The sequence below is a fragment of the Limimaricola cinnabarinus genome, assembly GCF_002723615.1.
Classification (GTDB): Bacteria; Pseudomonadota; Alphaproteobacteria; order Rhodobacterales; family Rhodobacteraceae; genus Limimaricola; species Limimaricola cinnabarinus_B.
Window position 1 is genome coordinate 1 of the sequence record NZ_KZ304972.1, and the last position, 43,785, is coordinate 43,785.

General features: G+C 64.8%; 37 protein-coding genes and 3 pseudogenes. 27 read left to right on the plus strand and 13 right to left on the minus strand.

Annotated features, from left to right (window positions below; all coding sequences use genetic code 11):
- Positions 1-79 precede the first annotated feature (79 nt).
- Together CJ301_RS15465 and CJ301_RS15470 are read right to left on the minus strand one after the other, a co-directional pair.
- Complete coding sequence (locus CJ301_RS15465) at positions 80-829, minus strand: alpha/beta hydrolase (RefSeq protein WP_099278272.1); 750 nt, start codon at positions 827-829, stop codon at positions 80-82.
- Between the two features lie 90 nt (positions 830-919).
- Positions 920-1,819: a LysR family transcriptional regulator gene (locus CJ301_RS15470; protein WP_162620565.1), complete on the minus strand. Its 900-nt coding sequence runs from the start codon at positions 1,817-1,819 to the stop codon at positions 920-922.
- A 153-nt stretch (positions 1,820-1,972) separates the two neighbouring features.
- Between CJ301_RS15470 and CJ301_RS15475 the strand changes: the two genes are divergently transcribed.
- From CJ301_RS15475 to CJ301_RS18825, 5 genes are all read left to right on the plus strand, one after another.
- A complete protein-coding gene (locus CJ301_RS15475; protein WP_162620566.1) occupies positions 1,973-2,485 on the plus strand; it encodes a TRAP transporter small permease subunit in 513 nt (170 codons plus the stop codon).
- Positions 2,482-3,792 carry a TRAP transporter large permease gene (locus CJ301_RS15480; RefSeq protein WP_099278274.1) on the plus strand — a complete coding sequence of 437 codons (1,311 nt, stop codon included), beginning with the start codon at positions 2,482-2,484 and terminating at the stop codon, positions 3,790-3,792. Before CJ301_RS15475 ends, CJ301_RS15480 begins: the two co-directional genes overlap by 4 nt.
- Positions 3,793-3,824: 32 nt before the next feature.
- Positions 3,825-4,949, plus strand: a complete 1,125-nt coding sequence (locus tag CJ301_RS15485) for a C4-dicarboxylate TRAP transporter substrate-binding protein (RefSeq protein WP_162620567.1) — start codon at positions 3,825-3,827, stop codon at positions 4,947-4,949.
- Between the two features lie 71 nt (positions 4,950-5,020).
- Complete coding sequence (locus CJ301_RS15490) at positions 5,021-6,721, plus strand: alpha/beta hydrolase family protein (protein WP_099278276.1); 1,701 nt, start codon at positions 5,021-5,023, stop codon at positions 6,719-6,721.
- A gap of 152 nt (positions 6,722-6,873) precedes the next feature.
- A complete protein-coding gene (locus CJ301_RS18825) occupies positions 6,874-7,197 on the plus strand; it encodes a hypothetical protein (protein ID WP_162620568.1) in 324 nt (107 codons plus the stop codon).
- Between the two features lie 89 nt (positions 7,198-7,286).
- On the opposite strand, the pseudogene CJ301_RS18830 reads toward CJ301_RS18825, so the two are convergent.
- The 3 genes and pseudogenes from CJ301_RS18830 to CJ301_RS15505 form a co-directional block, all read right to left on the minus strand.
- Positions 7,287-7,586 (minus strand): annotated as a pseudogene (locus tag CJ301_RS18830) (transposase); the annotation flags it as partial.
- 1 nt (position 7,587) lies between these two features.
- Complete coding sequence (locus tag CJ301_RS15500) at positions 7,588-8,994, minus strand: IS30 family transposase (RefSeq protein WP_216823308.1); 1,407 nt, start codon at positions 8,992-8,994, stop codon at positions 7,588-7,590.
- A gap of 122 nt (positions 8,995-9,116) precedes the next feature.
- Positions 9,117-9,431, minus strand: a complete 315-nt coding sequence (locus CJ301_RS15505; RefSeq protein WP_099278279.1) for a DUF2218 domain-containing protein — start codon at positions 9,429-9,431, stop codon at positions 9,117-9,119.
- Positions 9,432-9,532: 101 nt separating this feature from the next.
- On the opposite strand from CJ301_RS15505, the gene CJ301_RS15510 reads away from it, so the two are divergent.
- The 11 genes from CJ301_RS15510 to CJ301_RS15560 all read left to right on the plus strand — a co-directional run bounded on the left by CJ301_RS15510 (position 9,533) and on the right by CJ301_RS15560 (position 21,349).
- Positions 9,533-10,426, plus strand: a complete 894-nt coding sequence (locus CJ301_RS15510) for a siderophore ABC transporter substrate-binding protein (RefSeq protein ID WP_099278280.1) — start codon at positions 9,533-9,535, stop codon at positions 10,424-10,426.
- 3 nt (positions 10,427-10,429) lie between these two features.
- Positions 10,430-11,374, plus strand: coding sequence for an iron chelate uptake ABC transporter family permease subunit (locus tag CJ301_RS15515; protein WP_099278281.1), 945 nt, complete (start codon positions 10,430-10,432; stop codon positions 11,372-11,374).
- A complete protein-coding gene (locus CJ301_RS15520; RefSeq protein ID WP_099278282.1) occupies positions 11,367-12,311 on the plus strand; it encodes an iron chelate uptake ABC transporter family permease subunit in 945 nt (314 codons plus the stop codon). The genes CJ301_RS15515 and CJ301_RS15520 overlap by 8 nt, the downstream gene beginning before the upstream one ends.
- The gene (locus tag CJ301_RS15525; RefSeq protein ID WP_099278283.1) at positions 12,308-13,069 is read left to right on the plus strand and encodes an ATP-binding cassette domain-containing protein; all 762 of its coding nucleotides are present in this window, start codon (positions 12,308-12,310) and stop codon (positions 13,067-13,069) included. The genes CJ301_RS15520 and CJ301_RS15525 overlap by 4 nt, the downstream gene beginning before the upstream one ends.
- Before the next feature lie 353 nt (positions 13,070-13,422).
- Positions 13,423-14,496 (plus strand): transporter substrate-binding protein, encoded by a 1,074-nt coding sequence (locus tag CJ301_RS15530; RefSeq protein WP_099278284.1) that lies wholly within the window; start codon positions 13,423-13,425, stop codon positions 14,494-14,496.
- Positions 14,493-15,107 carry an ANTAR domain-containing response regulator gene (locus CJ301_RS15535; protein ID WP_099278285.1) on the plus strand — a complete coding sequence of 205 codons (615 nt, stop codon included), beginning with the start codon at positions 14,493-14,495 and terminating at the stop codon, positions 15,105-15,107. The genes CJ301_RS15530 and CJ301_RS15535 overlap by 4 nt, the downstream gene beginning before the upstream one ends.
- Complete coding sequence (locus CJ301_RS15540; RefSeq protein ID WP_099278286.1) at positions 15,100-16,011, plus strand: ABC transporter permease; 912 nt, start codon at positions 15,100-15,102, stop codon at positions 16,009-16,011. The genes CJ301_RS15535 and CJ301_RS15540 overlap by 8 nt, the downstream gene beginning before the upstream one ends.
- On the plus strand, positions 16,011-16,931 hold the full coding sequence (locus tag CJ301_RS15545; RefSeq protein WP_099278287.1) for an ABC transporter permease: 921 nt from the start codon (positions 16,011-16,013) through the stop codon (positions 16,929-16,931). Before CJ301_RS15540 ends, CJ301_RS15545 begins: the two co-directional genes overlap by 1 nt.
- Before the next feature lie 47 nt (positions 16,932-16,978).
- A complete protein-coding gene (locus CJ301_RS15550) occupies positions 16,979-18,607 on the plus strand; it encodes an ABC transporter substrate-binding protein (protein ID WP_099278288.1) in 1,629 nt (542 codons plus the stop codon).
- Between the two features lies 1 nt (position 18,608).
- Positions 18,609-19,568 (plus strand): acetamidase/formamidase family protein, encoded by a 960-nt coding sequence (locus CJ301_RS15555; RefSeq protein WP_099278289.1) that lies wholly within the window; start codon positions 18,609-18,611, stop codon positions 19,566-19,568.
- Entirely contained in the window at positions 19,565-21,349 is a 1,785-nt protein-coding gene (locus CJ301_RS15560) for an ABC transporter ATP-binding protein (RefSeq protein WP_099278290.1), read from the plus strand. Before CJ301_RS15555 ends, CJ301_RS15560 begins: the two co-directional genes overlap by 4 nt.
- Positions 21,350-21,905: 556 nt before the next feature.
- On the opposite strand, the gene CJ301_RS15565 is transcribed toward CJ301_RS15560, so the two are convergent.
- From CJ301_RS15565 to CJ301_RS15585, 5 genes are all read right to left on the minus strand, one after another.
- Complete coding sequence (locus CJ301_RS15565; protein WP_099278291.1) at positions 21,906-23,873, minus strand: tripartite tricarboxylate transporter permease; 1,968 nt, start codon at positions 23,871-23,873, stop codon at positions 21,906-21,908.
- A gap of 75 nt (positions 23,874-23,948) precedes the next feature.
- Positions 23,949-25,031 (minus strand): Bug family tripartite tricarboxylate transporter substrate binding protein, encoded by a 1,083-nt coding sequence (locus tag CJ301_RS15570; RefSeq protein ID WP_099278292.1) that lies wholly within the window; start codon positions 25,029-25,031, stop codon positions 23,949-23,951.
- Positions 25,032-25,126: 95 nt separating this feature from the next.
- The gene (locus CJ301_RS15575; RefSeq protein ID WP_099278293.1) at positions 25,127-25,939 is read right to left on the minus strand and encodes a 3-keto-5-aminohexanoate cleavage protein; all 813 of its coding nucleotides are present in this window, start codon (positions 25,937-25,939) and stop codon (positions 25,127-25,129) included.
- Positions 25,936-26,478 carry a hypothetical protein gene (locus tag CJ301_RS15580; protein ID WP_099278294.1) on the minus strand — a complete coding sequence of 181 codons (543 nt, stop codon included), beginning with the start codon at positions 26,476-26,478 and terminating at the stop codon, positions 25,936-25,938. The genes CJ301_RS15575 and CJ301_RS15580 overlap by 4 nt, the downstream gene beginning before the upstream one ends.
- Complete coding sequence (locus tag CJ301_RS15585; protein ID WP_162620570.1) at positions 26,475-27,761, minus strand: 3-isopropylmalate dehydratase large subunit; 1,287 nt, start codon at positions 27,759-27,761, stop codon at positions 26,475-26,477. Before CJ301_RS15585 ends, CJ301_RS15580 begins: the two co-directional genes overlap by 4 nt.
- Before the next feature lie 325 nt (positions 27,762-28,086).
- Between CJ301_RS15585 and CJ301_RS15590 the strand changes: the two genes are divergently transcribed.
- The 3 genes from CJ301_RS15590 to CJ301_RS15600 all read left to right on the plus strand — a co-directional run bounded on the left by CJ301_RS15590 (position 28,087) and on the right by CJ301_RS15600 (position 31,534).
- Complete coding sequence (locus CJ301_RS15590; RefSeq protein ID WP_099278296.1) at positions 28,087-29,745, plus strand: TAXI family TRAP transporter solute-binding subunit; 1,659 nt, start codon at positions 28,087-28,089, stop codon at positions 29,743-29,745.
- Complete coding sequence (locus tag CJ301_RS15595; RefSeq protein ID WP_099278297.1) at positions 29,746-30,120, plus strand: IS4 family transposase; 375 nt, start codon at positions 29,746-29,748, stop codon at positions 30,118-30,120. It abuts the gene before it with no gap.
- A 154-nt stretch (positions 30,121-30,274) separates the two neighbouring features.
- On the plus strand, positions 30,275-31,534 hold the full coding sequence (locus CJ301_RS15600; RefSeq protein ID WP_099278298.1) for an IS256 family transposase: 1,260 nt from the start codon (positions 30,275-30,277) through the stop codon (positions 31,532-31,534).
- A 186-nt stretch (positions 31,535-31,720) separates the two neighbouring features.
- Here CJ301_RS15600 and CJ301_RS15605 read toward each other — a convergent pair.
- Positions 31,721-32,404, minus strand: a pseudogene (locus CJ301_RS15605) (IS3 family transposase); the annotation flags it as partial.
- A gap of 96 nt (positions 32,405-32,500) precedes the next feature.
- Here CJ301_RS15605 and CJ301_RS15610 point away from each other — a divergent pair.
- The gene (locus CJ301_RS15610; RefSeq protein WP_099278299.1) at positions 32,501-33,760 is read left to right on the plus strand and encodes an IS256 family transposase; all 1,260 of its coding nucleotides are present in this window, start codon (positions 32,501-32,503) and stop codon (positions 33,758-33,760) included.
- 34 nt (positions 33,761-33,794) lie between these two features.
- Here the strand turns inward: CJ301_RS15610 and CJ301_RS15615 are convergent.
- Positions 33,795-34,249: pseudogene (locus CJ301_RS15615) on the minus strand (transposase); the annotation flags it as partial.
- A 167-nt stretch (positions 34,250-34,416) separates the two neighbouring features.
- Positions 34,417-35,172 (minus strand): GntR family transcriptional regulator, encoded by a 756-nt coding sequence (locus tag CJ301_RS15620; RefSeq protein ID WP_099278300.1) that lies wholly within the window; start codon positions 35,170-35,172, stop codon positions 34,417-34,419.
- Positions 35,173-35,300: 128 nt separating this feature from the next.
- Between CJ301_RS15620 and CJ301_RS15625 the strand changes: the two genes are divergently transcribed.
- Genes CJ301_RS15625 through hydA form a run of 7 tightly spaced genes read left to right on the plus strand, consistent with a single transcriptional unit; the run spans position 35,301 to position 43,772 of the window.
- Positions 35,301-37,007 (plus strand): ABC transporter substrate-binding protein, encoded by a 1,707-nt coding sequence (locus CJ301_RS15625; protein ID WP_216823309.1) that lies wholly within the window; start codon positions 35,301-35,303, stop codon positions 37,005-37,007.
- Positions 37,008-37,063: 56 nt separating this feature from the next.
- On the plus strand, positions 37,064-38,104 hold the full coding sequence (locus CJ301_RS15630; RefSeq protein ID WP_216823310.1) for an ABC transporter permease: 1,041 nt from the start codon (positions 37,064-37,066) through the stop codon (positions 38,102-38,104).
- Positions 38,101-38,985: an ABC transporter permease gene (locus tag CJ301_RS15635; protein ID WP_216823311.1), complete on the plus strand. Its 885-nt coding sequence runs from the start codon at positions 38,101-38,103 to the stop codon at positions 38,983-38,985. The genes CJ301_RS15630 and CJ301_RS15635 overlap by 4 nt, the downstream gene beginning before the upstream one ends.
- On the plus strand, positions 38,985-40,649 hold the full coding sequence (locus tag CJ301_RS15640; protein WP_099278301.1) for an ATP-binding cassette domain-containing protein: 1,665 nt from the start codon (positions 38,985-38,987) through the stop codon (positions 40,647-40,649). The genes CJ301_RS15635 and CJ301_RS15640 overlap by 1 nt, the downstream gene beginning before the upstream one ends.
- A complete protein-coding gene (locus CJ301_RS15645) occupies positions 40,646-41,578 on the plus strand; it encodes an NAD-dependent epimerase/dehydratase family protein (RefSeq protein ID WP_099278302.1) in 933 nt (310 codons plus the stop codon). Before CJ301_RS15640 ends, CJ301_RS15645 begins: the two co-directional genes overlap by 4 nt.
- Positions 41,579-41,595: 17 nt before the next feature.
- Positions 41,596-42,348 carry an SDR family NAD(P)-dependent oxidoreductase gene (locus CJ301_RS15650; RefSeq protein WP_099278303.1) on the plus strand — a complete coding sequence of 251 codons (753 nt, stop codon included), beginning with the start codon at positions 41,596-41,598 and terminating at the stop codon, positions 42,346-42,348.
- A 23-nt stretch (positions 42,349-42,371) separates the two neighbouring features.
- Positions 42,372-43,772 (plus strand): dihydropyrimidinase, encoded by a 1,401-nt coding sequence (hydA, locus tag CJ301_RS15655; RefSeq protein ID WP_099278304.1) that lies wholly within the window; start codon positions 42,372-42,374, stop codon positions 43,770-43,772.
- Positions 43,773-43,785 lie beyond the last annotated feature (13 nt).

The window sequence follows — 43,785 nt, forward strand, 5'->3', positions numbered from 1 at the left end:
CGTTCTGCTCATCTTGGGGCCGGTCGGGCCTGCCTGCTTTTTCTCAATGTATCTACGGGTGACCTCGATCGTAACCCCGTCACCTTGGTCCAAGCTCTGCGACGAAACGCTTTAGTTCCTCGACAATCAGATCACGATCATGGTCGAGCGTCGCTACATGAAAGGAGTTCGCCAGCCAGCGTAGGCGGACCTCCGTGGAGCCGCATTCTCGAACGATCCGGTATGCGTTGTCGGGTTCCACGACATGATCGACGCGCGACTGCATCACAAGCAACGGCTGGCGCAGGAGCGGTAGCATCAGCCCCGTCGCCGTGGTCAGCAGGAAACGTTCGTGCAGTGTCGATGTCGGGATCCTGTCGTAGGAGATCTCGCGGCGCTCCGAGTGGCGGATATCCGAACCGATCCCGGCGCAATAGCCGTCCGACGGTGCATCGAAGACGGCTCGGGCCTGGTCGGGGCGGTAGATACCGGTGGAGCCGTTGATGGTCGCGATCGCGTCAACGTGCTGAGGGTGGCGAACAGCAAGGTTGAGAGCGATAGTTCCCCCAAGCGACAAACCGGCGACGATCACACGGCTCGCCCGTTGCCGTAGCGCATGAAGTGCGGTCTCGGCAGAGGCGATCCAGTCGCGATGGCCGGTGCGCGCAAGGTCTTCGGGCGATGTCCCATGCCCGGCGAGCAGCGGGGCCGTGACGGTGAAGCCCGTGCGCGCGTGCAACTCGTGGCCGACATGTCGGACGCTTTGTGGCGTGCTGGTAAAACCGTGCAGCAACAGAACGCCTGTGGTATTCCCGGCCAGATCGAACGGTTCGCAGCTCTCATCGTCCATCGCGCCCTCCCCATGAACCGGGTCCAGAACTCCGGGGAAGGGCTCAGAAACGCAAATCGCGATGCGTGATCGGATGATCGCAAACCGCTATCAGGCGGGTGCGAGGCTTTCGTTGCGCCCAAACTGGGCCCGGAAACTGCGCAAGAGCGCCGTGTCTGCCACGTGGTTCCAAGCCATGGAAATGGTCAGCGCCTCCCTCATCTGCGGCAGCGCAATCATGCGCAGGGAGGCGGGCAGGGCCGGCGCCGCGTCCATCGGGTAGAGCGTGTAGCCGCGCCCTTCGACCACGCGCTGGAACAGCACCTGCACGTCCCAGACCTCTTCGGCCACGGCCGGGGCGAGACCCGCATGGTCACACAGCCGGTCGAGCAGAAGCCGGTAGGAGCGCCAGTTCTCGCGCAGCCCCATCACGAAGGGCGCGCCCGTGAGCGTCTCGAAATCCGGAGCGGGGGCTTCGCGCGGCAACACCAGACCGATCGGGCTGCTCCAGACCGGCATCTGGCTGATCGCAGGATGCGTGACCGTCTCGTGGTTCAGCAGAAAGCCCGCGTCGATCTCGCCACCCGCAAGCTGGCGCAGCATCGTGTCGGTCGACAGCACATGCATCTCGATCTGCACCCCCGGGCAGAGTGCCTCAAAGGCCCCCAGCCCCTGGGAAATCTGACCCGAACTGGCCAGTGCCGAATAGCCGATGATGATATGGCCATGCGTCCCGGTCTCGTTGCGCCGGGCGGCGCGGATCGTGCGCTCGAACTGGGCGAGGCTCTGGCGGGCATCCTCGACGAAGCGCCGGCCCGGCGCGGTGAGCGACACGGCCTTGGGTCCGCGCTCGAAGAGCGCGAAACCCAGATCCTCTTCCATGTCACGGACTGTCTTCGTGATCGCGGGCTGGGCGATGCCGAGCATCTCGGCCGCGGCTCTGAAGCCGCCCGCATCGGCGACGCCGATGGCGCAGCGCAGATGCCTGATCCCGATCCGCGATTGCCGCATTGCCCGCCCTCCCCATTGGCCCGTCAGGGCGATAACCATTCGCGATCAACCGATCAAGCATTGCTATTTGTGCCGGGCCGGACTTGCGCGGAACAGTCGGCGGCGGGACGAGGAGGCGCGGCCGGATCGGGCCGTGTGGGAGGAGAAGGACGCATGGACGCTGCATTTCGCAAGCTGACCCACGCCTTGATGCTCATCGGTGGCATGGGCATCGTGCTGATGATGGCGCATGTGACATTGGACGTGGTTCTGAAGAACCTGTTCAACGCGCCGATCCAGGGCACGATTGAGATCTCGTCCTACTATTACATGGTCGCCGTAGTGATGCTGCCGATGGCGATGGTGGAGTATGAAGACGAACAGATCAGCGTCGATCTGCTGTTCACCCGCTTTCCCAGGCCGCTTCGAAAGATTTGCCTGCTGGCGACCTTCGTCATCACCGCCGCGGTGCTGTCCCTGGTCACATGGCGCACCGGTCTCGACGCGGTCCGCGCGTTTCGGGTCGGCGAGGTCGTGATGGGCAGCCGCGAAGTTATCGTCTGGCCGACCCGTTGCCTACTGCCGCTCGGCTTCGGACTGGCCGCCGTCGCGGCGTTGCTGCGCGCAGTGATGACGCTGCGTGGACGCGAGATGATCAAGTCCCATGCAACGGAGGGCGCAGCATGAGCATGCTGATGACCGGTTGGGCCGGGATCGCGGTGCTGTTCGGGCTGTTGGCGTTCCGAGTGCCGATCGGGGTGGCCCTGATGGCGGTGTCGATCGGCGGCATCACCTTGATGACCAATACCACCGCGGCGTTTGGAATCGTCAGTGCGCTGCCCTTCAGCTTCATCGGTGACTGGTCTCTTACCGCGATCCCGATGTTCCTGCTGATGGGATTCATCGCCGCCAATACCGGGCTGACCGCGGGGGCCTTCGACCTGCTGCGCCTGCTCTTGGGGCGGGTGCCGGGCGGTCTGGCCTCGGCCAGCGTCGGGGCCTGCGGCCTTTTTGCTGCGGCGTCGGGTTCTTCCATCGCCACCACGGCGGCGATGTCGCGCATCGCGGTGCCGGAAATGCTGCGGGCGGGCTATCACCCCTCGCTGGCCACCGGCGTCGTCGCGGCATCTGGCACGCTGGGCTCGCTGATCCCGCCATCGATCCTGATGGTGCTCTACGGCATCTTCACCGAGCAATCGATCGGCCAGCTGTTCATCGCAGGCGTGCTGCCTGGCGTGATCTCGGCGCTGATCTATATGGTGATGATCACTGTACGCTGCACGGCCAGCCCCGATCTTGCGCCGCCGCTCTCCGAACGGTTCGACCTTTCCCGTCTCATGCGACTTATCTGGTCGGTCTGGCCCTTCCCGGTGCTGATTCTGGGCGTGCTGGGAGGCATCTTTGGTGGCTTTTTTACCCCGACCGAGGCCGGGGCGGTGGGCGCTTTCCTCGCGCTGGTCATCGCCGGGCTGAGGGGGGGACTGACGCTGAGCGCGCTCGGAAACGCGATCCGGCAGACCACGCTGGCCACCTCGTCGATCTTCTTCCTGTCGATCGGGGCGATCATGTTCACCCGCTTCATGGGGCTGTCAGGCGTCCCGCGCGAACTGTCGGATATGATGCTGGCGGTGTCGGACAACCCTTTCGTCATCATCCTAATGGTGGCGGGGCTCTACGTGATCCTCGGCATGGTGATCGACTCGATCGGCCTGATGCTGCTGACCCTTCCGGTGCTGCTGCCGGTTTTGGAGACGGCCGACATTAACCTGATCTGGTTCGGAATCATCGCGATCAAGCTTCTCGAGATTGGGCTCGTGACACCGCCAGTCGGCCTTAACCTTTACGTGTTGCATAGCGCCCTGTCAGGCAAAGTGCGCCTAGGCGACATCATTTCAGGTACCGCATGGTTCATCGCGATGGACCTGCTGACATTGCTTCTTCTGATCGCCTTTCCCGCGATCAGCCTGTTCCTGCCATCGCTGATGGCGGGCTGACACAACGAACGACATCTACAGGGAGGATGACCATGACTTTTGCGAAACTTGCGGCCGGAACCGCGATCGGCCTTGCGGCTCTCTCAGGCGCGGCGCAGGCCGAGCAATACAACGCCAACCACTTCTTCGCCGAGCGTCACTCGATGGTGCGTGGGCCTTACGTCGATTTCGCCAAGCGCGTCGCCGAGGCAACGAATGGCGAGGTTGAGTTCCGGGTGTTCTCCGGCGGTTCGCTTCTGCCGCCGGCCTCGTCGCTGCAGGGCCTGCGCGACGGGGTGGCTCAGGTGAGCTACCACGCTGGCACCTACACGCCCTCCGAACTGCCTGTCGCCAACCTCGTCGGCAACATGGCCTTCTACAACACCGACCCGATGGTCATGGCCTTCGCCTCGACCGAGTTCGGCCTGACCAACGAGGCGGCGCTGGCCGAGTGGGACGAGAACGGCATCGTCTATGGCGGCGGCTACTCGACCTCGGAATATGTGATGATGTGCAACCAGCCAGTCGAGACGCTCGAAGACGTCGCCGGAAAGCGGCTGCGCATGGCCGGCGGTGCCTGGTCGCGCTTCGCCGAACATGTCGGGGCCATCCCCGTCTCGATCCCGTCGAGCGAGATGTATACCGGCCTCGACACCGGTTCGCTCGACTGCGCGGTGGCCGCGGCCGATGCGCTCGACAGCTTCAGCCTCAAGGACGTGGTGACCGATCTCAACACCATCGCCATCGGCAACTACTACGCCGGCTTCGGCTGGGGCTACAACGAGGCATTCTGGGCAGGGCTCACGCCTGAGACACGGCGCGTGCTGTTCGACGAGATGGCCTATGATCTCGCCCGCCACCGGGTTGAGTTCGACAGCGACGTCGATGTCGCGGTCGAGGCGGCGCAGGCCGCCGGCATGAAGATCCACGAGCCCGACCAAGCGCTGCGTGACGCGCTGGCTGAGTTTGTCGTGGCCGACGAGGCTGTCCTGATCGAGAACGCGGCCGAGCGTGGGGTCGAGAACCCTGAAGCAATCCTCGCCGATTACAAGCGCATCATCGACCGCTGGGCCGAGATGCTCGACGGCGTCGATCGCACGGATGTCGACACGCTCGCTGCGCTGGCCAAATCGGAGATCTACGATCCGTTGAATGCCGAGACCTACGGTCTCGACTGAGTTCGGCAGGCTACAGGCACGGGGGAGAGGCAGCGAGCCTCTCCCCTTTTTCATGAGGGAAGGTTGAGGGAATGAAGACGCGTTGGGGCCTGTTCGGCCTAGGATGGGCGCTGCTGCTGGTCGGGGCGTTGATCGCCCATCTCGTGCAGACCACGGGCGGCACCGAGATCAAGGATGTCCGCTTCATGGGAGCGGACGGCAATCTGCAAAGCGGATTGCTCTACATACCCGAGGGGGCGAGTGCCGAAGAACCGGCGCCGGGGATCCTCGCCGTGCATGGCTACATCAACTCGCGCGAAGTGCAGTCGGGTTTTGCCATCGAATACGCGCGGCGCGGCTATGTCGTGCTGTCGCTCGATCAGACCGGTCATGGCGCGTCCGAAGGCCCGGCCTTCTCGGCTGGCTTCGGCGGACCGGCGGCGCTGCAATACCTGCGTAGCCTCGACATGGTCGACACCGACAATATCGGCCTTGAAGGTCACTCGATGGGTGGCTGGACCGTTCTGGCGGCGGCCAAGGCCTACCCGGACGACTACCGATCGATCGTGCTAGAGGGATCTAGCACCGGCGCGCCCTTCGCCGCCGAGGGCGACACGAGCTGGCCGCGCAACATCTCGGTGGTGTTCTCGGCCTATGATGAGTTCTCGCAGCTGATGTGGGGCGTGGCCCGCGCCGACGATGCCGAGCAGAGCCCGAAGCTGCAGGCGCTGTTCGGCGCCGAGGGACCGGTGGAGGAAGGTCGCATCTACGGTGACATCGATAGCGGCACCGCGCGCGTGCTGTGGCAGCCGCCGGTGACGCATCCCGGCGACCATATCTCGCATGCCGCGATCGGTCACTCGATCGACTGGTTCGCGCAGACGCTCGAGGGCGGCACCGCCTTGCCGGCCGACGACCAAGTCTGGTTCACCAAGGAGATCGGCACGCTGGTGTCACTGGTCGGCTGGGTCGTGTTGGTGCTGGGCACCATCGGCCTGCTGCTGAGCCTGCCGTTCTTCGCGCCGCTGCGCGCGCCGGTGGTCGACGCCGCCCATGAACGCTGCAGCGGCAAGTGGTGGCTGGTCTTCGCACTGGGCGCGGTGATCCCGGTGCTCGACTACTACCCGATCTTCACACTAGCCGAAATGATCCTGCCGGCGAGCTGGCTTTTCCCGCAGACCATCACTTCGCAGGTCGCGCTCTGGGCGGTGATCAACGGTGTCATCATCTGGGGGATGGGCTTCGTGATCCGCGGGGCGAAGATGGAGTTCGATCACGACACGCCGCGCTCGGTGGCTTTGGCGCTGGCGACGATCTTCGTGGCCTATGTCGCGGTTCTGGTTCTCGACTTCTTCTTCAAGACCGACCCGCGCTTCTGGTTCGTTGGGTTGCGGCCGCTCACGGCCGAGCGCTTCGGCATCGCGCTGGTCTATCTCGTCCCGTTCGGTCTCTATTTCCTGCTGGCGATGCGGGCGCTGCATGGCGGCCTGTCGGTGGCGGGCCAGAGCGCCGCGGCGGAATACGTCTTCAACGCGCTGGCATTGATGGGCGGGTTTCTGGTGTTCCTCACTCTGCAATACGCGGTGTTGTTCTCGACCGGTCAGCTGCTGACGCCGTCTGAGCCGCTGAACACCATCGTCATGTTCCAGTTCGTACCGCTGCTACTGATCGCGGCGCTGATCAGCACCTACAGCTACCGCCGCACCGCGAGCTACGTGCCCGGCGCTCTGGTGAACGCGCTCTTTGTAAGCTGGTACGTGGTGGCAGGACAGGCGACCCAGTTCGCTTACTGATGCATCCTGTGCCCCGGCCCCCTATGGAGGGCCGGGGCCTTTTCTGTCGCATGGTTTCGCGTTCCTGCGGCATGGTCCTGCACAATGTACCGGATGTTGTCGTCTCGTCTCGCGCGATACGCATCCAGCGCGCCCGCGGCTGAGCAAACAGGATGATCGAGGTCGCCCAACCCGGCCTTGGCATGAACGCGCCATGCCCGTCGGACGATCACGACACGGGGCCACGCGCAAACGGCCAAGCCGCGCGTTCTGGCCCCGGCGACACGGTTGCCGCAAGCGTCGACTACCTCCTGCATCTTGATCCGAACGGTCGCCCCGTCTCCGGTTCATCAATGCCGCCGGAAGGGGCGAATTCACTCTGGCAGGCACATGTCAGGGGTGAAGGCGCGTGCTGGTTCCAAAAGAACACCGGAAATCTCCCTTCGGCACGCTACCTGAGCTGTCAGCCAACAGCGATGGGAGATCCGAAATGGTGAAATCCTCGACCCCGCCTCGCCCCGGGCTCTCGCGACGGATGAGGTGCTCCCCCATCTCTGGACAGGATCTGGCGCCGTCTAAGCTACTCTTAGCTCCTGCTGATCGGGTGCGTAAGTGGGTTTCTCTGCCAGTAGACCACTGCTGGCGGCTGGCCGCCATGGGCGGAATGCGGACGCTTTCGATTGTAGAAATAGAACCAGTTCTTGAGCCCCGCTCGTGCCTCCGAGCCGGTCTCCCAAGCGTGCAGGTAGACGCACTCGTATTTCAGGGTGCGCCAGAGCCGCTCGATGAAGATGTTGTCGAGGTAGCGCCCCTTTCCGTCCATTGAGATCCGGACGCCAGCACGTCTGAGCAGGTCGGTCCAGGCGAAGGACGTGAACTGGGCGGTCTCAACTTGTCGTCGCAACATGGCCAGTTTCTGGGTTGGCGAGCACCGCGTCCAGTGCTTCCGCCGGGGTTCTCCATCCGAGGGTTTTGCGAGGGCGTCCATTGAGCGCAGCGACAACCGCCTCGAGCTCATCGGGTCCATGCAAGCTGAGATCAGTGCCTTTTGGGAAGTATTGGCGAAGCAGCCCGTTGGTGTTCTCGTTCGTGCCGCGCTGCCATGGGCTGTGAGGATCGCAGAAATAGACTGGCAGATCAGCGGCGACGGTAAGTTCGGCATGGCGGGCCATCTCAGCCCCCTGATCCCAAGACAGGGACCGCCGTAAATGCTTGGGCAGTTGGATGATGCTGCGCATGATGGCATCGCGCACGGCTTCGGCACCGTGCCCTGCAAGAGGGGGCCCATTCTTGAGGCGAGGGCTCTCGCCATGCCCGGGCATTCTCGGCAAGTGGAGCAGCAGCGTAAAACGCGTCTGCCGTTCGACCAGCGTGCCGATGGCGGATCGTCCCAAGCCGATGATGAGGTCTCCCTCCCAATGTCCGGGAACGGCCCGATCCGCCGCTTCGGCAGGGCGCTCGCTGATCATGATATCCGGGGTCACGAAGGATTTTCCACGGCCGGCGGTTCGGGCCCGGGGCACACGCAGGGCCCGGCCGGTGCGCAAGCACGCGGTCAGCTCGCGGCGCAAAGCGCCACGCCCTTGGATATAGAGCGCTTGGTAGATGGCCTCGTGACTGATCCGCATGGTCTCATCTCCGGGAAAGTCGACCCACAACCGGTTGGAGATCTGTTCGGGGCTCCAAGCCTTGGCCCATCGACGCGGCTGGCGTGGTCCATGGCGGCGCCCCTTCCAAGCGACGTCCGGGCCGGCCATGACCGAACCGTCCAGCCGTGAAATCTGGCCCGAGAGTCTGTCTTGCACATACTGACGCAATCGCGCGTTCGTCGCCAGCTTGGCAGCCTTCGGGCGCCGCGCCGAGCGTTCGGCATGCCACTGGGCTGTGGTGGCCCGATATTCAAAGCCGCCAGCGCGAGTGGCGACGTTGCGCCGGATCTCGCGTGAGATTGTCGAGGCCGCCCGGCCCAGGCGACGTGCGATTTCCCGCAGACCGATATTCTGCGCCAGAAGCAGCGCGATCTCTTCTCGCTCCTCCAGACATAAATAGCGCCGAGATGGCGACGGCGCGAATGGCGCCAGATGCGAAGGGGGCATACCGCCAGCCTCTCGAAACCACCGTGATCCGACCGGCTGAGAGACGCCAGCCTCAACGGCAGCTTCCTCGCTCGATAGGCCTTGAGCAATCAGGAACCAGAACCGACGGCGCTCCGGTTGTCGTGCCACTCCGGGCCGCCCCGGCGAGGGCGTCTTGCGCCTCGTAGATCGTTCAGATCTCCGTCTACCTCTCGTCATCGCAACCTCCATCAGCAAGGTGTTGCGACGACAAGTTGAGACCGCCCCTTGATGCCGTGTCGAGCCGCATGGGGCGCGATGCTCCTGCCCGCCCCCGAAGGCGCCAGGGAGCGAGAGCCGGATCAGTCCCGGGAAAGGGAAGCGGGGCCGTGCCATGCCATTCGTTCGAACCCTTCGCGATGGGCGAAGCGGGCGAGGTGATCGTCGATGACCGCCCGCGCGCGATCGCGCGCCTCGGCGGTCTCGACCGAAAGGCGGACGATCAGCTCCTCATCGGTCGCGGTGAGGCGGAGCGGGCCGAAGGGCATGGCCACCCGGCCGTCATGCGTGCCGTAGCTGGCCTCCACCTTGTGCGCGAAATGCTTGCAAAGCTGCTGGAGATAGCGGCTGGCATTCGGGGTCCGAAAGCGGCCCTCGTCGAGAATTCCGTCTTGCATCCGGTTAATCCTGAGTTCATTGGTCGGAAATATACCTGACTGAAACAGTGGGCCGTGTCCAGACGGGTCTGGACAGGGCTGCACCGCAAGAGAGACATGCCATGAAGATCATCGCCACCAGCCTCGTTGCCCTGACGCTGCCGAGCCTCGCTCTGGCCGCCGAGCTGACGGTCGAGACCGCCGCCGGGGCGGCCAGCCTCGCCGCGCAGCCGGACAAGGTCGTGGCCTTCGATCTCGCCGCGATCGACGCGATCGACGCGCTCGGGGTCGCGCTGGCCGGCGTGCCGGAGGTCAGCCCGCCGGCCTATCTGGCCGGGGCGATGCAGGGGGTCGACCGGGTCGGCACGCTGTTCGAGCCCGATTACGAGGCGCTGGCCGTCATGGCCCCCGACCTGATCGTCGCCGGCGGCCGCTCGCAATCCGTGGTCGAGCCGCTCTCGGCTGTCGCGCCGACGATCGACATGACGATCTGGGGCGGGGCGCTGATCGAGCAGGCCAAGGCCCGTCTCGCCACCTATGGCGAGATCTTCGAGCGCGGCGAAGCGGCCGCCGAACTGACCGGGGCGCTCGACGACAAGGTCGCCGCGGTGCGCGACACGGTTGCCGACAAGGGCGACGCGCTGATCGTGATGACCAATGGCGGCAAGGTCTCGGCCTATGGCGCGGAGTCGCGGTTCGGCTGGATGCACGCCGCGCTCGACCTGCCCGAGGCGCATCCCGCGCTCGATGCCGAGACCCATGGCGAGGCGGTCTCCTTCGAGTTCATCGCCGAGGTCGACCCGGACTGGATCCTCGTCATCGACCGCGGCGCCGCCATCGGCCAGGACGGCGAGGCGGCGCAGGCGACGCTCGACAACCCGCTGGTCGCCGGGACCAAGGCGGCGCGAAACGACCGGATCCTCTATCTCGACAGCGCGCCGCTCTACCTTGCCGGTGGCGGCATCCGGTCGCTGATGGGCACGCTGGACGAGATCGAAACCGGCTTTTCCGAGTAAGCCATGCGCCTCTCGCTTGTCCTGATCTTCGTCCTGCTGGTCGGGGCGAGCCTCGGCATCGGCGTCGCGGACCTCTCCTCCGTCGACGTTGATGCCGGCCTGCTGCTGGCGATCAGCCGCTGGCCCCGCACCGCCGCCGCGCTGCTCGCGGGGGCGGGGCTGGCGCTGGCGGGGGTGGTGGTGCAGCTCACCGTGCAGAACCGGCTCGTCGAGCCCGGCCTGACCGGCACGCCGGAGGCGGCGATGATCGGTCTTCTGGGCATCACGCTTTTCGCGCCGGGCGCGCCGATCCTTATCAAGATGGCCGTGGCCGCGCTCGCCGCGCTGGCCGGGACGCTGGGTTTCCTGGCGCTGGCGCGCCACGTGCCGCGCCGCGACCCGGTGCTCTTGCCGCTGGTCGGTCTCGTCTATGGCGGCATCCTCGGGGCGGCGGCGCTCTGGGGGGCCTGGATCACGGATCTGATGCAGTATCTCGGCACATGGACGGCGGGCGAGTTCTCGGGCGTGCTGCGCGGGCGTTACGAGCTCTTGTGGCTGGTCGCGGGCTTGGGCGTGCTTCTGTGGCGCGCCGCCGACCGGATCACCATCCTCGGGCTGGGCGAGGCGCAGGCCCGCTCGCTCGGGCTCGATTACCGCCAGACCCTCGTGCTGGGGCTGGGCATCGTCTCGCTCACTGTGGCGGTGGTGGTGGTGACGGTGGGGGCCCTGCCCTTCGTCGGGCTGGTGGTCCCGAACATCGTCTCGCGGCTGCGCGGCGACAACCTGCGCGCCAATCTCGGGCCGATCGCGCTGTCGGGCGGGGCGGCGGTGCTCGCCGCCGACATGGTCGGGCGGCTGGTGCGCTTTCCCTACGAGATCCCGGCCGGGACGGTCTTTGCCGTCGCCGGGGCCGGGGTCTTCCTGTGGCTGCTGCATGCCCCCCGCAGGGAGGGCCGCGCCCATGGCTGAGCGTCGGCTGATCCTGATGGCGGGGATGCTGGCCCTGGGCTGCGCCGCCTTCCTTCTGTGGAACCTGCGCGCGCCGATGGGCTTCATCCTATCGCTGCGCGCGACCAAGCTCGCCGCGCTGCTGATCGTCGGCGCGGCCACGGGCGCGGCGACGGTGCTGTTCCAGACCGTGGCGGGAAACCGGCTGATCACGCCGGGCATCGTCGGCTTCGACGCGCTGTTCGTCTTCTTGCAGACCATGCTGGTGCTGGCGCTTGGCGGGGCGGGCTACGCCGCGCTGCCGGTGCTGCCTGCCTTCCTGATCGAGACCGCCTGTCTCGCCGGGGCGGGGATGGCGCTGTTCGGCCTGCTGCTCAGACGCGGCGCGGGCGACCTCGTTCGGCTGGTGCTGAGCGGGCTGATCCTCGGGGTGATGCTGCGCGGCCTGTCGGGCTTTGCGCAGCGGCTTCTGGAGCCTTCTGAATTCGCGGTGGTGCAGCAGGCGAGCTTCGCGAGTTTCGGCGCGGTCGACCACGTGCAGCTTTTCATCGCCGCGCCGCTTCTGGGCCTTGCGCTTCTGGTGGCGTGGCGGCTGTCGCCGCGGCTCGACCTCGCGCTTCTGGGCCGCGACAAGGCGATCACGCTCGGGCTCGATTTCGACCGCCTAGTGCTGGGCGTGCTGGGGCTGATCGCGATGATGGTGGCGGTCTCGACGGCGCTGGTCGGCCCGGTCACCTTTCTGGGCCTGCTCGCCGCGGCGCTGGCGCAGGCGCTGCTGCGCCGCCTCGACCACGCGGCACTGCTGCCCGCCGCCGCCGGGCTCGGGGCGCTGATCCTCGTGACGGGGCAGTTCCTGTTCGAGCGCATCCTAGGCTTTCAATCGACGCTGGCCGTGATCGTCGAATTCCTGGGCGGGCTGGTGTTCCTCGCCCTCGTGCTGAGAAGGACCGCGAGATGATCGAGATCGAGACGCTCAGCGTCGAGCGCGACCACGCGCCGGTGCTGCACGACCTGTCGCTGGCGCTGCCCGCGGGCGGCCTCACCGCGCTGATCGGGCCGAACGGCGCCGGCAAGTCCAGCCTGCTCCTGACGCTGGCCGGGCTGATCGCGCCGCGCGCGGGGCGGGTGCGGCTCGACGGCGAGGACATCCACGCCATGCGGCCGCAGGCGCGGGCGCTGCGGCTGGCCTTTCTGGGGCAGGAGCAGGCGCAGGTCTCGCGGCTCACCGTGCGCGAGATGGTGGGCTTCGGCCGCTGGCCGCATCACCGCGGCCGCCCCGGCCCGGCGGACCGGGCGGCGGTGGCCGGGGCGCTGGCGCTGTTCGGGCTCGGGGAGCTGGCCGAGCGCCCGGTCTCCTCGCTCTCGGGCGGGCAGCGCCAGCGCACCCAGATCGCCATGGCCCATGCGCAGGCCACGCCGCTGGTGCTGCTCGACGAGCCGCTCAGCGCGCTCGACCCGCGCTATGCGCGCGAGGTGATGGAGGCGCTGGTCGCCATGGCGCATGACCCGGCAGCCCCCCGCGGCGTCGTGGTGGTGCTGCACGATCTCGGCATGGCGGCGCGCTATGCCGATCATGTCGTGGCGATGAAGCATGGCCGCCTCGTGGCGGCGGGCCCGCGCCGCGAGGTGATGCGCGACGCGGTGCTGAGCGCGCTGTTCGACACCGGGCTGAAGCTGCGCGAGGTCGAGGGGGCGCAGGTGGTGCTTCCGGCCTGATCGGCGGCAACATCCGCGCCGCGCGACGCAAGGGCCGAGCAATTGCAGCTTCTTGGGCGTGACGAAGATGGCCTTCACGAGCCTGGGGGCTGTTCGGTCCGCCCGATCGCGCCATGCCTTCCCTGTCCTCATTGGCGTGGCGTTGCTTTCAATGTTGCCGATTTCGGCCTCATTGCTTTTCGATCATGCCGAAAATATCGCCATGTAGGCTGCCCTCTCGCTTATAAAGCTTGACCCGTCGGCCGTCGTCGTCGCAGGTTGGCTTCAAATACCGGTTCACCCGGATGGCATTCGCGCCCGCTTCGAAACGCTACGCAGCGTTTTCGTGCGGGCTTTTTTCGTTGGAGCGGCGCATGCGACGTGATGTGGAGATCGGCCTGCTTTATTCGCGAACCGGGGATTACGCCGCGATCGCGGCGGCCTGTCGGAGGGGCGCATTGAACGCCGTTGCCGCGATCAACGCCGATCACGGGAAAGGCATCCGGTTGCGGGTGACCGAACAGGATCCGGCAGGAAACCTCGATCACTACGAGCCGCTCTGCGCGGACATGCTGCGCGATGGCCGGGTGCGTCATGTCGTGGGCTGCGTCACCTCATCGAGCCGCAAGGAGGTGATCCCGGCATTGGAGAAGGCGGGCGGCACGCTGTGGTATGCCTGCCCCTATGAGGGGTTCGAGTGCTCGGACCGGGTGATCTACACCCATGCCTGCGCCAACCAGCACCTGCTGCCGCTGTTGCACTGGGCGTTCAGCCGATACGGTCGGCGCGGCCATCTCGTCGGCTCCAACTACATCTGGGGCTGGGAAATGAACCGGGTCGCACGGGAGGTGATCGGCTCGGCTGGCGGCACGGTGACCGGGGAGCGCCATCAAGCCCTTGGCGATACCGACGTGGCGCGCCTGATCGACGAGTTGCGCGCCGCGAAGCCCGATTTCGTGCTCAACAACCTGATCGGCCAGTCCTCCCGCGCTTTCCTCGAAGCGATGCGGGTGCTGCGCGCCGAAGACCCGTTCTTTGCCGAGGGCACCTGTACGGTGCTGTCGTGCAACCTCACCGAATGCGAGTTGCCGGGGTTCGGCGCCGCGGCCGAGGGGGTGATCGCGGCGGGGCCGCATTTCGCGGGCGCCCCGCTCTGGGGGGCCGGGCGTGGTGCCGCGGCGGCCTCTTCCTTCGAGGCGGCGGCCTATGTCGCGGTGGCGACGCTCGCAGCCATCGAAGAAGGGCCGGGCGATCCGGCGGCGCGGCTGGCTGGCTGCGGGGTCGACCCCGAAACCCGGCACATGGAGCTGCCGGTTCTGATCGCCCGGGTCGAAGGGGGGCGGTTCAGGGTTCTGGAGCATAGCGGTCCGGTCGTGGCCGACCCGTATCTCGCGCGGCGCGAGCGCTGGCCCACCGCACGCTACCCGGCGCTCAGGGTGGTGACATGAGCCGCCGTATCGCGACACCGGAGCTAGGCGGAGCCACGGCGCTGATCCTGCACCGGTCGCATGCGACGACCCGCGCCCTCCTTCGACAGCTCGTTGCGATCGGCCTGCGCGCGCAAGCCAACTGGCCCGAGCTGGATGCCGCGGTGCATGGCGCGGATTTCGTCTTCTTCGACGCGGATCAATGCCATGATGGCATGTTTCCATGGGCCCCGGGGGCCGCGCCGATGCCGATGATCGCGCTCATCGGGTCCGAGGCGCCGGGCCGGATCGAATGGGCGCTGGGGCAGGGGGCCGATGCGCATCTGCTCAAGCCGATCGGCGCGGGCGGGGTCTATTCCGCGCTGTTGATCGCGCGGCAGGGCTTCGAGGCGCGCCGCGCCGCCGCCGACGAGATCGCCGCCTTGCGCGCCCGGCTCTCCGAACGCCAGACCGTTGTCCGCGCGGTGCTGGCGCTGATGGGACGCGGGCGCTCCGAGGCCGAGGCCTATGCCCAGCTGAGAGCCATGGCGATGGCCTGGCAGGAAACGATCGAGCAGGCGGCGCGGCGGATCTGCGCGGCCGGAGAGACCGGCGCACCAACGCTGGCGACGAAGAGGGGACGCGATGTCTGACACGACGGGAACTTTGCCGCCGGGCGCGCCGCCGCCCGTGGCGCGCCGCGCGCCGCGCGGAGCTCTTGCGCGGCTGATGCGGCGCAAGCTGGCCCTGTTCGGCCTGGTGCTGATCCTGCTTACCGTGGCGGGAGCACTGCTGGCGCCATGGCTTACCCCCTATGATTCCAACGACCAGATGTTCGACGGGCTCACCATCACCGGCGCGCCGCTGCCGCCCAACGCGGAGTTCTGGCTCGGCACCGACCTGCTTGGCCGCGACCTGCTCACCCGCATCCTCTATGGTGCGCGCACTTCGCTCATCATCGGCGTGGTGGCCAATGGCATCGCCCTTGTGATCGGCACGGTGATCGGGGTGTCGGCGGGCTATTTCCGTGGTGTCTTCGGTGCCGTGCTCATGCGCTTTACCGATTTGATGATGGCCTTCCCCGCGCTCTTGCTGGCGATCTGCCTCGCCGCGATCTTCCAGCCCTCGCTGTGGATCGTCGCCATGGTCATCGCCATCGTGAACTGGGTGCAGACGGCGCGGGTGCTCTATACCGAGACCACCTCTCTGGCCGAACGCGAGTTCATCGCCGCCGAGAAGACGCTTGGTGCGGGTCATGCGCGCATCCTGCTGCGTCACATCCTGCCGCATCTGGTGCCGACGATCATCGTCTGGGGCACGCTCGGCATCTCGACCACGGTGCTGCTCGAAGCGACGCTGAGTTTCCTCGGCATCGGGGTGCAGCCGCCGACGCCGTCCTGGGGCAACATCATCTTCGAGAACCAGACCTATTTCCAGGCGGCCCCCTGGCTCGTGTTCTTTCCCGGCGCCGCGATCCTGATCCTCGCGCTGTCCTTCAACCTTCTGGGCGATGCGCTGCGCGACGTGCTCGATCCGACGCAAAGGGGGCGCGACTGATGATCGCCTATCTGATCCGCCGGTTGACGGTTTCGGTCCTGATCCTGCTCGGGGTCTCCTTCATCACCTTCTTTTTGCTCTACGCGCTGCCCGCCGACCCGGTGCGCCAGATCGCCGGGCGCTCGGCCACGGCGCAGACGGTGGAGAACATCCGCCAGCAGCTCGGCCTCGATCAGCCGCTTCTGGTGCAGTACTGGCGCTATCTCACCGGTCTGGTGCAGGGCGACATGGGCCGCAGCTACCTGCAGCGCACCGATGTCGGCACGCTGATCGCGGCGCGGCTTCCGGCATCGCTGCTCTTGATGGCCGGCGCGATCGGCTGCGAGCTGGTGCTGGGGCTCACCATGGGGGTGATCGCGGCGCTCAGGCGCGGCACCGCCACCGACCAGGCCCTGATGATCACGAGCTTCGTCGGCGTCTCGGCCCCGCAATTCGTGGTCGGCCTGCTGCTGCTCTACGTCTTCGCGGTGCAGCTCGGCTGGTTCCCGATCGGCGGCTACGGCACATGGGCGCATCTGGTGCTGCCCTCGGTCACGCTCGGCATCATGGGGTCGGGCTGGTACAGCCGGATGATGCGCTCCTCGATGGTCGACGTGCTGCGCGCCGACTACATCCGCACCGCGCGGGCCAAGGGGCTGGCGCGCCACCGGGTGATCCTGCGACATGCGCTGCCCAACGCGATCCTGCCCGTGATCGCGATGATCGGCATCGACATCGGCATCTTCATGGGCGGCATCGTCGTGGTCGAGAGCGTGTTCGGCTGGCCCGGCATCGGCCAGCTGGCATGGCAGGCGATCCAGCGCGTCGACATCCCGATCATCATGGGCGTCACGCTGGTCTCGGCCTGCGCCATCGTCATCGGAAACCTGCTGGCCGATCTCGTCACCCCGCTCATCGATCCGCGCATCAAGCTGCGCTGAGACCCCCCGCACGACCAAGCAAGAAAAGACCCGACAGGAGAGTGAACATGAAGAGACTTCTGACCTCGACCGCGCTGATCGCGGCGCTCGCCGCGCCCGCCATGGCGCAGGACTACACCCCCGACCCGGACGCGCAGCAGGGCGGCGCGATCACCATCACCTACAAGGACGACGTCGCCACGCTCGACCCGGCGATCGGCTATGACTGGCAGAACTGGTCGATGATCAAGTCGATCTTCGACGGGCTGATGGATTATGTCCCTGGCACCACCGAGCTGCGCCCCGGCCTCGCCGAGAGCTACGAGATCTCGGAGGACGGGCTCACCTATACCTTCAAGCTGCGCGACGGCGTCACCTTCCACAATGGCCGCGCGATGACGGCCGAGGACGTGAAATACTCGCTCGACCGCGTGACCGCCCCCGAGACCCAGTCGCCCGGCGCGGGCTTCTTCGGGGCGATCGAGGGCTATGACGCCGCAGCCTCCGGCGAGGCCGAGGAGCTGTCGGGCGTGAAGGTGATCGACGACCGGACCGTCGAGATCACCCTGACCCGGCCCGACGCGACCTTCCTGCATGTCATGGCGCTGAACTTCGCCAGCGTCGTGCCGCAGGAGGCGGTCGAGGCCGCTGGCGGCGATTTCGGCAAAGAGCCTGTGGGCACCGGCGCCTTCAAACTCGGCGAATGGACCATCGGCCAGCGGCTCGTGTTCGAGAAGTTCGAGGATCACTGGCGCGAAGGCGTGCCCTATCTCGACCAGATCACCTTCGAGGTCGGCCAGGAGCCGATCGTGGCGCTGCTGCGCCTTCAGAACGGCGAGGTCGACGTGCCCGGCGACGGCATCCCGCCCGCCAAGTTCGTCGAGGTGATGAACGATCCCGCCCAGGCCGAGCGCGTGGTCGAGGGCGGCCAGCTGCACACCGGCTACATCACCCTCAACACCCAGATCCCGCCCTTCGACGACGTGAAGGTGCGCCAGGCGGTGAACATGGCGATCAACAAGGACCGGATCATCCAGATCATCAATGGCCGCGCCGTGCCCGCCAACCAGCCGCTGCCGCCGACCATGCCGGGCTACACCGAGGGCCCCGACGGCTACGCCTACGACATCGAGGCGGCCAGGGCGCTGCTGGCCGAGGCGGGCCATGAGGACGGGTTCGAAACCGAGCTCTACGTGATGAACACCGATCCCAACCCGCGCATCGCGCAGGCGATCCAGCAGGATCTGAGCCAGATCGGCATCGATGCCTCGATCCAGAGCCTCGCGCAGGCCAACGTGATCGCCGCGGGCGGCGAGGCGGATCAGGCGCCGATGATCTGGTCGGGCGGCATGGCCTGGATCGCCGATTTCCCCGATCCGTCGAACTTCTACGGCCCGATCCTGGGCTGCGCGGGCGCCGTGCCGGGCGGCTGGAACTGGTCGTGGTACTGCAACGAGGAGCTTGACGCGATGGCCGCCGAGGCGGACGCCATGGCCGACCCGGCGCAGGCCGAGGCGCGGCTGGGCAAGTGGTCCGACGTCTACATGAAGGTCATGGAGGATGCGCCCTGGGTGCCGGTGTTCAACGAGCAGCGCTACACCATGAAGTCCGAACGCATGGGCGGCGACGACGCGCTCTATGTCGATCCGGTCTCCATCCCGGTGAACTACGACTACGTCTACGTGACCGAGCAATAACATGTGCCAGAACTGCGATTACACGATTCACGGCGCGCAGCATCATTTCGGCTGGGACAATTCCATCGCCCCGGCCGAAAGGGTGGAGCCCGGCGCGCAGATCGCCTTTCACTGCATGGATTCATCGGCGGGCCAGCTTGGCCCGTCGAGCACGGTCGAGGATGTGAAGGCGCTCGATTTCGGCAAGATCAACCCCGTCTCGGGGCCGATCCATGTCGAAGGCGCCGAGCCGGGCGACGCGCTCAAGATCACCATCGACAGCTTCGCCCCGCGCGAGGCCGAAGGCTCGGCCTGGGGCTGGACCGCCAACATCCCGGGCTTCGGCCTCTTGGCCGACCAGTTCACCGACCCGGCGCTGACGATCTGGAAATACGACGCCAAGACGCTTCAGCCCACCCTTTTCGGTGAGCATGGCCGGGTGCCGCTCAAGCCGTTCTGCGGCACGATCGGCAACGCGCTGGCCGAGCCGGGGATGCATTCGATCGTGCCGCCGCGCCGGGTGGGCGGCAATCTCGATATCCGCGATCTCGCCGCGGGCACCGTGCTCTACCTGCCTGTCGAGGTCGCGGGCGCGCTGTTTTCCGTCGGTGATACCCATGCGGCGCAGGGCGACGGCGAGGTCTGCGGCACCGCGATCGAAAGCCCAATGGACGCGGTGCTCACGATCGATCTGGTGAAGGACGCGCAGCTGAAATTCCCGCGCTTCACGACGCCGGGCCCGGTGACGCGGCATCTCGACGCCAAGGGCTACGAGGTGACCACCGGCATCGGGCCGGACCTTATGAGCGCCTCGCGCGACGCGGTGGCCGGAATGGTCGACCATCTTTGCGCCACGCGGCAGATGGCGGCGGTCGATGCCTACATGCTGGTCTCGACCTGTGGCGATCTGAGGATCTCGGAGATCGTCGACCAGCCCAACTGGGTGGTGAGCTTCTACTTCCCGCGCTGTGTGTTCGAATGAACGCCGCCGTCACGAAGCTGTCCGGGGCCGAAAAGGCCCCGGAGACCGCCCCGCCGGTTCTTTCGGTCGAGGGGCTCGAGATCTCGGTGCGCACCGGCGAAGGCCCGCGCGTGCTGGTCCGGGACCTGTCCTTCGACCTTGCGCGCGGTGAGACGCTGGCCATCGCGGGTGAGAGCGGGTCGGGCAAATCCCTTACCTCGCTGGCGATCATGGGGCTTCTGCCGCCGCCAGCCGTGCATGTCTCCGGTGGTACCATCCGGCTTGGGAAAACCGACCTTCTGGGCCTGCCCGAGCGATGGATGCGCGGCTTGCGCGGTGCGCGGATCGCGATGATCTTTCAAGAACCGATGACCTCGCTCAACCCGGTATTGACCATCGGCCGCCAGCTGATCGAGGCAATCGAGGCGCATGAAGACCTGTCGCGGCGCGACGCGCGGGACCGCGCGGTCGAGGCGCTGCGCGCGGTGCGCATGTCGCAGCCCGAGGCGCGGCTGAAACAATATCCGCACGAATTGTCGGGCGGCATGCGCCAACGGGTGATGATCGCCATGGCCATCGCGCTGCGCCCCGACGTGCTGATCGCCGACGAGCCGACCACCGCGCTCGACGTGACGGTGCAGCGCGAGGTGCTGGAGCTGCTGCGCGATCTGCAACGGGACCTTGGCACCGCCGTCATCCTGATCACCCATGACATGGGCGTGGTGGCGGAAATGGCCGACCGCGTCGTCGTCATGCAGTCGGGCCGCATGGTCGAGCAGGGTCCGGTGCGCGAGATCTTCGCCGCGCCGAGAGAACCATATACACGTGCCCTGCTGGCCGCGGTGCCGCGCATGGGGCGCGGGGAAGGGGCGGCGGCTTCCGGCATCGCGGAGACGGTCGCCCGGGTCGAGGAGCTGCGGGTGCGCTTCGACATCCGGGGCGGCCTGCTGAACCGGCCGACCCACGCGGTTCACGCGGTGGCGGGCGTCAGCTTCGAGATCCGCGCCGGCGAGACCTTTTCCCTCGTGGGCGAATCCGGTTGCGGCAAGTCGACCATCGCCAAGGCCCTCACCGGGTTGGTGCCGTTCGAGGGCTTGTTGGAAGTGGCCGGTCGCAGGCTTGAAAGCGGCCAGCGGCCCGACACGGCCTTCCGTCGCGGTGTCCAGATGATCTTCCAGGACCCCATGGCCTCGCTCGATCCTCGGATGCGGGTGGGTGACCTCGTGGCCGAACCGCTGGTCATCCATGACATCGGCACCCCGTCCGAGCGGCGCGCGCAGGCCGAAGCCTTGTTCGAGCGCGTGGGGCTGGAGCGTGATCAGCTCGACCGCTATCCGCACGAATTCTCTGGCGGCCAACGGCAACGTATCTGTATCGCGCGCGCGCTGGCCCTCCGGCCTCGCCTGATCATCGCCGACGAGAGCGTCTCCGCGCTCGATGTCAGCGTGCAGGCGCGGGTGCTCGATCTGCTCAAGGCGCTGAAGACCGAGTTCGGCATCGCCTATCTGTTCATCAGCCATGACATGGCCGTGGTCGAGAACGTCTCCGACCGGGTGGCGGTGATGCGGCTGGGCCAGATCGTCGAGATGGGCACGCGGGCGCAGCTGTTCGGCGACCCGCGCCACCCCTATACCCGCCAGCTCATCGCCGCCGTTCCAGTTCCCGATCCGACCCGGGTGCCGCCGCCATTTACGAGGCCGCAGGGCGACGTGCCAAGCCCCGTGAAGCGGCGTGGCATGGAGCCCCGGATCGAAGCACTGACCGATGTCGGGGAAGGGCACATGGTGGCCGGATCCGGCTAGGTCCCATTTGCACGGGTCTCGACTTCGAACTGCCGCGCGGCCGGTTTGCGGTCCATGGTCGAGCTTCCGGCGCGGCTGTACCGTGAACGGCGCGCCCAGTCGTTGCAATTTGATCATTTCCGGCAAGCGGCACCATCCCAGTCGGGGCGAGGGGCTTCGGTGATGGCGTGAATACTCTCTCCCGTGATGGCTTCACACATATCGTCGTGGCACATTGCGATGCCGCCGGGAGGGGCATCCACGCCGTCAACAAAGCCGCTACGAAACGCCAAATCAGATCAGGGCTGAACAAGAAGCCCTTGAAGCCGAAGCGGCCACGGGGATCAAGATGGCGGCATAACCTGCGCAACGCGCTGTCGCATGACCGTGCCCCGGTACACCATCCTTCCGCTTGAACTCGTCTCTGCCCATCATGGCCCCCTTTCTTCAAGATCGGCGAAGAAGGCGGCCATGAGACACGGGGCTATTCAGGCATTGGCCTCGGGCTGATCTTCATTCCGCCTCTCCTCGGGAATATCACCATACGATCCGGCCGGAAGCCCGGCCTTGCCCTGGGTCACGATGCGAACGCAAGAAGCGGCTGCAGCAGGCTGGACGGGAACTTCAGGTTCAACACTTGGGACAGCAACAAGAGTAAAACGCTTACCATGATCGCCACGACAACGCCCTGCCATGTCAGTCGTCGCAGCTCGAAGACGATCATCGCGAGGACGAACAGACCCGCCGCCAGCACGAGACCGAGCAGGTAGACCGCGATCAGAAATCCGATCAGCCAGCCGATATAGACATGCATCGTCCGGCGCCCATCTCGCGTACGCACCTCGTCGTAATGGATGCTATCTTCGCTTGAGCCACGCGCGAAGCGGTAGGCGATCACCGCCAGAATTGCCCCGGTCACGATGGAAGCGCCCAGCGGGAAGATCTGCGCCAGGAAGGTTCGCTGCAAGGCATCGAAGAACGCCCAGATACAAAGCGCGGCGAATACCAGGAGAAAACCCATCTCATGGACGCGGACGCTGCGTGTGGCCGGGCCTTGTCCGGTGTCCGGCTTGGGTGCATTGCGAGCCCGGACAAAGGTGATCGTCACCGACGCGATGATGACCAGGATCAACAGGATCACAATCGGGCGCTGAAGGAACGAAACGCCGTAGATCTGCGTGGCTTGATAGACAGAGTCCTCCAGCCCCTTGGAAAGGAAGAAGCCGATCAGCAGTGCCGGCCGCGACCAGCCGAACCGCTTCATGTAGACCCCGAGAACTCCGACCCCGAACAACGCGATCAGGTCGAGCCAGTCGCGGGTCGCCTGAAAGGCCGCGAAGAACACGATGACGATGACGACGGGACCGATATAGCCATAGGGGATGGTCGTCAGCTTCGAGATCGGACGGACCAGCGACAGGCAGACCAGCGTCCCGACGATATTGGCGATGGCAAGTGACCAGATGATGGTGAAGGTGAGGTCCAAGTTTCCCTGCACCATGCCGGCACCCGGCTCGATCCCGACGAGCACCAGCCCGCCCAACAGCACCGCCATCGTGGCAGAGCCCGGGACGCCGAACAGCAGCGTCGGGACCAGCGAACCGCCCTCCTTCGCGTTGTTGGCCGATTCCGGCGCCAACACGCCGCGGACGTCACCCTTGCCGAACTGGGACTTGTCCTTGGCCGATTGGACAACGTGACCATAGGCGATCCAGTCGATGACGACGCCGCCTAACCCCGGCAGCATCCCGATCAGCGCCCCGATGCCAGAACAACGCAGAACCAGCCACTTATGCCTGACGACATCGCGAAGGCCTGCGAACATCCCATGCCCAAGCTTCTGCTGCGTCGTCGAGGAAATCGTCTGTTTCTGGCTAAGGATCTCGAAGATCTCGGGTATTGCGAACAGGCCGATGGCGATGATCAGTAGCGGAAAACCATCATAGAGGTAGGTCTGGCCCAACGCCATGCGCAGCTCGCCGGTGCTGGTCGCAAAGCCGATCGTGCCGAGGACCAGTCCTACCCCGCAGGCCGCCAGACCCTTGAGCGGGTGGCTGCCGGTCAGGATGCCGACCATCGTAAGCGCGAACAGCACGAGCATCAGCTGCTCACCAAAGCCCATCATGAGGATGAGGGGGCGGGCGAAAAGAATGGCGATACTCAGAATGACAGCGCCGAAGACGCCACCAAACAGCGAAGCGCCGAAGGCTGCGGACAGCGCGCGTGCGGCCGCTCCCCTCTTGGCCATGGGAAAGCCATCCATGACTGTCGCCTGAGAGCCCGACGTGCCCGGAATGCCCATCAGAACCGACGGGAAGGTGTCGGACGTCGTGGTGATCGCCAATAGGCCGACCATCATGGCGAGGGCCTGAGAAGGCTCCATCCCGTAGACGAAAGGCAGCAGGAGAGACAGGCCGGCAAGCCCGCCCAGACCAGGCAGGATGCCCACGCCCAGCCCGACCAGAACCCCGAGCAGAAGGTAGCTGAGATGGCCAAGGCTGAACAAGGTCGTCAGCGCGTCCAACGCGGTTACCCAAACGTCCATCACGTTTTCCTTGTAAGAGGGGCTGAGCGAAATGTGAGGCAGACCGGCGATCCGGTCTGCCTTTGCTGCAAGAGGTCAGAGATCAAGGCCGTATTTCTTCTTCAGCCAGTCGCCCAGATAGCCGCGCAGATCGTCGCTGAGTGCCAGCGCCTGATCCATGTTCGCGCTCGCCTTGTCGCCGACGGCCTGATCATGTTCGCCGAAGAACTTCGCGTTCTCTTCGGCATAATCGGGATCGTCGATGATTTCCCGGATCGCTGCGACATAGGCGTCATAGATGTCGTCCGGCGTGTCGGCGGGCAGGAACAGCGATTTGGACGCGCCGGTGAACTGCAGGTGCATCTCGTAGAGCTCGCGCTCGGGTCCCGACAGATCGCTACCGTTGATCTGCTCGTAGAGCTCGAGATAGGTCGGAAGTTCGGGGAAGGCCGGATCGCGGACGATGTTGCCGTCAGCATCGAAATCGCCATAGGAGAAGATCGGCGTGACGATGCCGCTGTCGACCATGGACGCGTAGTCCTTGCGGTAGGCAGCCGAGGATGCGAACGCCAGGTTGATCTCGCCGCGCTCCATCGCGATACGGGCCGGGCCGCCACTGACGCCCCACACCGGCGTCACGTCCAGGCCCAGGCCATCAAAGCCCAGCAGGCGGAAGATCGACAGACCCCGCACGCTGTGATCGGCATAGCGTAGTTCGACGTCCTGCAGGGCCTTGACGTCCTCGGGGTCCGACGCGCCAGTGTCGGTATGGACAAGGGCGACTTCCCGCTGGGGAGTCAGGATCAGCGGACGCCACTCCTTCAGGTCGAATTGTGCGGCGGGGTCTTCGAACAGCCAGTTCAACTGCGTCGAAACCGTCATCGCGATCAGGGCGGTTCCGTCAGGCTCTGCGCGCGCCTCAAACTGATTGGCGCCGGGCATGCCACCGGCCCCGGGAATGTTGCTGACCACGACCGTCGGGTTGCCCGGAAGATGGTCGCTCAGCTTGCCTGCGAAAAACCGGCCATAGACGTCGGTAGCCCCGCCTGCCTTGAATGGCACGATCATCTCGATCCGTTTGCCCGAGAAATCGACCGTCGATTCTTGGGCAAAAGATGACGTTCCGAATGCGCTGCCCAGCACCGCCGCCGCTGCTGCGGCCAAGAAATTTCGCTTCATTTTCCTCTCCTTCTGGACTTTGTGAAGCCCGTTCTCGCTATAAAAATCGGTAGTCCGTTTCCCCGGCTCTTGCTGTGCCGATTGAAGGGGCGCGCCTATCGCGGCATCAGCCCTAGGATCTTGCGCGCTTCTGCCGGTGTCGCGGGGGGGCGGCCAACGGCCGTGCCCAACGCGGCCACGCGGCTGACCAGCGCGGCGTTTCCCTCAACCTCGACGCCGTCTACGCCGATCAAGCTGTCTTCGAACCCGACCCGGCAATGCCCCCCAAGGCCGAGGGCCAAGGTCTGAACAAGCGCATGATTTGCCCCACCCTTGGCCGCCCACCAATGCGCTCCCTCGGGCAGCAACGAAACCAGCTGCAGGATATGCGTGGCTGCGGCAGACGCGGTGACGTCATCCTTCAAAAACAGTCCGACGCAGGGTTGCCGAAGCCCGTCGACCTGTTCGCAGACGTCGATCAGGCGCTCGATCATTTCGGAATCCGAGCCATCGAACTCGGGGCAGACGCCGGCCTTCAGCATCGCCCTTGCCATCTGCGCGACGCGCTCATGAACATCCGCTCCCTGCTGCGGCCCCACGTCGCGTAGCGCCAGCGACGCCATTTCCGGCCCGAGCGCGATCGGCTGTAGCGCCTGCGCGACCGTCATGCCGCGCGTCCCGGTGCTGATTTGCACGATGATATCGCAGCGCGCGGTGATCCGCTCCTGTATCTCACGGTAGATCCCGATATCCTGGGTCGGCTTCCCATCGCTGTCGCGAGCATGCAGATGCGCGATCGACGCACCGGTCCGCGCGCAGGCCACGACGTCATCTGCGATCTCTTTTGGTGAGAGAGGGACGGCCGGATGATCGTTGCGATTGCGCCATGCGCCCAGCGGCGCGACACAAATGATGTTGGGCAAGCTCATCGGGGCTCTCCGGACGATGTGGCTGATTGCGTTTCTGACCACCAGCGCCGCAACAGGCCTTTGGAGCCACCCGCCTCGATGATCTGTCGCAAACTGCCGTCAAGCGGCGGGAACGACCGGCTTTCGCCGCTGCTCAGGTTCTCGAGATGGCCGGATGCGAAATCAACTTGGATGCCGTCGCCGTCCTCGAACATGTCTGACACCCCCTCGCAGCCGGTCATGAAGGCCAGGCCGCTGCTGACGCCGGCACGCAACGAATTATACGGCATGCTTTCGCAGATCATCCCGACCCCCAGGGCTTGCAGGGCAATGAACCCCTGCGCATGGGGCTTGCCCGAGGCGAAGTCGGTGCCACCGATGACCACGTCACCCGCCGTCGCGGCCTCGGCGAAACCGGGGCGCACGTCCTCGAAGAGATGCGGAATGAGCTTTTGCGGGTCGGTTACGCGACCGATTGCCAACCGGAACGGGATGAACCCGTCGTCTAGCGGAACGTCGTCGCCGAATTTATGCGCGCGGCCCCGGAACACCCAATTCACGTGGCTGACCTTTCTTCAAGAAATCGACGAGGGTCGCTGATCGCCCCTGCAACCGCCGACGCCGCCACAGTCGCCGGGCTGGCAAGAAAGATGGCCGCGTCCTTTGCGCCCATCCGTCCGAAGTTGTTGACGGCCGCTGTGCAAATCGAGGTTTCGCCAGACCCCAAAGGCCCCATCGTGCCGCCGGCGCACGGCCCGCACCCCGCTGGCAGCAGGATCGCACCCGCCTTGCGAAAAACGTCGCCCAGCCCTTCGCGCTCCAGTCTGGCGATGGTGACATTGCTGCCGGGGGTGACCAGGAAACGCGTGCCCGCTGCGACGGTCCTGCCTCTTAGGATGTCGGCTGCAACCACCAGATCATCGAATGTCCCTGACCCGCAGGATCCGAGATAAGCATGGTCCACCGCGCGACCCAGTTCCACGGCCTGCAACGGGATGGTTTTCTCGCCGCCAGGAAGCACGGCCTGAGGCTCGAGCGCCGAAAGATCGACGGCGAGTTCGCTTTCATAGCCCGCATCCGGATCGGCCGTGACGATTTCGCCGCCCGCAAGACCTCGATCACGGTACCATTTCGCCGTCTGTTCGTCAGGGGCAAAGTACGTCGCGCAAATCCCGATCTCGGTGAGCGTGTTGCACAGGGCGATACGTTCCGCCACCGGAAGCTGGTGCAGTCCCGGTCCATGAAACTCGATGGCACGGTAGTCATAAGCCCCGTGGCGGCCGGACACGAAATCCGCCGCGAGCCGAAACCCCAGATCCCGGGCCATGACCCCGGGCGCCATCTTGCCGGTCAACTCGACCTTGATCGTATGAGGCACCTGAACCCAGATCGTGCCCTGCGCCAGCACGGTGATGATTTCGGATCCGGTGCGAAGCGCAAGCGCCCCTACTGCACCGAAATTGGTGCAGTGCATGTCATAACAAAGCAGGAACATACCCGGCCGCACGAGCCCCTTTTCCATGGGAAAGACATGCCCCTGACCACCCTGTCCCACATCATAGAAGCGCGAGATGCCCCACTTTTCGGCGACAAGCCGGTTCTGACGCGCCCGTTCTGCTGCCAGAGGTGTGGCGTGGATCACGTCGTGATCGGTGACGAACATCACCCGATCGGGATCGAAAACCCTGTGGATGCCAAGCCCGCTCAGTTCGCGGTAGGCCGTCGCGATGTAACCGTCATGGACGATAACGAGGTCAGGATCGGGATGAACAATGTCGCCCGGCACCACCCTCGCGGCGCTGGAGGCGCGCGCCAGATGTTTTTCGATCGCTGTCAGCCCCATTGCTCCTCCCATGAACCTGATCCTGTTCCGCCGAATGGAACAATAATTAAATTTGATGTACCAACATACGGAACAGCATGTCAAGAATATCAGGGCTTGCGCCGTCTTCATTCAGATCGATGCTGCGTCTTGTAGGGAGCTGAGACTCGACGTCATGATCGCTAGAGCGGCCAAGAGTCTGGAAAACGGAGTCGAAATTGATCAATCAGCCAAGCATCCGGCGCATCGGTCCCGGTCAAGTAAAGCGCTGTCACGGCGACCCGCTGGCTGCTCTTGCCGCTCCTTGGGTCAGCGCATGTGAACCTGAATTCAGAGGTCTTAGCTCATGAACAAGACAACGCCGCGAAGCGGATCGTCGCGTGGCACCGGCGGCGCAGCGGGAAAGACGCTCGAGGTTCTCAAGGCCTTTGCCGATGGGCAAGAGGCATGGGGTGTCCGAGAACTGGCTGCGGCGCTCGATCTGCCGACCAGCTCGGTCCACCGCTCGTTGAAGATCCTGCAGGATCACGGGCTTCTCGGACGGGACGATGTCTCGGGACGCTATCGTCTGGGCAATGAATGGCATCGCTGGTCGATGCTTTCGCGGCGGCATTTTCGTCTGCCGGGGCTGGTTCGGCCTGTGGCCCGCAGCTTGGCCAGCGAAGTTCGCGCTCCTGTATGGCTCGCGGTTTTTGACCCTTCCGGGCCTTATGTCTGGGCCGCTTTCGAAGAGTCGCCGGGTGCGAGTGAACCTATCGTACAGATTGGGCTGGAAGAGCCCTTGACCGCTGGCGCCGCAGGGCTGGCGGTGCTTGCCGCCACCGTGTCAGCCGAGCAGACGGAGGCGACAGACACCGATGCGACCGGGCGCTATCAGGCGGAATTCGATCATTTGGCCAAGCATGGCTTCCTTGCGTATCCTGACGACGAAGACGAGCTGTCCGTCAGCCTCGCGGCGCCGATCCTCAACGCATTGCAGCAGCCCTTGGGCAGCCTTGTCGTGACCCTGCCCGCAAGCCAGCTCACAAAAGAGCGTGCGGCTGAAGCCGGCGCGTTGTTGTCAGCCGCAGCCCGCCGCATTTCGATCAGCTTTGCGACACGCTTCCTGATCGGCAGCGACGCCGCAAGTTCGCAGCCCGGCATGCAGACGCTGGCCAACATCCTGCGGTTCAAGAACAATCGGCTCGAACTGACACCATGGCGCAGCGGCGGCAGCGACAAGCTAGGCGAGATCAATGACGGTCGAGCCGCCTATGCCACCGCGGTCGGAAGCGCATTGAACGACGTCAGACGCGGCGTTGCCCCGTTCCCGCGTCCCCTCGAGCGCCTGCGCACCGTCACGGCCCTAATGCCGTTGCAGTTGCACATACTGGTCGCGGCAGACCTTCCGCCTGTGTCCTTCATCGATCTTGCGCGCCTGCGCGTGTCTGCGGGTGAACGCGATTATGCCACCGCCGTCCTCTATCTTCGCCTGATGGCCGAGGCTGGCTTGAATGAAGCGGACTTTGAAAGACAGGGCGGCGGGTGCTTTTTCCTCGACTATCGCGAAAGCAACCGACTATTCGAACAAGGGCGCCTTGACGTCCTCGTTTCACTCAACGCGCCCCCACACCCACGATACCGCAAGCTTGCTCGCAAACGGCCCTTCAGGCTTCTTGCGCTCGAAGACGATCTTGTCGCGGCATTCTTGAATAAGGGCAGCGGTTTGGCCCGAAGCGTCATCGCCCCCGGTCACTACCCCGGACAGACCGAGGCGGTTCAGACCGTGGAATCGCCGCTGCTGATCGTGACGGCCGAGGATCGCAATGAGGACGAAGTGTATGATTTCGTCCAGGCCGCGAGCGCGCATGCCGTGGAACTGGCCGAAATGAAGCCGGCTTTCGAGGTGAGAAGCCCGGACGCAGCTTGCCCCGGCTGTCTGGTCGAGACGCATCCCGGCGCGGCACGTTTCTTTGCCGAACAGCATAAGCGGCAGGGCCGTAGGTTCAGGACTCATAGCCAATAAATGACGATTGCGGCGAGAACGATGCGTCTCGCCACGGCCGATCGTCTGGCCAACTGCATAGCACTTTGCTGCGTCGTCGCTTGGCGAGTATCATGGCTGGCGATGCTCAACCGCGAAACAGCGGGAGCAGAACCTGCTGCAGTCTTCACGGACGCGGAGCGCCACGTGCTCGAACACGCGATGCCGGATAGAAAGCGCCAGCCACCTTACGATCTTGATTTCTACGTCAGAGCGGTCGCTCGCCTCGGCGGATATCTCGACCGTGCTTCCGATGCGCCGCCGGGGACGACCGTCATATGGCAGGGCTTCTCGCGTCTCGCGGACCTCGTCGAAGGAGCCCGCATCGCAAAGCCGCCGCCAGAGACTTATGGGTAACTGCAAGATCAATCGGGCGGTTACTACGCAGGCGCTTATGTCTACGGCGAAAGCGAGAAGAGCTATGGCTGAAAATGGGTGATGCGGCCTGAGAAGGCGGCGTATCGTGGCGGGTGCTGAAGCCTGCCAGAACCTCCCGAAGGAGCGATACGCCATGAAGAACGATACCGACATCATCCCGCTTCGTCAGCCCCATTCGCTGGACGATCCATTGACCGAGATTGCCCGCGAGGGGGCGCGCCGGATGTTGGCTGCGGCCTTGCGGGCGGAGGCGGATGCCTTCGTCGCGGAGCTTGTCGAAACCCGGCTGCCAGATGGGCGTCAGCGCGTGGTTCGGCACGGCTACGGCCCCGAGCGCGAGATCCAGACCGGGATTGGGGGGCTCGCAGTCAGGCGGCCGAAGGTTCGCGATCGCTTGGCAGGAAGCGAGGACGACAAGATCCGGTTCAACTCTTCCATCCTGCCCCGGTGGGCACGGCGCTCCCGCAGCCTCGATGCGTTGTTGCCGGTTCTCTATCTCCGCGGCATCTCGACGGGGGACTTCCAGGAGGCCCTCGCGGCCCTGCTCGGCGAGAACGCCCCGAACCTGTCGCCTGGTGTGCTGTCGCGCCTGACCGGCGAATGGGAGACGGAGTATGGGCGCTGGCAGCGCCGCGACCTCGCCGCGCGCCGCTATGCCTATGTCTGGGCCGACGGGGTCTACCTCCAGGCCCGGATGGAGCCGCAAGCCGAATGCATGCTGGTGCTCATCGGCGCCACGCCGGAGGGGAAGAAAGAGCTCGTGGGCTTTCAAGTCGGCATGCGCGAGAGCGCGCAGAGCTGGCGCGAACTGCTGGTCGACCTCAAGGCGCGCGGCCTGACCTGCGCTCCGGAAATCGCTGTCGGCGACGGCGCACTCGGGTTTTGGAAAGCGCTCGATGAGGTATTCCCCAGCACCAGGCAGCAGAGGTGCTGGGTTCACAAGACGTCGAACGTGTTGAACAAGGTCCCCAAATCCCTCCAGCCCGCCGTCAAATCCGACCTGCGCGAGATCTGGCAAGCCGAGACCCGTGTCGCCGCCGAGGCCGCGTTGGACGTCTTCGTCGAGAAATACGGCGCGAAATACCAGAAGGCCGCAACCTGTCTGAGCAAGGACCGCGAGGCGCTGTTGGCGTTCTATGATTTTCCCGCTGATCACTGGGACCATTTGCGGACCTCGAACCCAATTGAGAGCGTGTTCGCCACCGTCAGGCATCGGACGGTTCGCACGAAAGGTGCGCTATCCCAGAAGACGGCTCGCTTGATGGTTTACAAACTGGTGCAAGCCGCCGCGAAGGGATGGCGTCGCCTGAAGGGCGCCAACCAGTTGCCAATGGTGATCGAGGGCGTCAAATTCACCGACGGCGTCCTCGACGCCAAGAACCGCGCCGCCTGATCGAAGCGCGTCACCCAGATTCAATCATAGCTCAAGCGAGAAGCGGATCGAACTGGTTGATGGTCGGGTACGAAAAACCTACGGCCACGGCAAGCCTTCAGAGGCGTGGGACGTGCTGATCCGCGATCATCATGAAGGCTACGTTGGCTGGGCCGAGTATGAGCGGAATGAATAGCCCCGCGTTTCTTAGACGCCCTCTTGCCTCAGTTTCTGCTGCCACTCGAAGTCGACGGGCGACAGCATTCCGTTCCGCGCGTGCTTGCGCTTCGGGTTGTAGAACATTTCGATGTAGTCGAACACGTCCCGCCGGGCTTCCTCGCGCGTCCGGTAAGTCCGGCGCCTGATCCGCTCGCGCTTGAGCAGGTTGAAGAAGCTCTCGGCGACGGCATTGTCGTGGCAGTTGCCTCGACGGCTCATGGAATGCTCCAGATTGTGGGCTTTTAGGAAAGCGGCCCAGTCCATGCTGGTGAACTGGCTTCCCTGATCGGAGTGGATCAGCACCTTAGCCTTCGGCTTCCTCCGCCATATGGCCATGAGCAGAGCCTGGAGAACGACGTCGGTCGTCTGACGCGACTGCATGGACCATCCGACCACGCGCCGAGAGAAGAGATCGATGACAACAGCGAGGTAAGCGAAGCCTTCCTGCGTCCGGATGTAGGTGATGTCGGTCACCCAGACCGTATCCGGAGCCTCGACATCAAATTGCCGATCCAGGGTGTTGTCGACGACGACCGACGGCCTGCCGCCATACTTGCCCGGGCGGCGCTTGTAGCCGATCTGCGCCGTGATCCCGGCCAGCTTGGTCAGGCGGGAGACGCGGTTCAGGCAGATGCTTTCGCCCTGTTCGACCAAGTCGTCGTGCAGCTTCCGCGAGCTATGGCTGAAAATGGGTGATGCAGCCTGAGAAGGCGGCGTATCGTGGCGGGTGCTGAAGCCTGCCAGAACCTCCCGAAGGAGCGATACGCCATGAAGAACGATACTGACATCATCCCGCTTCGTCAGCCCCATTCGCTGGACGATCCCCTGACCGAGATCGCCCGTGAGGGGGCGCGCCGGATGTTGGCTGCGGCCCTGCGGGCGGAGGCGGATGCCTTCGTCGCAGAGCTTGCCGAAACCCGCCTGCCAGATGGGCGCCAGCGCGTGGTTCGGCATGGCTACGGCCCCGAGCGTGAGATCCAGACCGGGATCGGCGGGCTCACAGTCAGGCGGCCGAAGGTCCGGGATCGGTCAGCGGAGAACGAAGCGGATAAGATCCGGTTCACATCCGCGATCCTGCCGAGGTGGGCGCGGCGCTCGCGCAGCTTGGACGCGCTGTTGCCGGTTCTCTACCTCCGCGGCATCTCGACCGGGGACTTCCAGGAGGCGCTTGCGGCCCTGCTCGGCGAGAACGCCCCGAACCTGTCGTCTGGCGTGCTGGCGCGCCTGACCGGTGAATGGGAAACGGAGTATGGGCGCTGGCAGCGCCGCGACCTCGCCGCGCGCCGCTACGCCTATGCCTGGGCCGACGGCGTCTATCTCCAGGCCCGAATGGAGCCGCAGGCCGAATGCATGCTGGTTCTCATCGGCGCGACGCCGGAAGGAAAGAAAGAGCTCGTGGGCTTTCAGGTCGGCATGCGCGAGAGCGCGCAGAGCTGGCGCGAACTGCTGGTCGACCTCAAGGCGCGCGGCCTGCCCTGCGCGCCCGAACTTGCTGTCGGCGACGGCGCGCTCGGGTTCTGGAAGGCGCTCGACGAGGTATTTCCCAGCACCAAGCACCAGAGGTGCTGGGTTCACAAAACTTCGAACGTGCTGAACAAGGTTCCCAAGTCCCTCCAGCCCGCCGTCAAAGCCGACCTGCGCGAGATCTGGCAGGCCGAGACCCGTGTCGCGGCCGAAGCCGCGCTGGACGTGTTCGTCGAGAAATACGGCGCGAAATACCACAAGGCCGCAACCTGTCTGACCAAAGACCGCGACGCGCTGCTGACGTTCTATGATTTTCCCGCCGATCACTGGGACCATCTGCGGACCTCGAACCCAATCGAGAGCGTGTTCGCCACTGTCAGGCACCGGACCGTCCGCACGAAGGGCGCGCTATCCCAGAAGACGGCGCGGCTGATGGTCTACAAGCTCGTGCAAGCCGCCGCGAAGGGATGGCGTCGCCTGAAGGGCGCCAACCAGTTGCCAATGGTGATCGAGGGCGTCAAATTCACCGACGGCGTCCTCGACGCCAAGAACCGCGCCGCCTGATCAAAGCGCGTCACCCAGATTCAATCATAGCTCGCTTCCGCTGCCCATAGACCTTACCGCTCTCGACCCACGCCTCCTTCAGAAGCTCGTCCTCCCGAGCGCGTTTGCTCAACGGCGCCTTCAGCCAAGCATAGAAGCCGCTCGGCTGGATGCGCAGGCACCGGCACATCGCCCGCACGGAGAACTGGCTGCGATGCTCGGCCACGAACGCGTATCTCACTTTGCATCCCTGGCGAAATACGCGGTGGCCTTTTTTAGGATGTCGCGCTCCTCCGACACCCGCGCCAGCTCCTTCTTCAGGCGCCGGATCTCGGTGTCCTTCTCCGCCTCGCCCGAAGAGTTCTTCGCGAACCTCTTCTTCCAAGCGTAGAGCAAATACGGGCTGACCCCGAGCCGCTGCGACACCTCCCTGACCGGGTAGCCCCGCTCGGTGATCTGCGCGACCGCATCTCGCTTGAACTCGTCGCTGAACTTGTTGCTGCTCATCATGGCCTCCTTGCCTCAAAATTAGCGAAGAAGGCGTCTACAAGACACGGGGCTATTCAGGCCGTGGACTTGCTGTTGCCTACACCGGCTCCTCACTCTCCTGTGCAGATAGTTGCAGACCCACATTGGCGCACTGATGCCGTCGGGGGCGGGGTTAGATCATCAAGCCGTCAACCTGCACCGATGTCTCCTGCAAGCCAGCGAAAAGTGTCTTCCGGCTGGTGGCTGGGGCGGACTTCTTCCAGACGAAGTTCCAGCTCGATGTGCTGTAGGTGAGTCAGCATCTGCTGCACGGCTCCCTCCGCATCACGGCTCCTAATTTTTTGGGCGATATCCGCGTGTTCATCGCGGGGGCATCCAGTTTCCCCGTCCGCGTGAACAAGGATAGCCAGGCAGGTCAGGACCTGCAATCGCATCATGAAACTGGCCAGATACGGATTGCGGGCAAGTTCCGCGAGCTTGAGGTGAAATTCGCCGGTCAGCCGGATCAGCTGGGAACGGTCCCCGGTCAGCCGCGCCTCTTGCTCCAGCGCAAGATGCTCGTCGAGCAAGCGAAGATCGGATGCGCTTGCGGATCGCACGATCTGGCGGATCAATTCCGGCTCTACCATGCGTCTTGCGTCGATGAGCGCCTGCGCATCCTCCCGCGAGGGATGGGCCACCGTGCAACTGTAGTTGGGCTTCTTGACGAAAACGCCCATCTCGCACAATTGAGAGGTCGCCTGACGCGCTAGGGTGCGGCTGACGCCGAAGGTGCGGGAAAGCTTTTCTTCGGTGATGCGCATGCCGGGCGGAAGCCGGTGCTCGAAGATCGCGCGGACCAAGCGGCGCGTGATCTCATCCGCCGTGCGGCCCCGCTGGCGCTTGAAGTCGCCCAGGCCACCTTCTCTTACGGTCGCGTCTGCTTCTCCGCGCAGATGGTCCATCTGTCGCTCCTGCTCGGTGTCAATCAACACGGCAGTGTAAAGGTATCTGCGACGGGTGCTACACAAGAATTACCGATATTGCATGCAATTTTTTATAGGAAAAAAGCAAACTCTGTATACAGTTGATTTTGGCTGATGCCGAAAGAGAGATCTGGCGGCCCGAAGCGAACACTTGGGAGGGTACTGAATTGGTAAACGATATTAGGACATCTGAGACCTTCATTGGGCGGCTTGGCCGTCCGACACGCAGGCACGCCCTGGCCGCGCTGCTGACCAGCGCGCTTGTTGCCGCCGGCGGTCTTCCGCAGTTTGCGGCAGCACAGGACCGGTCCGAAACGCTGATCGTCGCAGGCCCCCGGACGCCGGAATCCCTTGACCAAGAATACCCGCCCACCGAGGCCACGCACGAGATGCGTCGCAACCTCTACGAGCGCCTTCTGGCCTATGAGATGGTAGAGCGAGAGGATGGTATCCTCTACGAGGATTTCGACAGCATCGTAGGCGCCCTAGCGGAAAGCTGGGAGGTATCCGACGACAAGACTTCGATCACCTTCCATCTTCGAGACGGGGTGATGAGCACCGCTGGAAACGAACTGAACGCCGATGACGTGATGTGGTCCTTCGAGCGCGGCTGGAACCTCGAAGCGAACTTCCACTGGTATATGACTCAGGTCCTCAAGATCAAATCTTTCGACGAGGCCTTCGAAAAGGTCGATGACATGACCGTGCGGGTGACGATCCCGAACTCGTCGCCGTTAATCGAGGACCTGTGGGTGAACAACGACCTCGGGATCCTCGACTCGGTGGAGATGGCAAAGCACACGACCGACCAAGATCCCTGGGGCAGCCGGTGGCTGGCCACCAACAGCGCCTCTTTCGGTCCTTACGCAGCAACACGCTACGCCCCGGGCCAGGAGGTGATCTATGAGGCGAACGAGAACTACTACCGCGGGGTCCCCCGCATCAAGCGCGTGATCTTCCGGGAGATGCCGACCAGTTCCAACCGGGTGGCCGCCTTGCAAGCCGGTGCTGTCGATGTAGCCGAATGGCTTCTTCCGCGCGAGCTGTCCTTCCTGGAGAAGATGCCGGGCGTCGAGGTCCAGCAGGTCTTCGGCAACTACATCCACCGCGTCGAGATGAACAACGAGGCGGAGCCGTTCGACGATCCGAAGGTGCGCCAAGCGCTGAACTACCTCGTGCCGCGCGACCAGATCTCTCAGGCGGTCTACCACGGCACGGCCCGGGCCACGCACAGCCCGGTGTCCGAGATCTATCCCGGCTTCACCGATGCGGGTTTCCCCTACGAATACAATGTGGAGCGCGCGAAGGAATTGCTGGCAGAGGCCGGGCATGAGGACGGTTTCACCGTCGAGCTGGGCTACCGCACCGGCGACCAGCTCGAGGAAGAGATTGCAGTCATCCTGCAAACTGCCTTCGCCGAAGCGGGTGTGACGCTGGAACTGTCGCGCCTGCCGGCCTCCACCCTGGTGGAACGCTACACGGGGGGCGACATCCCGATGTACTTCTTTCGCGACATGGCGATCGTTCCCGATGCGGCCTATGGTTCCAACCTCTGGTTGAACAGCGAGTCGCTGATCAACTACTCTAACTACAAGAACGAGGAAGTCGACCAGCTAATCGACGCGGCCCTCACCACCATCGACCAGGAAAAGCGGATCGCCGACATGGAACGTGTCCAGAAGATCGTGGTCGAAGAGGCGCCCTGGGTGTTTTTGTTCAACCCCGGCTACCAGCTGGCGCATCGCGCCAACGTCAAGGGTTTCTCCTGGTACACGCCGAACGCGAACAACTGGTACGATTTCTACAAGAACTGATATGCTGGGCGGCGCGTAAAGCGTCGCCCTCGCAATCACGCTAGATGGGGTTCTCTATGACAATCTCCGACACTTGGCACCGGCTTCCAAGACCGGTGCGGATCGTCCTCGCGCGTCTGCCGCTGCTTGTGCCGCAGATGCTGGGCGTAATCTTCGTGACCTTCATCCTGGTCCGTCTGCTGCCCGGCGATCCGGTCCTGCTGATGCTAGGCAACATGGCGACGGAAGAAAGCATTGCAACCCTGCGCGAGCAGCTGGGCCTGGACGGGTCCATCTGGTCGCAGTTCCTGGTGTACTTCCAGAACCTGATTCAGGGAGATCTGGGCGTATCCATGTTCACGTCGAACCCGGTCATCAAGGACCTGCTGGAACGCGCACCGGCGACGCTGGAGCTGATTACATATGCGATGATCCTGACGTTGCTGATCGCGGTGCCCACGGCCATCTACGCCACGGTGCGCCCAAAATCCATCGTCGACCGCGCGTCGCGCGTCTATGGGCTGGCGGCGGGGTCGCTGCCGGATTTCTGGGTGGCGCTGCTGCTAATCTTCATCTTCTTCACGACCTTCGGCATCGCCGTCGCGCCCTTCGGCCGGATCGACCCGATGCTGTCCGCGCCGGAATTCGTGACCGGTTTCTACACCCTCGACGCGCTCCTGGCCGGGGACCTGCAGGCGTTCCTGTCCGCCGGCAGCCGCCTGCTGCTGCCCGTCATCACCCTGGCGATCGTGAACTCGGGGGCGCTGATGAAGATGACATCCTCGGCCTTCGGCGAAATCTGGCACAGCGACTTCATCCAGCACCAGCGGGCCAGCGGCGTTCCGGAACGCAAGATCATCCGCGCCGCTCTGCGCAACAGCCTGCCGCCGCTGATCACCCTGACCGGGTTTCTCTTCGGCTTCCTCCTGGGTGCCGCGGTGCTGGTCGAGACGATCTTTTCCTGGGGCGGGCTGGGGCAGTACGCGGTGATGGCGGTCATCAATTCCGACTACCCGGCGCTGCAGGGCTTCGTGCTTGTCGCGGCTGCCTTCATCCTCATCGTCTACCTGATCGTCGATGTGCTTTACGAAATCGTTGATCCGAGGATCGAGGTATGAGCGCGACCATGACCCCCGCCGAGACCCCCCACACCGACCTTTCCGCCACGTCCGACTTGGGCCGTTTCCTGGTCCGGCGCCCGGCCGCGCTGATCGGCCTGACGCTGCTGGTTCTTCAGATCTTGGCGATCATCTTCGCACCGGTCCTGTCCACGCATGATCCGATGCAAGCCAATGCCCTCAGGTCACTGCAGCCGCCATCGTGGGAAAACTGGCTGGGCACCGACGTGTCGGGAATGGATATCTATTCGCGCATCATCTATGCCACCCGCATCAACCTGCTGATCAGCGTCACCGCCGTCGGCGCGGCCTTCATCGTGGGCGTGCCCATCGGTCTGCTGGTCGGGTACTACCGCGGCTGGGCCAGCAACCTGACCATGCGTGTCTTCGACTTCGTCCAGTCCTTCCCGGTCTTCGTGATGGGCATGGCGCTGGTGTCGGTTATGGGGCAGGAGATCTGGAACGTCGCCATCGCGCTTGGTGTGCTCTTTACGCCGGTCTTCGCCCGGCTGATCCGGGCCGAGACGCTGTCGTTGAGAGAACGGTCGTTCATCGCCGCGGCGAAATGCAGCGGCGCCACCGACATCAAGATCCTGTTCCGCCACATCCTGCCCAACGCGCTGTCCCCGGCGATCGTCCAGATCTCCATCAGCATCGGCATGGCGATCCTGCTTACGGCCGGCCTGTCCTTCATCGGGGCCGGGGTGCGCATGCCGACGCCGGAATGGGGGCTGATGGTTTCCACCGGATCGCAGCAGATGATCCTGGGCATCTGGTGGGTGTCCTTCTTCCCGGGACTGGCGATCATCCTGTCGGTGCTGAGCTTCGCGCTCATCGCCGATGCAGCAAGAGACTTCATCGACCCGCGGAGGGCGCGTTAATGTCTAAGAAAGTGCTACTCGAGACACGCGATCTCAGCGTCGCCTTTGGTGACAAGCTTGCCCTAGACCGGGTGAACATCGCGCTTGCCGAGAACGAGGTCGTGGGCATCGTAGGCGAGACCGGCGCGGGCAAGTCGCTGCTTGCGCGCAGCCTGATCGGCCTGCTTCCGCCGGGGGCGGAAAGGACCAACGGCGATGTCTGGTCGGATGGCCGGGCGCTGTCGACGATGTCGCCAGCAGAGCTGCGCAACTTGCGCGGCGGGGTGGTGTCGCTGATCGGAACCAACGCCAAGGCCCTGCTGGACCCGGTCCAGCCGGTGGGCGAACAGGTTGCCACCGTGCTTCGCAGCCATCGGCGCCTTTCGCACCGGGCCGCGCGCCAAGCCGCGGTGAAGCTTTTCCGCCAAGTCGGCATCACCGATCCCGAAAGCCGCGCGACGGCCTATCCGCACCAGCTTTCCGGCGGCATGGCACAGCGCATCGTGATCGCCATGGCGCTTGTGGCGGGGCCGAAGGTGGTCTTGGCCGACGACGCGACGCTGGGTCTGGACGCGACCATCCAGGTGCAGGTACTGGACCTGCTGGTGGAACGATGCCGCACCGAAGGCTTGGGCACCCTGATAATCACCCACGACCTCGGGATCGTCTCGCAGTATTGCGACCGGGTCGCGATCATGAAGGGCGGCCAGATCGTCGAGCAGAACGATGTCTCGGCCTTCCTGGCGGGTCCGCAGACAAGCTACGGGCAAGAGCTGCTGAAGGCCGCCAAGGTCCGTCCGACCCTGATCAAGGGCGATGGCGACGGCGACGGCGAGACGTTGCCCAAGGTCGGGGACGGCACTAGGACTGGGCCGAAGTCGAGCCCGCTGCTGCAGATCCGCGACATGGTCAAGCATTTCCGCGGACGCGACGGCGGGGTGGTCAAGGCCGTCGACGAGATCTCGATCGAGATCGGGCGCGGAGAGACGCTTGCCCTGGTGGGTGAAAGCGGCTCGGGCAAGACCACGGCTGGGCAGTGCATCGTCCGACTTCTGGACATCAACTGCGGCGAGATCGTCTTCGACGGAAAGGAGATCGGTAATCTTCCTGCGTCTGAATTCCGCGCGATGCGCAAGCGGATCCAGATGGTGTTCCAGGAACCCTACGTGGCGCTGAACCCTCGTTGGCGGGTGGAGGACCTGATTTCCGAGCCGCTGTCGCTTGACGAGACGGTGCGCTCTGCCGCCGACAGGCGCAGCCGGGTGCTGGAGATGCTGGAGGCGGTGCGCCTGCCCAAGACGCTGGCCAAAGTCTTCCCGCATGAGCTGACGGCGGGCGAGCAGAAGCGCGTGGGCATGGCGCGGGCCTTGGCGACACGTCCGGATTTCGTGGTGTTCGACGAACCGACGACCGCCCTGGACATCCGCGTGCGGGCGCAGATCATCGACCTGATCCGCACGCTGCAACGGGAAATGGGGCTCTCCGCGCTCTTCATCACGCATGACCTGAACTCCGTGCGCTCGCTGGCGCATCGGGTGGCTGTGATGCGCTACGGCAAGATCGTGGAAACCGGCGATACCTCCACCATCTTCGAGCGGCCGGGGCACGACTACACGCGCATGCTGCTCGACGCGGAGCTGCCGATCGAGCGGGTCGCGGAAAAAGACCTGATGGGCGCGATATGAGCGGATCGCACATCATCGTCACGGGCGCCTCGGGTCTGTTGGGCAATGCCGTACGAGTGTTGCTGGAGGAGAGGGGCTGCAAGGTGCTGGCGGTCGACCGTAGCGCAGGGCAGGTCGACGGCAGGCCGGTGCTGGCGGCGGATGTCACGGATGTTCACGCCCTGCACGGCCTGGCGCATGAACATGACATCGGCGGGATCATCCACTGCGGCGCGTTTTCCGGCCCGATGGTCGCGGCAGACAGCCCCGTGCAGATGGTCGACGTCAACATCGTCGGCACTGCGAACATGCTGGAACTGGCGCGCCGCGTCGGCGGAGTGCGGGTCGTCTTCTGCTCTTCAGCCAGCGCCGTTGGCCCCACGCCGGAAGGGCTGTCGCCGGTGACGGAGGCCGTGACGACCAATCCCTCGACGGTGTATGGTGCCAGCAAGGTCGCAGGCGAGGCGCTGATGTCGGGCTACCGGCGGCAGTTCGGCGTCGATGGCGTCAGCATTCGCATCTCCTGGGTCTATGGCCCGCGTCGCACCACCAGCTGCGTGATCCGCCAGATGATCACCGACGCCCTCGCCGGCAGGCCGACACGCTTGCCGTTCGGTAAGGGCTTTCCGCGGCAGTTCATCCATGTCTCGGACGCGGCGGCCGCGCTGGTGGCGGCCTTCGATCATCCTGACCTGCCCCTCAACACCTACAACGTCACAGGCGGCGATTTCCCGACCCTGGACGAGGTGGCGGAAGCGGTGTGCGGGATCGAGCCGCGGGCGGACATCGCGCTGGAGGAAGGGGCCGATCCGGGCGACGATTTTCAGCAGCGCTTCGACATCTCCGCCGCGGCGCGGGATTTTGGCTACAGGCCGAGCGTCAGCCTTGCCGAGGGCATGACGGCCTACCGCGATTGGCTTGCGGCGCAGGCCGGGAAAGACAGTGAATGATTGGAACGGAGAAGCACATGCTCAGCTTGAAGGGGCGGAAGGCCCTGATCACGGGCGGCAGCCGGGGGATCGGCGCGGCCATCGCCGGTGTCTTTGCGGATGCGGGCGCCGAGGTCTCGATCTGCCATGTCGGTGACGAGGAGAACGCCGCCGCGCTGACACAGGCACTGGAAACCCGCGGGCACAAGCTGCACAGCGGAAGCTGCGATGTCGCCTGTGCCGATGCGGTCGCCAAGTTCATCGGCGAACTGCAGCAGGATTTCGGCGCCATCGACATCCTGGTCAACTGCGCCGGGATCGGCGGCGATCTGGATTTCGCCGACATGGATGTCGCCGTCTGGGACCGGATGATCGCGGTAAACCTGCGTAGCGTGTTCTTGGTGACCCATCAGCTGTTTCCCGGCATGGTCGAACGCGGCTACGGCCGTATCATCAACGTGGCGTCCCAGCTAGCCTACAAGGGCGCCCCGGGGCTGGTGCATTACTGCGCGGCCAAGGCCGGCGTGGTCGGCTTCACGCGCGCACTGGCCTACGAGGGGGCGCCGCACAACGTTCTGGTCAACGGCATCGCGCCGGGGCCGGTGGAAACCCCGCTGCTGTCCGGTCTCAGCGACGACTGGCGCGCGATGAAGAAGGCCCAGCTTCCAGTCGGCCGGTTCGGCAAGGTGGAGGAGATCGCCCCCACCGCGTTGCTGCTCGCCTCGGAAGAGGCGGGGGCGTTCTATTGCGGCCAGACCCTGTCGCCCAATGGCGGCGACGTGATGCTTTGACGGTCAGGATGTTAGGAAACAAGATGCAGGAATACGACCTCGTTATCCGGGGCGGCACCGTCGTGACTGCGGCGGATACGGTTCTCGCCGATGTCGGTATCGTCGGCGAGAAGATTGTCGCGGTTGCCCTCGATCTGCCGCGCGGCGCCGAGGAAATCGACGCCACCGGCCTGCTGGTGATGCCGGGCGGGATCGACAGCCATGTGCACCTAGCGCAGCCGTCCTTCGGCGGGCCGAAGATGGCCGACGGGTTCGAGACGGGCACGCGTTCGGCGCTGGCGGGCGGCAACACCACCGTGATGCCCTTCGCGCTGCAGCCCCGCGGTGCCTCGCTGCGCGAAAGCGTCATGGCCTACCACAAGGAGGCCGACGGCCAAGCCCTGTGCGACTATGCCTTCCACATGATCGTCACCAACGCCGACAGCACCGTGCTGGAACAGGAGCTTCCGGCCCTGATCGCCGATGGCTACACCTCTCTCAAGATCTTCATGACCTATGAGGATATGGTCCTGAACGACCGCGAGATCCTCGGCGTCCTGGACAGCGCCCGGCGGCACAACGCGCTGGTAATGGTGCATTGCGAGGGCTATGACGCCATCCGCTACATGACGGAGCGGCTGGAGCTGGAAGGCAAGACCGCGCCTTACTACCACGGCGTGTCCCGGCCCCAGTCGGTCGAGCGCGAAGCCACCCACCGCGCGATCAGCCATGCCGAGTTAGCCGGCGCGCGGATGATGATCGTGCACGTTTCCGGCCGGGAGCCGATGGAGCAGATCCGCTGGGCGCAGCAACGCGGCATTCCGATCTTGGCGGAGACCTGCACGCAATATGTCTCTCTCGAGGCCGACGACCTTGCAGGGCTGAACATGGACGAGAGCGGCGGGAAATACGTCTGCTCGCCGCCGCCGCGCGAAAAGGCCGATTGGGAGGCCATCTGGGAAGGCATCCGCACCGGCGTCTTCCAGACCTTCTCGTCCGATCACTGCCCCTTCTTCTACGAAGGCGAGGACGGCAAGAAGAACGCCAAGGCGCGCACCAGTTTCAAATGGGTCCCGAACGGCATTCCGGGCGTCGCGGTGCGTATGCCGATTCTGTTTTCCGAAGGCGTGCGCAAGGGGCGGATCACCGTCAACGAATTCGTTGCGCTGACCTCAACGAACCACGCCAGAATCTACGGCCTCTATCCCCGTAAGGGGTCCATCGCCCCCGGCTTCGACGCGGATATCGTGTTGTGGGATGCCGACCGCGAGGTGACGATCACCCAAGATCTCATGCAGCATGGGGCAGATTACACCCCTTACGAGGGTATGGAAGTGACCGGCTGGCCGGTGATGACCATGCTGCGCGGCCGCGTCGCGATGCGCGATGACAAGGTGCTTGCTAGTCGCGGAAACGGCGGCTTCATATCGCGTACAGAAGAATAAGGGTCACATTCAG

Coding starts and splice junctions, on each gene's coding strand:
- CJ301_RS15465 (WP_099278272.1), bottom strand. CDS start 829: ATGGACGATGAGAGCTGCGAACCGTTCGATCTGGCCGGGAATACCACA.
- CJ301_RS15470 (WP_162620565.1), bottom strand. CDS start 1,819: ATGCGGCAATCGCGGATCGGGATCAGGCATCTGCGCTGCGCCATCGGC.
- CJ301_RS15475 (WP_162620566.1), top strand. CDS start 1,973: ATGGACGCTGCATTTCGCAAGCTGACCCACGCCTTGATGCTCATCGGT.
- CJ301_RS15480 (WP_099278274.1), top strand. CDS start 2,482: ATGAGCATGCTGATGACCGGTTGGGCCGGGATCGCGGTGCTGTTCGGG.
- CJ301_RS15485 (WP_162620567.1), top strand. CDS start 3,825: ATGACTTTTGCGAAACTTGCGGCCGGAACCGCGATCGGCCTTGCGGCT.
- CJ301_RS15490 (WP_099278276.1), top strand. CDS start 5,021: ATGAAGACGCGTTGGGGCCTGTTCGGCCTAGGATGGGCGCTGCTGCTG.
- CJ301_RS18825 (WP_162620568.1), top strand. CDS start 6,874: ATGATCGAGGTCGCCCAACCCGGCCTTGGCATGAACGCGCCATGCCCG.
- CJ301_RS15500 (WP_216823308.1), bottom strand. CDS start 8,994: ATGACGAGAGGTAGACGGAGATCTGAACGATCTACGAGGCGCAAGACG.
- CJ301_RS15505 (WP_099278279.1), bottom strand. CDS start 9,431: ATGCAAGACGGAATTCTCGACGAGGGCCGCTTTCGGACCCCGAATGCC.
- CJ301_RS15510 (WP_099278280.1), top strand. CDS start 9,533: ATGAAGATCATCGCCACCAGCCTCGTTGCCCTGACGCTGCCGAGCCTC.
- CJ301_RS15515 (WP_099278281.1), top strand. CDS start 10,430: ATGCGCCTCTCGCTTGTCCTGATCTTCGTCCTGCTGGTCGGGGCGAGC.
- CJ301_RS15520 (WP_099278282.1), top strand. CDS start 11,367: ATGGCTGAGCGTCGGCTGATCCTGATGGCGGGGATGCTGGCCCTGGGC.
- CJ301_RS15525 (WP_099278283.1), top strand. CDS start 12,308: ATGATCGAGATCGAGACGCTCAGCGTCGAGCGCGACCACGCGCCGGTG.
- CJ301_RS15530 (WP_099278284.1), top strand. CDS start 13,423: ATGCGACGTGATGTGGAGATCGGCCTGCTTTATTCGCGAACCGGGGAT.
- CJ301_RS15535 (WP_099278285.1), top strand. CDS start 14,493: ATGAGCCGCCGTATCGCGACACCGGAGCTAGGCGGAGCCACGGCGCTG.
- CJ301_RS15540 (WP_099278286.1), top strand. CDS start 15,100: ATGTCTGACACGACGGGAACTTTGCCGCCGGGCGCGCCGCCGCCCGTG.
- CJ301_RS15545 (WP_099278287.1), top strand. CDS start 16,011: ATGATCGCCTATCTGATCCGCCGGTTGACGGTTTCGGTCCTGATCCTG.
- CJ301_RS15550 (WP_099278288.1), top strand. CDS start 16,979: ATGAAGAGACTTCTGACCTCGACCGCGCTGATCGCGGCGCTCGCCGCG.
- CJ301_RS15555 (WP_099278289.1), top strand. CDS start 18,609: ATGTGCCAGAACTGCGATTACACGATTCACGGCGCGCAGCATCATTTC.
- CJ301_RS15560 (WP_099278290.1), top strand. CDS start 19,565: ATGAACGCCGCCGTCACGAAGCTGTCCGGGGCCGAAAAGGCCCCGGAG.
- CJ301_RS15565 (WP_099278291.1), bottom strand. CDS start 23,873: ATGGACGTTTGGGTAACCGCGTTGGACGCGCTGACGACCTTGTTCAGC.
- CJ301_RS15570 (WP_099278292.1), bottom strand. CDS start 25,031: ATGAAGCGAAATTTCTTGGCCGCAGCAGCGGCGGCGGTGCTGGGCAGC.
- CJ301_RS15575 (WP_099278293.1), bottom strand. CDS start 25,939: ATGAGCTTGCCCAACATCATTTGTGTCGCGCCGCTGGGCGCATGGCGC.
- CJ301_RS15585 (WP_162620570.1), bottom strand. CDS start 27,761: ATGGGGCTGACAGCGATCGAAAAACATCTGGCGCGCGCCTCCAGCGCC.
- CJ301_RS15590 (WP_099278296.1), top strand. CDS start 28,087: ATGAACAAGACAACGCCGCGAAGCGGATCGTCGCGTGGCACCGGCGGC.
- CJ301_RS15595 (WP_099278297.1), top strand. CDS start 29,746: ATGACGATTGCGGCGAGAACGATGCGTCTCGCCACGGCCGATCGTCTG.
- CJ301_RS15600 (WP_099278298.1), top strand. CDS start 30,275: ATGAAGAACGATACCGACATCATCCCGCTTCGTCAGCCCCATTCGCTG.
- CJ301_RS15610 (WP_099278299.1), top strand. CDS start 32,501: ATGAAGAACGATACTGACATCATCCCGCTTCGTCAGCCCCATTCGCTG.
- CJ301_RS15620 (WP_099278300.1), bottom strand. CDS start 35,172: ATGGACCATCTGCGCGGAGAAGCAGACGCGACCGTAAGAGAAGGTGGC.
- CJ301_RS15630 (WP_216823310.1), top strand. CDS start 37,064: ATGACAATCTCCGACACTTGGCACCGGCTTCCAAGACCGGTGCGGATC.
- CJ301_RS15635 (WP_216823311.1), top strand. CDS start 38,101: ATGAGCGCGACCATGACCCCCGCCGAGACCCCCCACACCGACCTTTCC.
- CJ301_RS15640 (WP_099278301.1), top strand. CDS start 38,985: ATGTCTAAGAAAGTGCTACTCGAGACACGCGATCTCAGCGTCGCCTTT.
- CJ301_RS15645 (WP_099278302.1), top strand. CDS start 40,646: ATGAGCGGATCGCACATCATCGTCACGGGCGCCTCGGGTCTGTTGGGC.
- CJ301_RS15650 (WP_099278303.1), top strand. CDS start 41,596: ATGCTCAGCTTGAAGGGGCGGAAGGCCCTGATCACGGGCGGCAGCCGG.
- hydA (WP_099278304.1), top strand. CDS start 42,372: ATGCAGGAATACGACCTCGTTATCCGGGGCGGCACCGTCGTGACTGCG.